This is a genomic window from Aquimarina macrocephali, assembly GCF_051627225.1.
Classification (GTDB): Bacteria; Bacteroidota; Bacteroidia; order Flavobacteriales; family Flavobacteriaceae; genus Aquimarina; species Aquimarina macrocephali.
The window spans coordinates 5,363,885-5,421,555 of record NZ_CP151795.1 but is presented as its reverse complement, the minus strand read 5'-3'; the positions used below and the strand labels follow the sequence as shown (position 1 = coordinate 5,421,555).

Annotated in this window: 59 protein-coding genes and 1 other RNA gene (2 of these 60 running past the window's edge); 26 read left to right on the top strand and 34 right to left on the bottom strand. The window is 31.8% G+C overall.

What is annotated here, in order from left to right; translation table 11 throughout:
* From ggt to AAFU52_RS24130, 3 genes are all read right to left on the bottom strand, one after another.
* Nucleotides 1-868 carry the 5' portion of a gamma-glutamyltransferase gene (gene ggt, locus AAFU52_RS24140; RefSeq protein ID WP_438423965.1) on the bottom strand. It extends 818 nt beyond the left edge of the window, so the window shows 868 of its 1,686 coding nt (coding positions 1-868); its start codon is at nucleotides 866-868; its stop codon lies beyond the left edge, outside the window.
* A 168-nt stretch (nucleotides 869-1,036) separates the two neighbouring features.
* The gene (locus AAFU52_RS24135) at nucleotides 1,037-1,747 is read right to left on the bottom strand and encodes a DUF6048 family protein (protein ID WP_024772585.1); all 711 of its coding nucleotides are present in this window, start codon (nucleotides 1,745-1,747) and stop codon (nucleotides 1,037-1,039) included.
* Complete coding sequence (locus AAFU52_RS24130) at nucleotides 1,713-2,237, bottom strand: DUF6452 family protein (RefSeq protein ID WP_024772586.1); 525 nt, start codon at nucleotides 2,235-2,237, stop codon at nucleotides 1,713-1,715. The genes AAFU52_RS24135 and AAFU52_RS24130 overlap by 35 nt, the downstream gene beginning before the upstream one ends.
* An 88-nt stretch (nucleotides 2,238-2,325) precedes the next feature.
* Here AAFU52_RS24130 and AAFU52_RS24125 point away from each other — a divergent pair, with 88 nt between their 5' ends.
* Nucleotides 2,326-2,529 (top strand): hypothetical protein, encoded by a 204-nt coding sequence (locus tag AAFU52_RS24125; protein WP_024772587.1) that lies wholly within the window; start codon nucleotides 2,326-2,328, stop codon nucleotides 2,527-2,529.
* A 71-nt stretch (nucleotides 2,530-2,600) separates the two neighbouring features.
* On the opposite strand, the gene AAFU52_RS24120 is transcribed toward AAFU52_RS24125, so the two are convergent.
* The 3 genes from AAFU52_RS24120 to rlmD form a co-directional block, all read right to left on the bottom strand.
* Nucleotides 2,601-3,011, bottom strand: coding sequence for a hypothetical protein (locus AAFU52_RS24120; protein WP_438423964.1), 411 nt, complete (start codon nucleotides 3,009-3,011; stop codon nucleotides 2,601-2,603).
* Nucleotides 3,012-3,052: 41 nt separating this feature from the next.
* Nucleotides 3,053-3,361 carry a hypothetical protein gene (locus tag AAFU52_RS24115; RefSeq protein WP_024772589.1) on the bottom strand — a complete coding sequence of 103 codons (309 nt, stop codon included), beginning with the start codon at nucleotides 3,359-3,361 and terminating at the stop codon, nucleotides 3,053-3,055.
* A gap of 405 nt (nucleotides 3,362-3,766) precedes the next feature.
* Nucleotides 3,767-5,176: a 23S rRNA (uracil(1939)-C(5))-methyltransferase RlmD gene (gene rlmD / locus AAFU52_RS24110; RefSeq protein WP_438423962.1), complete on the bottom strand. Its 1,410-nt coding sequence runs from the start codon at nucleotides 5,174-5,176 to the stop codon at nucleotides 3,767-3,769.
* 115 nt (nucleotides 5,177-5,291) lie between these two features.
* Between rlmD and AAFU52_RS24105 the strand changes: the two genes are divergently transcribed.
* The 3 genes from AAFU52_RS24105 (at nucleotide 5,292) to rocD (ending at nucleotide 7,586) form a co-directional block, all read left to right on the top strand.
* Nucleotides 5,292-5,849, top strand: coding sequence for an RNA polymerase sigma factor (locus tag AAFU52_RS24105; RefSeq protein WP_438423959.1), 558 nt, complete (start codon nucleotides 5,292-5,294; stop codon nucleotides 5,847-5,849).
* Complete coding sequence (locus AAFU52_RS24100) at nucleotides 5,839-6,225, top strand: DUF6768 family protein (protein ID WP_024772592.1); 387 nt, start codon at nucleotides 5,839-5,841, stop codon at nucleotides 6,223-6,225. The genes AAFU52_RS24105 and AAFU52_RS24100 overlap by 11 nt, the downstream gene beginning before the upstream one ends.
* 116 nt (nucleotides 6,226-6,341) lie before the next feature.
* Nucleotides 6,342-7,586, top strand: coding sequence for an ornithine--oxo-acid transaminase (gene rocD / locus AAFU52_RS24095; RefSeq protein WP_024772593.1), 1,245 nt, complete (start codon nucleotides 6,342-6,344; stop codon nucleotides 7,584-7,586).
* A gap of 76 nt (nucleotides 7,587-7,662) precedes the next feature.
* On the opposite strand, the gene AAFU52_RS24090 is transcribed toward rocD, so the two are convergent.
* From AAFU52_RS24090 to AAFU52_RS24075, 4 genes are all read right to left on the bottom strand, one after another.
* Entirely contained in the window at nucleotides 7,663-7,971 is a 309-nt protein-coding gene (locus AAFU52_RS24090) for a CCC motif membrane protein (RefSeq protein WP_024772594.1), read from the bottom strand.
* Nucleotides 7,972-7,979: 8 nt separating this feature from the next.
* The gene (locus tag AAFU52_RS24085) at nucleotides 7,980-8,270 is read right to left on the bottom strand and encodes a DUF2752 domain-containing protein (RefSeq protein ID WP_438423956.1); all 291 of its coding nucleotides are present in this window, start codon (nucleotides 8,268-8,270) and stop codon (nucleotides 7,980-7,982) included.
* Nucleotides 8,271-8,355: 85 nt separating this feature from the next.
* A complete protein-coding gene (locus tag AAFU52_RS24080; protein ID WP_024772596.1) occupies nucleotides 8,356-8,679 on the bottom strand; it encodes a CCC motif membrane protein in 324 nt (107 codons plus the stop codon).
* 12 nt (nucleotides 8,680-8,691) lie between these two features.
* Nucleotides 8,692-8,910: a DUF2752 domain-containing protein gene (locus AAFU52_RS24075; RefSeq protein ID WP_369871921.1), complete on the bottom strand. Its 219-nt coding sequence runs from the start codon at nucleotides 8,908-8,910 to the stop codon at nucleotides 8,692-8,694.
* A gap of 282 nt (nucleotides 8,911-9,192) precedes the next feature.
* On the opposite strand from AAFU52_RS24075, the gene AAFU52_RS24070 reads away from it, so the two are divergent.
* Complete coding sequence (locus tag AAFU52_RS24070) at nucleotides 9,193-9,405, top strand: hypothetical protein (protein ID WP_438423954.1); 213 nt, start codon at nucleotides 9,193-9,195, stop codon at nucleotides 9,403-9,405.
* A 2-nt stretch (nucleotides 9,406-9,407) separates the two neighbouring features.
* Nucleotides 9,408-9,956 carry a DNA mismatch repair protein MutS gene (locus tag AAFU52_RS24065; RefSeq protein WP_438423952.1) on the top strand — a complete coding sequence of 183 codons (549 nt, stop codon included), beginning with the start codon at nucleotides 9,408-9,410 and terminating at the stop codon, nucleotides 9,954-9,956.
* Here AAFU52_RS24065 and AAFU52_RS24060 read toward each other — a convergent pair whose 3' ends face one another.
* Entirely contained in the window at nucleotides 9,957-10,487 is a 531-nt protein-coding gene (locus tag AAFU52_RS24060) for a hypothetical protein (RefSeq protein WP_152538669.1), read from the bottom strand.
* 16 nt (nucleotides 10,488-10,503) lie between these two features.
* A complete protein-coding gene (locus tag AAFU52_RS24055) occupies nucleotides 10,504-11,409 on the bottom strand; it encodes a hypothetical protein (protein ID WP_438423950.1) in 906 nt (301 codons plus the stop codon).
* Between the two features lie 178 nt (nucleotides 11,410-11,587).
* Between AAFU52_RS24055 and AAFU52_RS24050 the strand changes: the two genes are divergently transcribed.
* Nucleotides 11,588-12,736, top strand: a complete 1,149-nt coding sequence (locus AAFU52_RS24050; RefSeq protein ID WP_438423948.1) for a cysteine desulfurase family protein — start codon at nucleotides 11,588-11,590, stop codon at nucleotides 12,734-12,736.
* 7 nt (nucleotides 12,737-12,743) lie between these two features.
* Here AAFU52_RS24050 and AAFU52_RS24045 read toward each other — a convergent pair whose 3' ends face one another.
* From AAFU52_RS24045 to AAFU52_RS24035, 3 genes are all read right to left on the bottom strand, one after another.
* Nucleotides 12,744-15,212, bottom strand: coding sequence for a TonB-dependent receptor (locus AAFU52_RS24045; RefSeq protein WP_438423945.1), 2,469 nt, complete (start codon nucleotides 15,210-15,212; stop codon nucleotides 12,744-12,746).
* 13 nt (nucleotides 15,213-15,225) lie between these two features.
* Nucleotides 15,226-16,914 carry a M23 family metallopeptidase gene (locus AAFU52_RS24040; RefSeq protein ID WP_024772604.1) on the bottom strand — a complete coding sequence of 563 codons (1,689 nt, stop codon included), beginning with the start codon at nucleotides 16,912-16,914 and terminating at the stop codon, nucleotides 15,226-15,228.
* 65 nt (nucleotides 16,915-16,979) lie between these two features.
* The gene (locus AAFU52_RS24035) at nucleotides 16,980-18,026 is read right to left on the bottom strand and encodes a beta-1,6-galactofuranosyltransferase (protein ID WP_438423943.1); all 1,047 of its coding nucleotides are present in this window, start codon (nucleotides 18,024-18,026) and stop codon (nucleotides 16,980-16,982) included.
* 179 nt (nucleotides 18,027-18,205) lie between these two features.
* Between AAFU52_RS24035 and glf the strand changes: the two genes are divergently transcribed.
* The 5 genes from glf (at nucleotide 18,206) to rny (ending at nucleotide 21,786) form a co-directional block, all read left to right on the top strand.
* Complete coding sequence (gene glf, locus AAFU52_RS24030; protein ID WP_024772606.1) at nucleotides 18,206-19,327, top strand: UDP-galactopyranose mutase; 1,122 nt, start codon at nucleotides 18,206-18,208, stop codon at nucleotides 19,325-19,327.
* Nucleotides 19,328-19,416: 89 nt separating this feature from the next.
* Entirely contained in the window at nucleotides 19,417-19,707 is a 291-nt protein-coding gene (locus tag AAFU52_RS24025) for a hypothetical protein (RefSeq protein WP_024772607.1), read from the top strand.
* A 7-nt stretch (nucleotides 19,708-19,714) separates the two neighbouring features.
* Complete coding sequence (locus AAFU52_RS24020) at nucleotides 19,715-20,005, top strand: cell division protein ZapA (protein WP_024772608.1); 291 nt, start codon at nucleotides 19,715-19,717, stop codon at nucleotides 20,003-20,005.
* A gap of 52 nt (nucleotides 20,006-20,057) precedes the next feature.
* A non-coding RNA gene (gene ssrS / locus AAFU52_RS24015) (6S RNA) lies at nucleotides 20,058-20,164 on the top strand.
* Nucleotides 20,165-20,217: 53 nt separating this feature from the next.
* Entirely contained in the window at nucleotides 20,218-21,786 is a 1,569-nt protein-coding gene (gene rny / locus AAFU52_RS24010) for a ribonuclease Y (protein WP_024772609.1), read from the top strand.
* Between the two features lie 172 nt (nucleotides 21,787-21,958).
* Here rny and AAFU52_RS24005 read toward each other — a convergent pair whose 3' ends face one another.
* Both AAFU52_RS24005 and AAFU52_RS24000 read right to left on the bottom strand, forming a co-directional pair.
* A complete protein-coding gene (locus tag AAFU52_RS24005; RefSeq protein ID WP_241461446.1) occupies nucleotides 21,959-22,360 on the bottom strand; it encodes a hypothetical protein in 402 nt (133 codons plus the stop codon).
* 263 nt (nucleotides 22,361-22,623) lie between these two features.
* The gene (locus AAFU52_RS24000) at nucleotides 22,624-25,182 is read right to left on the bottom strand and encodes an ATP-dependent Clp protease ATP-binding subunit (protein ID WP_024772611.1); all 2,559 of its coding nucleotides are present in this window, start codon (nucleotides 25,180-25,182) and stop codon (nucleotides 22,624-22,626) included.
* Between the two features lie 366 nt (nucleotides 25,183-25,548).
* Here AAFU52_RS24000 and gyrA point away from each other — a divergent pair, with 366 nt between their 5' ends.
* A complete protein-coding gene (gene gyrA / locus AAFU52_RS23995) occupies nucleotides 25,549-28,092 on the top strand; it encodes a DNA gyrase subunit A (protein ID WP_024772612.1) in 2,544 nt (847 codons plus the stop codon).
* Between the two features lie 30 nt (nucleotides 28,093-28,122).
* Nucleotides 28,123-29,412 carry a tetratricopeptide repeat protein gene (locus AAFU52_RS23990; protein ID WP_024772613.1) on the top strand — a complete coding sequence of 430 codons (1,290 nt, stop codon included), beginning with the start codon at nucleotides 28,123-28,125 and terminating at the stop codon, nucleotides 29,410-29,412.
* 108 nt (nucleotides 29,413-29,520) lie between these two features.
* Here AAFU52_RS23990 and pheT read toward each other — a convergent pair whose 3' ends face one another.
* Nucleotides 29,521-31,947 carry a phenylalanine--tRNA ligase subunit beta gene (pheT, locus tag AAFU52_RS23985; protein ID WP_438423939.1) on the bottom strand — a complete coding sequence of 809 codons (2,427 nt, stop codon included), beginning with the start codon at nucleotides 31,945-31,947 and terminating at the stop codon, nucleotides 29,521-29,523.
* A 129-nt stretch (nucleotides 31,948-32,076) separates the two neighbouring features.
* Here pheT and AAFU52_RS23980 point away from each other — a divergent pair, with 129 nt between their 5' ends.
* The 4 genes from AAFU52_RS23980 (at nucleotide 32,077) to AAFU52_RS23965 (ending at nucleotide 35,573) form a co-directional block, all read left to right on the top strand.
* Nucleotides 32,077-32,280 carry a hypothetical protein gene (locus AAFU52_RS23980; RefSeq protein WP_024772615.1) on the top strand — a complete coding sequence of 68 codons (204 nt, stop codon included), beginning with the start codon at nucleotides 32,077-32,079 and terminating at the stop codon, nucleotides 32,278-32,280.
* Nucleotides 32,281-32,343: 63 nt separating this feature from the next.
* The gene (locus AAFU52_RS23975; protein ID WP_438423936.1) at nucleotides 32,344-33,027 is read left to right on the top strand and encodes a hypothetical protein; all 684 of its coding nucleotides are present in this window, start codon (nucleotides 32,344-32,346) and stop codon (nucleotides 33,025-33,027) included.
* Between the two features lie 78 nt (nucleotides 33,028-33,105).
* Nucleotides 33,106-34,335: a peroxiredoxin family protein gene (locus AAFU52_RS23970; protein WP_438423934.1), complete on the top strand. Its 1,230-nt coding sequence runs from the start codon at nucleotides 33,106-33,108 to the stop codon at nucleotides 34,333-34,335.
* Between the two features lie 137 nt (nucleotides 34,336-34,472).
* Nucleotides 34,473-35,573, top strand: a complete 1,101-nt coding sequence (locus AAFU52_RS23965) for a DUF2911 domain-containing protein (protein WP_438423932.1) — start codon at nucleotides 34,473-34,475, stop codon at nucleotides 35,571-35,573.
* A gap of 76 nt (nucleotides 35,574-35,649) precedes the next feature.
* On the opposite strand, the gene AAFU52_RS23960 is transcribed toward AAFU52_RS23965, so the two are convergent.
* Entirely contained in the window at nucleotides 35,650-36,726 is a 1,077-nt protein-coding gene (locus tag AAFU52_RS23960; protein ID WP_438423931.1) for a DUF418 domain-containing protein, read from the bottom strand.
* A gap of 71 nt (nucleotides 36,727-36,797) precedes the next feature.
* Nucleotides 36,798-37,667 carry an AraC family transcriptional regulator gene (locus AAFU52_RS23955; protein ID WP_024772620.1) on the bottom strand — a complete coding sequence of 290 codons (870 nt, stop codon included), beginning with the start codon at nucleotides 37,665-37,667 and terminating at the stop codon, nucleotides 36,798-36,800.
* A 193-nt stretch (nucleotides 37,668-37,860) separates the two neighbouring features.
* On the opposite strand from AAFU52_RS23955, the gene AAFU52_RS23950 reads away from it, so the two are divergent.
* The 5 genes from AAFU52_RS23950 to AAFU52_RS23930 all read left to right on the top strand — a co-directional run bounded on the left by AAFU52_RS23950 (nucleotide 37,861) and on the right by AAFU52_RS23930 (nucleotide 43,574).
* The gene (locus tag AAFU52_RS23950) at nucleotides 37,861-38,256 is read left to right on the top strand and encodes a lipocalin family protein (protein WP_024772621.1); all 396 of its coding nucleotides are present in this window, start codon (nucleotides 37,861-37,863) and stop codon (nucleotides 38,254-38,256) included.
* 13 nt (nucleotides 38,257-38,269) lie between these two features.
* A complete protein-coding gene (locus AAFU52_RS23945; protein ID WP_438423929.1) occupies nucleotides 38,270-39,352 on the top strand; it encodes a hypothetical protein in 1,083 nt (360 codons plus the stop codon).
* 58 nt (nucleotides 39,353-39,410) lie between these two features.
* Nucleotides 39,411-39,968, top strand: a complete 558-nt coding sequence (locus tag AAFU52_RS23940) for a porin family protein (protein ID WP_438423927.1) — start codon at nucleotides 39,411-39,413, stop codon at nucleotides 39,966-39,968.
* Nucleotides 39,969-40,238: 270 nt separating this feature from the next.
* Complete coding sequence (pta, locus tag AAFU52_RS23935; protein WP_438423926.1) at nucleotides 40,239-42,332, top strand: phosphate acetyltransferase; 2,094 nt, start codon at nucleotides 40,239-40,241, stop codon at nucleotides 42,330-42,332.
* Nucleotides 42,333-42,383: 51 nt separating this feature from the next.
* The gene (locus AAFU52_RS23930; RefSeq protein WP_438423924.1) at nucleotides 42,384-43,574 is read left to right on the top strand and encodes an acetate/propionate family kinase; all 1,191 of its coding nucleotides are present in this window, start codon (nucleotides 42,384-42,386) and stop codon (nucleotides 43,572-43,574) included.
* An 87-nt stretch (nucleotides 43,575-43,661) separates the two neighbouring features.
* Here AAFU52_RS23930 and AAFU52_RS23925 read toward each other — a convergent pair whose 3' ends face one another.
* The 11 genes from AAFU52_RS23925 to AAFU52_RS23875 all read right to left on the bottom strand — a co-directional run bounded on the left by AAFU52_RS23925 (nucleotide 43,662) and on the right by AAFU52_RS23875 (nucleotide 52,890).
* On the bottom strand, nucleotides 43,662-44,102 hold the full coding sequence (locus AAFU52_RS23925; protein ID WP_438423921.1) for an SRPBCC family protein: 441 nt from the start codon (nucleotides 44,100-44,102) through the stop codon (nucleotides 43,662-43,664).
* 61 nt (nucleotides 44,103-44,163) lie between these two features.
* A complete protein-coding gene (locus tag AAFU52_RS23920) occupies nucleotides 44,164-44,712 on the bottom strand; it encodes a DUF1697 domain-containing protein (protein ID WP_024772627.1) in 549 nt (182 codons plus the stop codon).
* Nucleotides 44,713-44,728: 16 nt separating this feature from the next.
* Nucleotides 44,729-45,256, bottom strand: a complete 528-nt coding sequence (locus AAFU52_RS23915) for a hypothetical protein (protein ID WP_438423920.1) — start codon at nucleotides 45,254-45,256, stop codon at nucleotides 44,729-44,731.
* Between the two features lie 131 nt (nucleotides 45,257-45,387).
* Nucleotides 45,388-46,902 (bottom strand): S41 family peptidase, encoded by a 1,515-nt coding sequence (locus AAFU52_RS23910; protein WP_438423918.1) that lies wholly within the window; start codon nucleotides 46,900-46,902, stop codon nucleotides 45,388-45,390.
* A 60-nt stretch (nucleotides 46,903-46,962) separates the two neighbouring features.
* Nucleotides 46,963-47,736, bottom strand: coding sequence for an AraC family transcriptional regulator (locus AAFU52_RS23905; RefSeq protein WP_438423916.1), 774 nt, complete (start codon nucleotides 47,734-47,736; stop codon nucleotides 46,963-46,965).
* Between the two features lie 81 nt (nucleotides 47,737-47,817).
* Nucleotides 47,818-48,249, bottom strand: a complete 432-nt coding sequence (locus AAFU52_RS23900; RefSeq protein ID WP_438423914.1) for a hypothetical protein — start codon at nucleotides 48,247-48,249, stop codon at nucleotides 47,818-47,820.
* 287 nt (nucleotides 48,250-48,536) lie between these two features.
* Nucleotides 48,537-48,935 (bottom strand): GlcG/HbpS family heme-binding protein, encoded by a 399-nt coding sequence (locus tag AAFU52_RS23895; RefSeq protein ID WP_024772632.1) that lies wholly within the window; start codon nucleotides 48,933-48,935, stop codon nucleotides 48,537-48,539.
* Between the two features lie 132 nt (nucleotides 48,936-49,067).
* The gene (locus AAFU52_RS23890; protein ID WP_438423912.1) at nucleotides 49,068-49,907 is read right to left on the bottom strand and encodes a helix-turn-helix domain-containing protein; all 840 of its coding nucleotides are present in this window, start codon (nucleotides 49,905-49,907) and stop codon (nucleotides 49,068-49,070) included.
* Between the two features lie 159 nt (nucleotides 49,908-50,066).
* A complete protein-coding gene (locus AAFU52_RS23885) occupies nucleotides 50,067-50,558 on the bottom strand; it encodes a DinB family protein (protein ID WP_024772634.1) in 492 nt (163 codons plus the stop codon).
* Between the two features lie 291 nt (nucleotides 50,559-50,849).
* Nucleotides 50,850-52,247: a hypothetical protein gene (locus AAFU52_RS23880; RefSeq protein WP_438423909.1), complete on the bottom strand. Its 1,398-nt coding sequence runs from the start codon at nucleotides 52,245-52,247 to the stop codon at nucleotides 50,850-50,852.
* A 211-nt stretch (nucleotides 52,248-52,458) separates the two neighbouring features.
* Nucleotides 52,459-52,890, bottom strand: a complete 432-nt coding sequence (locus AAFU52_RS23875) for a GNAT family N-acetyltransferase (RefSeq protein ID WP_438423906.1) — start codon at nucleotides 52,888-52,890, stop codon at nucleotides 52,459-52,461.
* Between the two features lie 125 nt (nucleotides 52,891-53,015).
* Here AAFU52_RS23875 and AAFU52_RS23870 point away from each other — a divergent pair, with 125 nt between their 5' ends.
* Entirely contained in the window at nucleotides 53,016-53,693 is a 678-nt protein-coding gene (locus AAFU52_RS23870) for a class I SAM-dependent methyltransferase (protein WP_438423905.1), read from the top strand.
* A gap of 41 nt (nucleotides 53,694-53,734) precedes the next feature.
* On the opposite strand, the gene AAFU52_RS23865 is transcribed toward AAFU52_RS23870, so the two are convergent.
* Nucleotides 53,735-54,592, bottom strand: coding sequence for an alpha/beta fold hydrolase (locus AAFU52_RS23865; protein ID WP_438423903.1), 858 nt, complete (start codon nucleotides 54,590-54,592; stop codon nucleotides 53,735-53,737).
* A 54-nt stretch (nucleotides 54,593-54,646) separates the two neighbouring features.
* Between AAFU52_RS23865 and AAFU52_RS23860 the strand changes: the two genes are divergently transcribed.
* Nucleotides 54,647-55,276 (top strand): TetR/AcrR family transcriptional regulator, encoded by a 630-nt coding sequence (locus tag AAFU52_RS23860; protein ID WP_438423902.1) that lies wholly within the window; start codon nucleotides 54,647-54,649, stop codon nucleotides 55,274-55,276.
* A 178-nt stretch (nucleotides 55,277-55,454) separates the two neighbouring features.
* Here the strand turns inward: AAFU52_RS23860 and AAFU52_RS23855 are convergent, their stop codons facing one another.
* Nucleotides 55,455-56,318 carry an alpha/beta fold hydrolase gene (locus tag AAFU52_RS23855; protein WP_438423900.1) on the bottom strand — a complete coding sequence of 288 codons (864 nt, stop codon included), beginning with the start codon at nucleotides 56,316-56,318 and terminating at the stop codon, nucleotides 55,455-55,457.
* Between the two features lie 73 nt (nucleotides 56,319-56,391).
* Here AAFU52_RS23855 and AAFU52_RS23850 point away from each other — a divergent pair, with 73 nt between their 5' ends.
* Complete coding sequence (locus AAFU52_RS23850; protein ID WP_438423899.1) at nucleotides 56,392-57,000, top strand: TetR/AcrR family transcriptional regulator; 609 nt, start codon at nucleotides 56,392-56,394, stop codon at nucleotides 56,998-57,000.
* A 27-nt stretch (nucleotides 57,001-57,027) separates the two neighbouring features.
* Here AAFU52_RS23850 and AAFU52_RS23845 read toward each other — a convergent pair whose 3' ends face one another.
* Nucleotides 57,028-57,671: the 3' portion of an alpha/beta hydrolase family protein gene (locus AAFU52_RS23845; RefSeq protein WP_438423897.1), read on the bottom strand. 394 nt of this gene lie beyond the right edge of the window; the window shows 644 of its 1,038 coding nt (coding positions 395-1,038); its start codon lies beyond the right edge, outside the window — the gene reads right to left on this strand; the stop codon is at nucleotides 57,028-57,030.

Sequence of the window (57,671 nt, the reverse complement as noted above, 5' to 3'; positions counted from 1 at the left end):
TTTGCAGGGCAGCTATCCCTTGTCCGTTAGGAGGTAATTCCCATACATCGTATCCTCGATAGTTTGTAGATACAGGTTCTACCCATTCTGAAGTATGATTTTTTAGATCATCATAGCTAAGAAACCCACCATTTTCTTTCACATACTTTGCAATAATTCTAGCAATATCTCCTTTGTAGAAAGTATCTCTACCCTCATTTGCAATTTTTTCTAGTGTATTCGCTAAAAAAAGATTTTTAAAAACCTCTCCTTTTTTTGGAGCAGAACCCTTAGGCATATATGTTGTTTCAAAACCTGGATATTTTGATAAAAACTTAGCACTTAATTGCATATAATATGCAACCAATTCGGTTACAGGAAAACCTTCGCGAGCATAATTAATAGTTGGTTGTAAAATCTTTTTCATATCTAATTTACCAAACTTACCGTGTAGTTGATACCACCCATCTACACAGCCGGGAACAGAAACGGGGAGAGGACCATGAGATGGTATTTTAATATGGTTGTTTTTCTTGAAATATTCTAAAGTTAACTTTTCGGGAGATCGCCCACTAGCATTTAATCCATATAGTTTTTTTGTTTTAGCATCCCACACAATAGCAAACAAATCACCGCCTATACCATTTCCTGTTGGTTCCATTAATCCAAGCATTGCATTGGCCGAAATTGCTGCATCAATTGCATTACCTCCTTGTTTTAAAATATCAAGAGCAGTTTGTGTAGCCAGTGGATGACTGGTAGCTGCCATTCCGTGGGTGGCAATTACTTCAGATCGTGTGGCAAAATTTTTACCGGTAATTCGATCCTGGGAGAAAACAATACTTATAGGTACCAAAAATAGAAAGCAAAGAGTATTAAATGATTTCATGTGAATGATTATGAGATGATAAAATATCCAAACAAGATAAGCAATACCCCATAATAATTGATAGGATACCTAGCAAAATGATTAATTGCAAGTTTATTACGAAGTGAGGCTATTGTGAAATATAGCCAAATGAATAACTAAAGTGAGAAGGAAGAACGGTTATTACTACTACTTTCTTTTCTTAAAAAACGGAATCAAATAACTTATAGAATATCCATAGCCTACACCGATACTACTGTAATCATTAGTACGACCAAATCCAGGAATATATAAATTATCGAATCTATCAGGTTTTTTTTCACTAACAAGACTTCTAAGAGATACATTAGCTCCCAGATATAGATTACTTATAAGTTCTACTTTAATACCAAGAACTAATTCTATCCAGCTGGCATTTAAGCCATCAGATTTGATGCTTCCGGTTATTTGATTTGGTCCAAAATAATCTGTGCTTGTAAAAATAGAATAATCATTCAGCGTTTGATCAAAAGTAGAAAACCCATACCGTAGCCCTACGTAGATGCTGTTTTGCATTCCGTACCAATTGTCATATATGTTATAATCTATACCTACTCTTGCATAGCTTCCAGAGCCTTTTGTGTTAATGTTTTCTTCATCTCTTATTAAGGATTCATTACCTATTTCGGCGGCAAGATAGAATTTTTTATAAAATCTATAATCCCCAACAATTTCGAATCCAGAATAGTTGTCATCAACTGCTGTTCGGATTAATCGACCGAGGTCAACTCCTGCTCTAAAACCATACTTTTCTGAGGGAGGAAGAGTGTCTTTTACACTAACCTTTGGTTCTTCTTGCCCATAGAAATAGCCGGTGATCAAGATGCTAATGAAAAATAAATACGTGTGCAGTTGTTTCATCGGTTACGTTCTCTCTTTGTATTGTTATATTTTTGATCCAACTCCCATCATCTCCAGCTTCTACGGGAGATACCGTTAGACCTTTGTAATTGATCTTAAATCCACAAGCACTACTTACATATTCTTCTTCTGTTGTGTATTGAAAACTTACAGTATCTTTATTAGGAAGGGGATCAGTATCACTATTATTAGTAATGTCAGAATTTATAGTAAATTCATAATCAGTAATAGATACATTATTTCTTAGCGGTATTAGAATAGAATCTGTTACTGTACCTAAAGTAAATGGAGTTTCTATACCAACTGCTTTTACCTGTAGCTCTAATGGAGCTTTTACTTGTGTACTTGTGTCAAAGTCAATAAATTTTATAACCAGAAAAGGTGTAGTAGGAGTACCTTCTGCACATATATCGTCTCGTTCACAACTTAAGTTTGAATATAAAACCAAGACTCCAATTAATATAAATAACGAATATTTGTATACTCTCATATAATATTTTTTTCTATCTCAACCACATTTTGATAAACATGGTTTTTCGCAACTATCCACAATACTACGAGAATAAAAATACGATTAGATGAATGCAAAAATATTGAAACAAAATAAGTTTCAAATTGCTATTTGCGTGACCAAAAATAAAAAAGATAAACCAATTCGTACTGGTTATTTCTCAAAAATAAAGGACTGGAATAAAGAGGGTGTGTTGCTACTTAAGCCATATTTGGATTTTAGTAATGGTTTTGATGATTATTATTTTGTTTTAAAAACCGGGAACCTTTGACAGCTCCCGGCCACCGCAATAGAAAATGTAGAAGATTGCTACATCAAGTTGCCATAATCTAAAGGGTGTAATTATTCCATAAAAACTAAATTCTGGGCTTTTGCCTTGCAGTTGTGGTTAAAAGTCACTGTACAACAGTAATAGTTTCTTCTATTTTCGCCTTTTTGGTTTATCCAATCCACATAATTGATAACGGTAAATGTAGAATCATTAACGATCCTAACATCTTTATCACTTTCTCCAAAAGAAATAATAGTCGATGATCGTAATCTTTTGTTGATTATAGAGTGTGATGCTGTTAATGCCTCGGATTTGTGAAAAAGAAATGTGTTTTTGTTGGTTTTTTTAGAATTTGTAATTTGACTGGTGTCGTTAAGATGTTGGGTGTAAAAAATAGCCCCGATTACTATTGTAATACACATAATTGGTATTACGAAGAGTTTTATTATAAACTCTCCTTTTTTAAAGTCTAATATCATCATTGTAAGCCTTGGTGGTAGTGAGATGGTTTGTGTGTGAAATATTATGGTAAGTTAACGTTAGCATTTTTTGCATCCCGTTCTTCTTGTTCTTTTATTTTTGTCCATCTAGCATAATTTTCTTTATCTCCACTTTGAAGAAAAGCTTCTGCAACGAATCCAGCATGTAATGATGCCTCTATTCCTGGGCCATTTCGCTTAACAATATTGTATTGTTTTATGGCTTCTTGCGCAACTTGATTTTTGGTTTCGTTAATTTGATGTTGACCAGTATCACTGGAACCGGTAGTAAATAAAAAATAAATTAAAATAAGAAGAATGAAGATCAGGGGTATTTTTACTACATTTCTCATAACTGTTAGTTTTGATAAACTTAGGTTTGACTATAAAATTTATTGTAGTAGCAATCTTCGGGTACAAATGTAGGAAATAACTCATGATATTAAATATGGTTTTTGAGTTAACTTTTTATGGTTTAACCGTAATTATTTTGATTTTATAAAACAAGATAAATCCTTGATATGTAGTGTTTAATGACTTTTTTGTTAAAAGGATTGGTTATATGCTAATAAAGCATTTGAAGTTGATGAATTTATTGCGAATTGAATGCTTGAATATGTAATGAATAAAAAAATCGATGAAATACATAATAGTGTTATATTTCATCGATTTTATTTATTATTGAATCAAACTTCTGGTTATCTGCAGATATACAAGTTTAATGCAGACTCATGTTTTGTCAGAAATTGATCATGAATCTATCTTTTTTCAAGTAATACAACGTTCTCTACGTGATATGTTTGCGGGAACATATCAACGGGTTGAACTTTACTTACTTTATACATCTCATCTAATAATGAAAGATCACGTGCTTGTGTTGCACTATTACAACTTACATACACTATTTTTTGAGGAGAAATGTTTAATAATTGCCCAACAACATCTTTATGCATTCCATCTCTTGGTGGATCTGTAATTACCACTTCGGGTTGACCATGTAGGGAAATAAAATCTTTGGTGAATACCTTTTTCATGTCACCAACGTAGAATTCTACATTATCAATATTATTACGTTTTGCATTTTCTTTTGCATCTTCTATAGCTTCGGGAACTGCCTCTACGCCGATTACTTTCTTTGCTTTTTTTGCAACAAACTGTGCTATAGTACCGGTTCCTGTATATAGATCATATACTAATTCTTCTCCTGTAAGATTGGCAAAATCTCGAGTTACTTTATATAATTCGTATGCTTGTTTAGAATTTGTTTGATAGAAAGACTTGGCATTAATTCTAAACCGCAATCCTTCCATTTCTTCTTCGATGTAATCTTTTCCTTTGTAACAAATAACCTCTTGATCATAAATTGTATCATTACCTTTAGGGTTAATTGTATACTGAAGAGAAGTGATTTCTGGAAATTCTGAAACCATATAATCTAATAATAGTGTTCTTTTTTCTACATCTTCATGAAAAAATTGAAACAAAACCATAATTTCTCCTGTAGATGTAATTCTAATCATCAATGTACGCAAAAAACCATGCTGATTCCTTGCATTATAAAAAGAAAGGTCGTTTTCTGTAGCAAAAGCTTTTACTTTATTTCGAATATCATTACTTGGATCTTCCTGTAGATGACATTTGTTGATGTCCAGAATTTTATCCCACATTCCTGGAATATGGAAGCCCAATGCGTTTCTATTTTGAATTTCAGAATCACTTCTAATCTCATCTAGAGTTAGCCATCTGCTATCACTAAAAGAAAATTCCATTTTATTTCTATAGAAAAATTGATCCTCTGAGCCAAGTATCGAACTTACCTCTGGTAGTTCAATTTTACCTAATCGAGTTAGGTTATTTACAATTTCTTGTTGTTTATAAGCTAGTTGATGCTCATAACCCATAAACTGCCATTTACAACCTCCACAAGTTCCAAAATGCTCACAAGTGGGCTCAACACGTTTGTCTGATAGTTTGTGAAAAGTAGTAGCAGAACCTTCGTAAAAGGCTTTACGTTTTTTGGTAGTTTGGATATCTGCTACATCTCCAGGAACTGCATTGTTAACAAAAATTACTTTCCCATCGGGGGCTTTAGCAATACTTTTTCCCTTTGCACCTGCATCAATAACTTCGATATTCTCAAAGATTTGTCTTCTGTTTTTCCTTGCCATAGCGCAAAAATAACAATAGAAAGCATATACTTATTAAATTTTCAATATATCTTAGAAAAAGAAATAAAAAAATGAACCTATTTATTATTTCTACGTCTATACTATAAAGGCCAATATGACAAACACCAATAAAACAATTGACTCTTTGTTGGTATTACAATGCCAATCAGGAAGTAAGAAAGCAGTAACTCTTCTTGTTAAAAGATGGCATAGAAAACTATGTAAACAGGCGTATTGGTACACTCGAGATATGGAAATTTCAAAAGATATTGCTCAAGATAGCTGGAGTACTATTTTTTTTAAAATCAATAGTCTAAAAGATTCTAATAGTTTTGGGAGTTGGGCGTTAACTATTGTGACCAGAAATGCAATTAATTGGTTACGGAAACATAAAAAGGAAGTAGAACATTTACAAGCATATAAGGATTGTAATACAAATCGTATTGAGGATGATGTTCAAAATAACCAAAATACAATGGTGTTATTAAAGAGCTCTATTAAAAAATTACCTTATAATCAACAATTAGTACTTAACCTTTTTTACATAGAGGAGTATAGCATTAAACAAATAAGTGATATTATAAACGTTTCGACCGGTACTGTTAAATCACGTTTGTTTACAGCTAGAGAAAAACTGAAATTAATTTTAAAAAATAGAAATTATGGAAAATAAAATGAAAGATATCGATCAATTGATTAAAGAAACATTGAGCCAGGAAGAAGCAAAATTTTATGATGATCTAGATGAACAAAATCTTTTCGAAATGTTAGGAGGGCTTTTTAACACTAAACACAGATGGATTATTGTATTGATGAATATAGCAACTGTAATAGCTTTTGGTTTTTTTATCTATTGTATTATTCAATTTTTGAATACTGATAATACTAACGAACTTATAAAATGGTTTGCAGGAGGAGCGATCTGTATAATGATTATAGGAATGACCAAATTATTTGCCTGGATGCAAATGGATAAAAATGCAGTATTAAGAGAAATTAAAAGGCTAGAACTACAAGTATCTTCTATAGCTGGAAAAATATCACAATAAGATTTTAGAAAGAAGCTTATATTTAGTAATTTGCAACCAACTTCAGTAGGATGATTTCTCTCCCGAACTTTATGTCAAAGTAGGAATTGTAAAGTTTTATTTTTAATACGTGAATAATGGCAATCTTAGAGAAAAAGTCATCACAGCATTTAATTGAATTAGAAGACAAGTACGGAGCTCATAACTATCATCCACTACCGGTTGTTTTAAACAAAGGGGAAGGTGTATATGTTTGGGATGTAGAAGGAAAAAAGTATTATGATTTTTTAAGTGCATATTCTGCAGTGAATCAAGGACATTGTCATCCTAAAATAGTAGGAGCAATGGTTAATCAAGCACAAACATTAACGCTAACCTCACGAGCCTTTTATAATGATAAATTAGGTGAATATGAGAAGTTTGCGACTGAGTTTTTTGGTTTTGATAAAATATTACCAATGAATACCGGTGCTGAAGCTGTAGAAACAGCATTGAAACTTTGTAGAAAATGGGCATATGAGAAGAAAGGTATACCAGAAAATGAAGCACAGATTATTGTGTGTGAAAATAATTTTCATGGAAGAACAACAACAATCATATCATTTTCGAATGATGAAGTAGCCAGAAAAAACTTTGGGCCATATACTGCAGGATTTATAAAAATTGAATATGATAACTTATCTGCTTTAGAACAAGCTTTAGAAAGTAATGCTAATGTTGCAGGATTTTTGGTAGAGCCTATACAAGGAGAAGCTGGTGTGTATGTTCCTTCTGAAGGATTTTTGGCCAAAGCCAAAGCACTTTGCGAAAAACATAATGTACTATTTCTTGCAGATGAAGTTCAAACAGGGATCGCGCGTACAGGAAAATTATTAGCGGTAGACCATGAAAATGTTAAACCAGATATTTTGATTCTAGGAAAAGCATTAAGTGGAGGAGCATATCCTGTATCAGGAGTTTTGGCTAATGACACAATAATGAGTGTTATAAGACCAGGAAATCACGGTAGTACTTTTGGAGGTAACCCAGTAGCAGCAGCGGTAGCTATAGCTGCTTTAGAAGTGGTAAGAGATGAAAAATTAGCTGAAAATGCAGAAGAGTTAGGTCAGTTATTTAGATCAGAATTAAGTAAATATATTGAGGAGTCTAAAATAGCGAATTTAGTTCGTGGTAAAGGACTGTTAAATGCGATTGTAATCAACGATTCTGAGGATAGTGATACTGCCTGGAATATCTGTGTAGCACTTAAGGAAAATGGTCTTTTGGCTAAACCAACCCATGGTAATATTATTCGTTTTGCACCACCTCTGGTAATGGATAAAGAACAATTACTGGATTGTGTAAATATTATTATCAAGACCTTAAAAGAGTTTGAAAAATAGTGAAATACTATTCAAAATCTATATGAATAAAAAAAGGAGGCTATCATGCCTCCTTTTTTTATTTTATGTGAAAAAATTATTGATTTAGTATTTCAGACCAAGGCATTAGAGCGCCCATAAATATAATATACCCAATAATGATTAATAGGTACAAAGAACTTAATATAGTACCAATTATAGCACAAATTCTACCTGCATTTAGATTTTCATAACCTATGTATAATTCGGGGTTTGCTAGATATTGTTCTTTAGCTTTCTTAGCTAATACTAATGCAATGATACCAAATACCAATCCAAGAAATCCATAACAAAAACAGGTTACTATTGATGCGATTCCGAATATTAATACCAATGTAGCATTTGGTAATTGTTGTTTGTTTTCCATATAATGTATTAGAATTTTATAATATAATTTGTAATGATAAGTATACTATTTAAGATATAAAAATATTGAAGGGTTTTAGCTCCTTTTTTAAATTTTAGAAAAAGATGGGCAATTAAATATCCAAACATTAATAGTAATGGTATAAGTGCAGGATACATTAGAAATGACTCTATTAAATTACCATTAATAAGTAATAAAAAACTTCGTTGAAAACCACAACCAAAACAATCAATACCAATTAGTTTTTTAGTAGGGCATTGTAATAGATTAGATTCAATATAATTAATAAACTGTTCCAAATTATAGTAGCAATAAATTTACCCTAAATAAAAGCTGTTCGAAATATAATTCCGAACAGCTTTTAAAAATTAAATTATTTACAGATTATCCTCCGTACTGTTCCATCATTCCTCTTTGCATCTCTAGGATACCATCATATCCTACTGTTGCAAATATGAAGATAACATAGACTAAATAGATAATACTTAATATTAGACCTACAATTGCTAGTATCTTACCTGTTTTAACATTTTGATATCCAGTATATAATTCTGGGTTTTCATTGTATAATGCAGTAGCTTTTTTTGCAAGTACTATAGCTACAATAGCCAGAATGATTCCTAGTACACCATAACAACAGCATCCTAAGATTGATAGAATACCAAAAACCAAGATTAGGGTAGAATTAGGTAATGTTTGTTTTTCCATAATTTAGATTGATTAGTTAAAAATAATTTTCATTTTGATTACATAACTTATAATGATAGTAAGTATGGCAGTGGCCATAAGACTCATTCTTATAAGTCTGTCATATTTAAATTTGATAAAAAAGTTGAATCCCAAAAATATAAGTAATAATAAAAGAGGATAAATCGCAGGATACATATAAAATGCTGCAACAAAATCTCCTTTAAATAAGAGAGAAATAGATCTTTGCATTCCACAGCCTAAACAATCAACGCCAAAAATTTTTTTGTTTAAACAAGGTAACATATAGGTCTCCAAAAGCGAAAATCTTTATAATTATTAATTGCAATATACATAATTAAGTTATTTAAAATATTTGGAGGTTCAAAAATCTATTATTTAATACTTTTGTAGCTGTAAAGAAAATGTCTTGAAGTTATTATTAGAAAAGAAATCAATTCTTATATATTAGATCGATATATTATTAATGATTAGGGATAATACTATCAGGTTAATAAAAAAAGGTTTAGGTAAATGAATTATAGCAGGGTCAAAAAAATCATAAGTATACTTTTGGTAATTATAGGAGCTATTGCAATGATAAGTGAAATTTCTTCGGTAACTAAAAACTATTATATCCAGAGTGTTGGAGTGATTTTTTTAATGTTAGGAGTATTTCTGATTAACACTAAAGTGAAATCGAAGACGAAAATTGATTCTGATCCATACTTTGAAGAAGAAGAATAATTATGATTAAAATAGGGGATACTGTATCTGTTTTGGATGAACCAATTACAGGTAAAGTTATAGCAGTTACTGCAGATGAAGTAACAATTGAAACAGAAGATGGGTTTGATATGACATTTTTTATTCGCGAAGTGGTAAAAATTGAATCCAGAGAGCTTATTATACCTTCTTATGAAGAGATAAATAAAAACTTAAAGGATAAGGAGGTTTTTAAAAAGAAACCCAAAAGACCTATCGTTAAACCAAAAGAACGAGATGTACCACCAATGGAAGTTGATTTACATATTAATAAATTAGTAAAATCGACAAAGAGAATGACAAATCATGATATGATAACTTTGCAATTGGATACGGCAAAAAGGCAATTGGATTTTGCAATTAGCAAACGTATTCCCAATGTGATTTTTATTCATGGGGTAGGGCAGGGAATTTTAAAAGAAGAACTCAAATACCTATTTGGGAGGTATGATAATATAAGAATATCTGAAGGTGATTATAAAAAATATGGGCTAGGGGCGATGGAGGTGTATATTGTTCAGAATCCAAAATAGTTATTTCAAAACAGTAATCTCGTCTTCACCTAGTTCTAATAACTCTTGTCGTATTGAAATCCCAGCTCCTTCAAGAGTGATATCGGTAAGAGTTATTGTTCTTGTATAGACGATTTCTGTGGCAGTGTCACTCTTTACAACATATTTTATTACAGCATTTCCATTAGAGCTTTTTAGCTCTTGAGTGATTGTAATGCCACTAGGAGGAACGCTACTACAAAAATATGCCGAGCCATCGATTTGAGCATTAAACTGTCTATACACTAAAGTATTTGTAGTGTTATTAAGCTCTATGGTTTGAGTAAGGCCCTCTGGAGCTGTATTTAATTCAAAAGTAGTACTTGTAAAACTAAGAGAAAGAGATTGATTAATTTGAGAATCAATTTTGAAAAAAACAAAAGTACTTTCATTTTGATTAGAACAATTCTCTAACGGAGCCGTGAAATTACTGATGTCATTTTCAATAACATCTCCTTCACTACAACTAACCAATACTGCAATAAAAATTATATAGTAAAAAAAATTATTCATAATAATGTGATATGAGCTACTCTTTTTTGGTTGTCTTAGGGATAGTAACATCTCTAAAACCAAATGAAAAATTCTTGTCTTCAAAATTTTGATTGTTACCATCAAAAACAAGACCGTTTATTGATACAGTGGTCCTAAATGTGGTTTTTATAGTATTATCAAGAACAGGATCTACTGCAACTGCTACATTGGTTGATGCTGCATCCAGATAAAATAGCTTTCCAGAAACGGCATCTCTATCATCTCTTGGGTTTCCATTCTCGTCGGCATCTTCATTACGGGTTAAGATTCCATCATTATCATCATCTTGTTCGAGATAATCAGGTACACCATCTTCATCTGTATCCCGTGGATTATCATCATCAGGAATATCATTTGGTAACTCAACACTAGTTAGAATGTTATCATTGTCGTCATCCTGATCTTTATAATTTGGAATTCCATCTCCATCAGTATCATCATCCTCAAGGTTGCCATTACCATTAAGATCTTCTTGTTCTGCCGGAATCCCGTCATCGTCATCTTCTGTAATGATTTCGGTTAAGATTTCAGATGTTCCTGTAACACCATTAAGTTCTTCAACAATTATAATTTCACTAGAGGGTACATTAGAACAAAAATAATCTACAGTTACGGGTACATTGAAATTTCTATATATTAAGTTATTAGAACCTTCGCTTAGTTTGATAGAAATAGGTGTGAGTGTTGCAATAGTATCAGAAAAAGTATCGTTGATAAAGTTATAAGAAATAGCCTCGTTTATAGTTTTACTAATCTTGAAAAAAACAAATTCATTTGCTTTTGCACCTTTGCAAAGTTGTAAATCAACATCATCAAACTCAAAACTGGTGATCACTATGTCACCATCATCACAAGAGGTAATAGATAATAATAAAAAGAGAAATGAAAACAACTTTTTCATGTCAGAATGAGTATTTTTTTTGACAAAAGTAAAGGAATTGAAAGATTATAACGTGTCTACTTGAAAATAATTTTATTTAGATTAGTTTTGTAGTCGGAAAATTGGGAATATTGTAAGAATTAAAGTTTTTACAAAAAATAAATAAATATCTATTTCAACAACTTAATTACTTTGTTTTATGCAAAAAGTTTATTTTGATAGTGCGGCTACCACAGAGGTAAGACCAGAGGTTATTGCTAAAATGGTTTCTGTATTGAAAGAAGATTATGGAAATCCTTCATCAATACATGGTTATGGTCGATCTGCTAAGAATCATATAGAACAAACTCGTAAAAATATAGCTGGTTATTTAGGAGTAAAAGCCTCAGAAATTATATTTACTTCTGGAGGTACAGAAGCTGATAATTTGGCAATAAATAGTGCAGTTAGAGATTTAGGGGTTACCCATATTATTACTTCTAAAATAGAACATCATGCTGTATTACATACGGTACAGGAAATAGAATCTCGTACAAATATAACGGTAAGTTATGTTGCTATAAATGCAGATGGCTCTATTGATTATAAACACTTAGAATCACTTCTTAGTGATTCTACAGAAAAGACATTGGTGAGTTTAATGCACATAAATAATGAAGTTGGAACTATATTAGATATTGAGCGTGTTGGAAACTTGTGTAATGAACATAAAGCACTTTTTCATAGTGATATGGTTCAATCAATAGGTCATTATGATGTAAGCTTAAGTAATTTACATGTTGATTTTACGGCAGTAAGTGCTCATAAATTTCATGGACCAAAAGGAGTTGGTTTTGCATATATTCGTAAAAACTCAGGTTTAAAACCGTTAATTTTTGGAGGAGAACAGGAACGAGGATATCGGGCAGGAACAGAAAGTGTGCATAATATAGCAGGCATGGATGAAGCGTTGCGATTATCATATGAAAATTTGGAAGAAGAAAAGAATTACATTATAAATCTAAAGCAATACTTTATTGATACTCTTAAAAGTAACATTGAAGGAGTAAAGTTTAATGCTAGTTGTTGTGATTTTAAAAAAAGTACGTATACATTAATTAGCACATGTTTACCTGTTTCTGAAGAAAAAGCTGGCATATTGTTATTCCATCTGGATATTAATGGAATTGCCTGTTCAAAAGGGAGTGCTTGCCAAAGTGGAAGCGGTAAAGGGTCTCATGTGTTAACCGAAATTCTTTCTGATGAGGATATACAAAAACCATCAATACGTTTCTCTCTTTCAAAATTTAATACTAAAGAAGAAATAGATTATACAGTAGATGTATTAAAGAAATTTATAGAAGAATAATCTATTCTTAAAATTTCATTCCTAGTCGAACATTAAAAACCCGTGGCGTTAAATAGTTGGGGATAGCAAATTGACGTTGACTTGCTGCGTCTCTAACAAAAGTATTGGTGATTGTATTTTGATTATCAAAGATATTGTAGATTTCAAAACCAAGGTTTAGTTCTCTAAACATATTAAGAAAATGACCTTCTCTTAATCTTTTGTTTTGATCAACCACGACATATGATATTCCTAAATCGGCTCTTCGATAATCTCGTAGTCTGGTCTGAAAATTATATGGATCTGCATAACTGGGAGAACCTCCTGGAACTCCTGTTTGATAGACCATATTTAAATACATCTTTAAACTCGGGATTGAAGGGACATAATCCTGAAATAATACTCCAATTTTTAGTCGTTGATCAGTTGGTCGAGAGATGTACCCACGCTTATCAATATTTTCTTCAGTTTTTAGATACCCAAAACTAACCCAACTCTCTGTACCAGGAACAAATTCTCCATTAAGTCTTAAGTCTATCCCTTGCGCATATGCTTCTGCATTATTTCTAGCACGATATCGTATTCTAACATTTTCAATAGTATACGGGTTTACATCGGTTAGTTTTTTATAATACAGCTCTGTGGTTAATTTAAATGGTCTTTTCCACATAGAAAAGCTGTAGTCATTGCCTAGTACGATATGTATAGATTGCTGTGCTTTAACATCTGGTCTTACAACTCCTAATGAATCTCGCAATTCTCTGTAAAAGGGAGGTTGATGATATAGTCCTCCAGAAACTCTAAAGATCATATCAGATTTCCAGTCAGGTTTAATAGCAACCTGAGCCCTTGGACTGAATACAATTTGCGAATCAGAACCTTCAACTGTGTTTCCATAGATATTCCAGTTATGTGCTCTGACACCTACGTTTGCCCAAATTTCATTTTCTTTTATATTAGAGCGAATGCTATATTGTACATACCCAGAAATACGGTCAATCTTAGTGTCATTTGTAGCTCTTACACTGGTAAAAGGAACAATAGGACTTGCAAAAGGAGTGTAAGGTTGATCATTTACAAAATCCAATACAGGAGGTCTGATAGAAAAACCAGCAGAATCAATGATTTCATATTCTTGTAAACGATCTCTAATATCTTCTGAAGTAAATTTAACACCCCAATCAAACTGATGTTGATCTGCAATATATGTTCCTTTGTGTTCGAGATTAAATATTAATGCATCCAGATCATTTCTTGCATGCGTTAATTGAGAACCTATTCCTTCGCTAAATTCTACTTCTCCTAAATTCTCACTGCCGATGTCGGTATTTACAGTTCCTAGTGCATAAGCTGCAAAAATATCGTAATGTTCTTGTTCTTGGGTGTGATATCCCGAGGCAATTAATTTTAGGGTTAGATTATCATTAGCTCTGTAGGTTCCCTTAAGTGCTCCAAAATAGGTTTCGTATTTGTCTTTTTCTTGTCCATCATAACGAACAGTTAGTGCTTGCACTGTTTGTAATGTTCCAAAATTCACTTGTTCTGTTAGTGGCTCATAATCATAGGTGTTAAGTGCTAAATTACTTAAAAACCCTAATTCAAATTTACTAGAGAAGTTATAAGAAAGATAAGTTTGTACATCGGCAAATCTCGGTTGAAAATTAGTTTCTGTATTCTTAGCATCTACTAGTAAACTGTTATCTCTATATCGTACACCAACAATAGCGGCTAGTTTTTTGTTCTTAGAAATCCCTTCTGCAGAAACACTACCTCCTAGAAGACTTAGATCTGCTGTTGCTCCTAATCTTGTTGGTCTTTTGTAAGTAATATCTAGAACTGAAGAGAGTTTGTCTCCGTATTTAGCTTGAAATCCTCCTGCAGAAAAATCTACATTTCGAACCATATCTGTATTTACAAAACTTAAGCCTTCCTGTTGTCCGGATCGTACTAAAAAAGGGCGATAAACTTCAATCTCATTTACATAGACCAAATTTTCATCATAATTTCCTCCACGAACAGAGTATTGTGTGCTTAATTCATTATTAGAACTTACCCCAGGTAAACTTTTAAGAAGCCCTTCTACACCAGCATTAGCAGAAGGAGTTGTTCTAATGGTTTCGGGATCTAATGTTGTAATTCCTTCTACTATTTTACGTTCTCTACCCGATATAATAACTTCAGCTATCTGTTCAATATCTGTTTTTAGAACTGGGTTGAGTTCATATTCTTGATTTTCTTCGAGATTAATAACAAACTGTACATTTTTTAAACTAATGTGAGATATGTTTATTGTGATTTCTTGATTAGCAGGAATACTAAGCTGATATACGCCATTTTTATCAGATTGAGTACCAGAATTGTTATAGGAGATGTTAGCTCCCTGGATGGGTACGTTATTTTCATTAAGAACTACACCTTTTAGCGTTGCAGTCTGAGCCGAAGAAGAGATACTGAATATAATCAGTAAAATCAAAAGAGGAAAAAAATTAGGTTTCAAGAAGTAAGAGTATTTAAGGTTTTCTAAAAAATGTGGTTTCGAATGTTGCTCGATTACCTACTTTATCTAACACAACAAGTTTAAAATTATTTTCTGAGTCCACATGATTTTTATCATTAAAGTCATAGATTAACATTCCGGTCTTATAATCATATTCTAATAAAATGAATTTTCCATTTATAGTTCCTCGATAGCTTTTTATTCCAGATTCAGAGTCATTAATTTTCAGTTTTAAATGTGTGGCCTTTGATATCCATTTTTTGCTAGAAACATTAATGGGTATTATCGTAGGTTTCAGATTATCGGTAAATAAGGAGTATGTGCCAAAAGAACGCGTTCGGGTAGAGAATCGATTACCCTTTTTTGCTGTTCTAGAGTAGGATGGTGTTTTAGAACCATTTATACGCCCTATATATAGTTTTTTCTTATCTTCTTCATTATATCTGGATACATCAAAAACCAGTGTCATGTTTTTATGTAATGGAGTCTTGTTATTGTGGATTTTGATTTTTTCTCCACTAACAGATATATCCAAATAAGTATTTTCATATAATGCTCCTTTAGGAATAAAAAGATCAAAAAAGCCTGAGCTGTATGTATAATTTTCAGTTGCCTTAGCGTATTCTGATGTTTTAGGAATATCTGTTTTTGTGATCGTTTCGACATATTTTCCTTGTACAGGAATATTAATTGTAGTTGTATTGTTTTTAAAATCTTTGATATGGATAGTGTAGTTATAAGAAAGGCTATCTTGAATATTAACAATGCCATTATTTGTTTTCTTTTTGAAAACGGTTAACGGGTTGTTTTTTTCAACAAAGAGTTTCGTTATCCTACTTCTGTATTCTTTAAAATAGGAGTAATCAATAATTCTGTTCGCATACCGTGTTTCTGCAAAAGAAAAACGATTCATTTCTATTTTTAGATTTTCCAGACCATTAATTTGGGTGGTTATTTCATATACGCCATTATTGTTTTCGGCTAAATCTTGTTTATCTATAGTAGATACACCAAAACCAATTTTTCCATATGCATTCAGGCTCTCTGCTTTATAACTACCATCTTCTAGAGATGTAAGTTTTAATCTAACTGGTTTTTGCGAACCATTAATTTGTGCGTTTTTGTCTAAACTATATGCCCAAAGACTATTTATGATTGGTTTTCTGGTATCTTTTACTTCCATACCAAAATTCATTGGGTTCATTGGTCTGGATCTTGAATCTCTAATTTCAAAATGAAGGTGAGGGCCAGAACTTCCGCCTGTATTACCACTATATGCTATAATATCACCTTGCTTTACTAATAACGAACTTGATTTTGGAAAAAGCTCTATTTCATAAGATTCTTTTGCGTATTGTCTTTTTTTCACAAAAGCTTCAATTTCTGGAGAGAATTTTTTTAAATGGGCGTATACACTTGTGTATCCATTAGGATGTGCAATGTATAAAGCCTTACCATAACCGCCATGCGAAATTTTTATTCTAGTTATTCTACCAGATGCAGTAGCGTATACATTTAATCCTTCTTGGCCATTAGTTTTCATATCTAATCCAGAATGAAAATGATTCGATCTTAGCTCGCCAAATGTCCCAGAAACTACAGTGGGAATATCAAGAGGATGAATAAAATAGTCTTTAGGAAGGTCCTTTTGCCCATAGCAAAAAGAAAATCCAAGTAAAATAAAAACTATAATCTTTCTCATAAAAGGGGGTATCTATGTGTGTGTTTATGAAATGTGTTTATAAAACTACTTATTTTTTTGGTAGGTTATGCTATTTTCAATGCATGATTAATGGCATCATTTAAATATCCGCCAGAAATAATTTTTGTTCTAACCAGATCAACATTGGTTTTCATTTTTTTATATTCATCTAAAGATAAACTTTCAAGTTTGTCACTTAATTCGTCTAAATTAGAAACTGTAAAACCAATATTGTTATCTATTATAAAAGTACTAATGGCTGCTTTATCCCATACAATTACAGGTAATCCACATAAAATGTATAATGAAGTTTTATGAGGGTTGTTGTATTTTAAATACTGTCCATATTGTCCACTACATTCTTCTGTAGAAATACCATCCCATACTAATCCAAAAGATCCTTTGATATGATAAGCCACCACATCAGAAGGAAATGCTCCTTCATAGGAAAGTATTGATTTTTCTTTTTCGGTTTTTAGTTTTTGATAATCAAATCCCATACCATACAGGTTCATTCCGAAATTTTTTCTTTCGAGTTGATCAAGATCGTAGATGTATGAATTTTTACCGTCTCCAAATCCCCCGGCATATACTATTTCGTGAAGTTTTTCTCCTGTGACATTGTTGTTTTGATCTGGCAATCCTTTGTTTAATATATAGTCAAATATGCCAAGTACAATTATTGGAACTTTAACATCCTGTTCCAAGAACCAATCTTTCATCGAATCATTGTGCACAATAATGGCATTTGAAGAAGTTATCTTTTTTAATTCCTTATCTGCATCACTAGTTCTACCTTTTAAAAAACGAACATCATGAACTATGGTAATGATTTTACATCTTTTTATTTTTGCAACAAACAAGACATAATTTCTAAACTTATTTAGTGGATATTGTGTACACAGTGTTGATTTATATGGTAACCGTATTAAAGCAAAGGTGATACCGAAAAAGTTTTTTAGAGCTCCAATAGCAGAGTTAGGGATTGAAGATTGTTTGAAACCTAGGTTTTTAAACCCCATTTCGGTTAAAATAGACTCGCAATCAGTTTTTGCTTTACCTGCTGCATTAAAAAGAGATTTGTAATTTCTGGAGATGAAATATCCTTTCATATAAATGTATAAATTTAGCGGAGGAAAGATACATACATTTTATTTTTTATACCCTATTTTAAGAAGATTATCAATTGTGATTTTCTGATGTATAATTATTACATATAAAATCCTTTTAAAAATAGTAGTTTTGACAACTGAATTTTATAGAAACCGTTTCGAATCAAAAAAGTATACTAGTGAAAGAAAAGAGATATGATTATCTAATTGTAGGAGCAGGGTTGTTTGGGGGTGTTTTTGCTCACGAAATGACTAATCGGGGTAAAAAATGCCTTGTGATAGACAAGCGAGATCATTTAGGTGGAAACGTATATTGTGAAGAAAAAGAAGGAATTAATGTACATAAATATGGAGCTCACATTTTTCATACTAATGATAAAAAAATATGGGATTATGTAAATCAATTTGCAACTTTTAATAATTATATAAACTCTCCTTTATCATTGTCAAAGGGTAAATTGTATAACTTACCTTTTAATATGAATACGTTCTATCAGCTTTGGGGAACCAAGACACCGCAGGAAGCAAAAAATATTATAGATAAACAAGTAGCACAATATGGAGTAAAGTCTCCACAAAATCTAGAAGAACAGGCTTTATCTTTAGTGGGTAAGGATATTTATGAAACTTTTATTAAAGCGTATACTGAAAAACAATGGGGGAAAAAAGCAACAGAACTTCCTGCTTTCATTATTAAAAGACTTCCTGTTAGATATACGTATAATAACAATTATTTTAATGACATTTATCAAGGAATCCCTGTGGGAGGCTATAATGTGATTATTAATGGTTTATTAAATGGTATTGACACCAAAACAGGAGTAGATTTTTTTAAAGATAGAATAGATCTTGAATCTTTAGCAGATAAGATTGTGTATACTGGTAAGATAGATGAGTTCTTTGAGTATAAACATGGACAGCTAGAGTATAGGTCATTGCGATTCGAACACGAGCATCATAAGATAGAAAATTACCAAGGTAATGCTGTAGTGAATTACAATGATGCAAGTTATGCATTTACAAGGATTATAGAGCATAAACATTTTGAATTCGGAAAGCAAGATGGAACAATCATAACAAAAGAATATCCTGAGAACTGGGATAGAGGTAAAGAAGCATATTATCCTATTAATAATGATAGAAATCAAGAAATATTTAAAAAGTATAAAGAAGAATCACGAGAATTAGAAGGGGTGATTTTTGGAGGAAGATTAGCAGAATATCGCTATTATGATATGCACCAGATAATCGCATCATCTTTGTCCAAAGTAGAAGAAATATCAAGGATTAAACCACAATAAAGAAGGGGTTTAAAATTAGTTGTAAAACTATTGGTTTTTTTCAATTGGTATGTTAACTTTGTGTATCGAAGTATTGTGTAAATTTTACAATGAGTGATTTAATTGAAATTATTGATTCTCTTGAAAATAGAATAAGTAAGTTGCTTCATAAGTATGAATTGGTTAAGCAACAAAACCTAAGTCTAAAAGAGAAAATATCGAATTTGGAGTCTAATTCAGAACTTCAGATAGATCAATTAAAGCAGTGGGAAGAAAAATTCAGTGCGCTCAAAAATGCAAACGCAATACTAGGCAGTGACGAATATAAAAGGGAAACCAAGCTCAAAATAAACGCTTTAATAAGAGAGATTGATATGTGCATAGCACAACTTTCTGAATAAGTAAAATATGGCAGATAAGCTTAAAATTAAATTATCTATTGCAGATCGTGTATACCCATTAACGATTAATCCGGATCAGGAAGAAGGTTTACGAAAGGCTGCAAAAAAGATAGAAGCCATGATAAAGCAATTTGAGCAAAGTTATGCGGTTAGAGATAAGCAAGATGTATTGGCAATGTGCGCTTTACAATTTGCAGCACAAGTAGAACAAAAAGCTATAGATAAAGATGATGACACGGTTAATGTGGCTAATAGGTTAAATGAATTAAATAATTTGCTACACGAACATTTATCATAACGTTCTTTAAAATAAATAAGGTTACTGCCTGCACTAGTTGTTATTTTGATAAACTCAACAAGAATTAATTAAAAAGGGTGAGTTTAAGTTGTAAAAGCGCGCCGCCTTGAGCGGATTCTTGAGCAACTTGTTAGCCCTAAACCTGTTTTTACAGAGTTTATACAGAACCTTTGCTAGTGCAGGCTTTTTTTATATAAATACTAACATAAATTATGGATAATAATATTATATTTTTGATAGTTGCTGGGGTAGCAGGACTAATGATAGGGTTTATCATTGCCAAAGTTCTGGAGCGTAGCAAGGCGTCAGAAATTATTAAAAATGCTAAAAAAGCTTCCGAAAGTATTTTAAGAGATGCTAAAAGTGAGGGAGAGACAATTAAAAAAGACAAGATACTTCAGGCTAAAGAAAAATTTATTGAATTAAAATCAGAACATGAAAAGGTAATATTATCCCGAGATAAGAAGATGGCCGAAGCGGAAAAACGAACTAGAGATAAAGAATCTCAGGTTTCTAATGAATTATCTAAAAATAAAAAACTAAATATAGAGCTAGAAGAAAAGATTAAAGAAGGAGAGCAACGCAAGGATTATTTAGAAAAGAAACAAAGCGAACTTAAAAAACTTCATAAAAGCCAGGTACAACAACTTGAAGTTATATCAGGATTATCTGCAGAAGAAGCGAAAGAGCAACTTGTAGAGTCTCTAAAAGGACAAGCAAAGACTGATGCTATGGCAGTTATTCAAGATACCATTGAAGAAGCTAAGCTAACAGCACAGCAGGAAGCTAAGAAAGTAATAATAAATACTATCCAAAGAATAGGTACAGAAGAAGCAATAGAGAATTGTGTCTCAGTTTTTAATATTGAAAGTGACGATGTAAAGGGTAGAATTATTGGTCGAGAAGGTAGGAATATTAGAGCTATTGAAGCTGCTACAGGAGTTGAGATTATAGTTGATGATACCCCTGAAGCAATAATTTTATCTTGTTTTGACTCTGTAAGAAGAGAAGTGGCTCGATTATCACTTCATAAATTAGTGACAGATGGAAGAATTCATCCTGCACGAATAGAAGAAGTAGTACGAAAAACGAGAAAACAAATTGATGAAGAGATAATCGAAGTTGGTAAACGTACCGTGATTGATCTTGGTATACATGGATTACATCCAGAACTAATTAAGACTGTGGGTAGGATGAAATATAGATCTTCTTATGGTCAGAACCTTCTACAGCATTCAAGAGAAGTTGCTAAATTATGTGGTGTAATGGCTTCAGAATTAGGATTGAATCCTAAATTAGCCAAAAGGGCAGGGTTACTGCACGATATTGGTAAAGTTCCAGATACAGAAACAGAAGTGCCACATGCTATTCTTGGAATGCAATGGGCAGAAAAATATGGTGAGAAACAAGAAGTTTGTAATGCTATAGGGGCCCATCACGATGAGGTAGAGATGACATCTTTAATTTCACCTATCGTTCAGGTATGTGATGCGATTAGTGGTGCCAGACCAGGTGCGAGACGTCAAGTACTGGATTCTTATATACAAAGATTGAAAGATTTAGAAGGGATTGCCTTTGGGTTTGATGGAGTCAAGAAAGCTTATGCGATTCAGGCAGGTAGAGAACTTCGTGTAATTGTTGAAAGTGAAAAGGTGAATGATGAAAAAGCGGCTAGCCTTTCTTTTGAAATTTCTCAAAAAGTACAGACAGATATGACATATCCTGGTCAGGTTAAAGTGACCGTAATACGAGAAACAAGAGCAGTAAATATTGCTAAATAATATTTATAGAAATACGTATAAGCAAAGCGATAGTACTTAAGGGTAATATCGCTTTGTTGTTTTTGGTAATGAAATTCTTAGATTTAATAATGTTTCAAGTCTTAGGGGGTATAAAACATATTTTCTGTTGATCGCTTGGTGAGTTTGCTTGGAGAATTAATTTGTTATAGGATTAATCTCTATACTTTTTAATAATATTGTCTTTCCATTCCAGGGCTAATTCCAAAGTGTCAAATTGTTTGAATTCTTTGTTGAAGAAAGTTTTTTCGAGCTTTATTTGTATCTTTTGTTTAGGATCTGCAGATACTACAGCAAAGCCAATCATGTTAGAGATTTTAGCTGTTTCTAGGTATATAGTAGGATTTACGGCATAAGAATTAATGCGGTGAGTAATGTAAACAAAAGGCTTGTTTTTAAAATGTTTTTCTACTATTTGTAGTAAAACATCGTTGTGTTCTGGTGATACTGTGACTCCTTCTTTCATTACAGCCTTTACATAATCTTCATATATTTCTATATGACAAAAATAAAAATTGTATGAAGTGATCATTAGGTTTTTGTTAGCTTTTAACATGTGTTTTAGATACAAAAACAGGGTGAAAATAAAACTTTTTCATGCTATTTTACCGTATAATATATGAAAAAAACATGAATTAATTAAGAGGCTAAAACATGTCTCATATTAAATTCATGGCTATATTCGTTCTGTTTATTTGGGGTTGATGTTATTTAGTTAAGTAGCTCAACGGCTTTTTAATAAAGTTTCTTGGATGGATTACAAAAAAGACTGTTATCTCTAAAATAACAGCCTTTTTTGTAATTGTTATGCTTTGATGATTAGGATTCAGTAGATTCTTCAGCTTTTTTGATAGTAATTGTTAATTCACCAGAATCGTCATCCATATCCATGAATATACTATCTCCTTCTCCAAGCTGAGAATTTATAATCTCTTCTGCCAAAGCATCTTCTATATATTTTTGAATAGCTCTTTTTAAAGGTCTTGCACCATACTGTCTGTCAAAACCTTTTTCGGTAATGTAGTCCTTAGCTTTTTCGCTTAAGGATAAGTCGTACCCAAGATCTTTAATTCGGCCATATAGTTTATCAAGTTCGATATCAATAATTTTATGGATATCCTCTCGTTCTAATGCGTTAAATACAACAACATCATCTACTCGGTTCAGGAACTCAGGAGCAAATGCTTTTTTTAATGCATTTTCTATTACTCCTTTAGCATAATCTTCTGCTTGGGTCTTTTTGGCAGAAGTTCCAAAACCAACTCCTTGTCCAAAATCTTTCAGTTTACGCGCTCCAATATTAGAGGTCATAATAATTATAGCGTTTCTGAAATCAATTTTACGTCCAAGACTATCAGTAAGGTATCCATCATCTAGTACTTGAAGCATCATATTGAATACATCAGGATGTGCCTTTTCGATTTCATCTAATAGAATAACTGCATATGGTTTTCTTCTTACTTTCTCGGTAAGTTGGCCTCCTTCTTCGTAACCAACATATCCAGGAGGTGCTCCAATAAGTCTCGAAACTGCAAATTTCTCCATATACTCACTCATGTCAATACGAATAAGTGTGTCTTCACTATCAAAAAGCTCTCTGGCTAAGACTTTGGCTAACTGTGTTTTACCAACCCCTGTTTGTCCTAAAAATATAAATGACCCAATAGGTTTGTTAGGGTCTTTTAATCCGGCACGATTACGTTGTATTGCTTTTACGACTTTGGTAACAGCTTCATCCTGGCCAATAACTTTACCCATAATTAGATTAGGTAATTCGGCAAGTTTATTGCTTTCAGTCTGTGCAATACGATTAACAGGAATACCAGTCATCATAGAAACTACATCTGCTACGTTTTCTTCATCAACAGTTTCTTTATGTAATTTAGATTCTTTTTCCCATTGTTCTTGTGCAACTCCTAGTTCTTTCTCAAGATTCTTTTCGTCATCTCTAAGTTTTGCAGCTTCTTCGTATTTTTGTTTCTTGACTACACTATTTTTTAATTCTCTTACTTCTTCAAGTTTTTTCTCGAGATCAAGTACCTTCTTAGGAACATCAATATTAGTAATATGTACTCTAGAACCAGCTTCGTCCAGTGCATCAATAGCTTTGTCTGGTAAAAAGCGATCTGTCATGTATCTATTAGTTAGTTTTACACAAGCTTGGATAGCCTCTGGAGTATAACTAACATTGTGATGTTCTTCATATTTTTCCTTAATATTATTAAGAATTTCTATGGTTTCTTCAATATTTGTAGGTTCTACAATTACTTTTTGAAAACGTCTTTCTAATGCGCCATCTTTTTCTATATATTGACGATATTCATCTAGGGTTGTAGCTCCAATACATTGGATTTCACCTCTTGCTAAGGCTGGTTTAAACATATTCGAAGCGTCTAAACTTCCTGTAGCGCCACCAGCACCAACAATAGTATGGATTTCGTCTATAAAAAGAATGATATCATCGTTCTTTTCTAATTCGTTCATTACCGCTTTCATTCGTTCTTCGAATTGTCCACGATATTTGGTTCCTGCAACTAAGCTTGCCAGATCAAGAGTAACCACTCTTTTGTCAAATAGGATTCTAGAAACTTTTCGTTTCACTATTCTTAGAGCAAGTCCTTCTGCAATGGCAGATTTACCAACTCCGGGTTCTCCTATAAGGAGAGGGTTGTTCTTTTTACGTCTACTTAATATTTGAGATACACGCTCTATTTCTTTGGATCGTCCTACTACCGGATCGAGTTTTCCTTCTTCTGCCATTGCAGTTAAATCACGGCCAAAGTTGTCTAAAACAGGAGTTTTAGATTTTTTCCCTGCTTTACTTCCTCCAGAAGGAGAGTTAAAAGGATTTTCTTTGGATGAATCTCCTGTTAAATCATCATCATCTTCAGAGAAAGATTCTGCTTTTGGGTTATCTATATATTCTTCTTCGTTAGCAATCATAAACTTAAATTGGTCTTTAACATTATCGTAATCTACTTTTAAACGATTTAAAAGTTTTGTAGTTGGGTCGTTTTCATTTCTTAGAATACATAACAGAAGATGAGCAGTATTAATAGAAGAACTTTGAAATAGCTTAGCTTCCAAAAAAGTAGTTTTTAGTGCTCTTTCTGCCTGTCTGGTTAAATGTAAATTTTTTTTCTCGTTTGAGGCGACGGCTATATTTGGATTTGCAGGGCTAAGAATCTCGACCTTTCTTCTTAGATTGGTCAAGTCGATATCCAGCGCATCTAGAATATTAATAGCTTTACCACTTCCGTCACGTAGCAACCCTAGCATAAGGTGTTCTGTACCGATAAAGTCATGCCCTAATCTAAGAGCTTCTTCTTTACTGTACGCAATAACATCTTTTACTCTGGGCGAAAAATTATCATCCATAAAATTATTCTCTTTCTTTATAACTAAAATAGTAATTTTTAGAATTATATTGACAAAAACTATTCCTTTTAATCGATCATTAACATATATATATTGATAATAGGGTATTTTGTCATGCAATTTCAAGCTTTAAAAAAAACACTAGCTCCGAGACAGTGTCTTTTATGGTTTTTTTGCTTTTATTGGTAAATAGACAAAAAATGCTTTAATAATCAAAACCTATGATCGTAGACTTATTAACTATCTATATCCTTACTATTGTTAATAAATTACGTATATTAGATAGGTGATTGGCTGTTAAAACCGTCTTAATTTACTTAAATTAGCGCGTTTAATTAATCAATTTTTAGAATAAAATAATTTTTTATGGCTGATGGAGAAAAGCTTATACCTATCAATATAGAAGATGAGATGAAATCGGCATACATTGATTACTCAATGTCTGTTATAGTATCTCGTGCACTTCCTGATGTTAGGGATGGTCTTAAGCCCGTACATAGACGTGTTTTATACGGTATGTATGAATTGGGTGTTAAAGCAAGTAGTGCCCACAAGAAATCTGCAAGAATTGTAGGTGAGGTTCTTGGTAAATATCACCCGCATGGTGATACGTCTGTATATGATACGATGGTTCGTATGGCGCAAGAATGGAGTTTGAGATATATGTTAGTTGATGGCCAGGGTAACTTTGGTTCTGTGGATGGTGATAGCCCTGCGGCTATGCGTTATACAGAAGCAAGAATGCGTAAGATATCTGAAGATATGCTGGCAGATATCGAAAAAGACACTGTAGATCATACATTTAATTTTGATGATACTTTACAAGAACCAACAGTTCTGCCAACAAGAGTTCCGGGATTATTGATAAATGGAGCTTCAGGAATTGCAGTGGGTATGGCAACGAATATGCCTCCTCATAATCTAAGTGAGGTTGTTGATGGTACAGTTGCTTATATTGAGAATAACGATATTGAAATTGATGAATTAATACAATATATTAAAGCCCCGGATTTTCCTACAGGTGGAACAATCTATGGTTATGATGGTGTTAGGGAAGCTTTTAAAACAGGTAGAGGAAGAGTCGTTATACGAGCTAAAGCAAGTTTTGAAGAAGTAAACGGTAGAGAAAGTATAATCGTTACCGAGATTCCTTATCAAGTGAATAAGGCAGATATGATTAAAAAAACTGCTGACCTTGTTAATGATAAGAAGATTGAAGGGATTTCTACAATACGTGATGAGTCTGATAGAAACGGTATGCGTATCGTATATGTTCTTAAACGTGATGCAATACCTAATATAGTACTAAACCTTTTATATAAGTATACAGCCTTACAATCTTCGTTTAGTGTAAATAATATTGCACTGGTTAATGGAAGACCACAGTTGTTGAATGTAAAAGAAATGATTCATTATTTTGTCGAACACAGACATGAAGTAGTTGTTCGTCGTACAAAATATGAATTGAAAAAAGCCGAAGAAAGAGCTCATATTCTTGAAGGGTTAATTATAGCTTCTGATAATATTGATGAAGTGATCGCTTTAATTCGTTCTTCTGCAAATGCAGATGAGGCCCGCGAAAAATTAATAAAGCGTTTCAAACTTTCTGAAATACAGGCCAAAGCAATCGTAGAGATGCGTTTGCGTCAATTAACAGGTCTTGAGCAAGATAAACTACGTGCGGAGTATGATGAGTTGATGAAGACTATCGAAGACCTTAAGGATATTTTGGAAAAGAAGGAGCGTAGAATGCAAATCATTAAGGACGAGCTGGCAGAAATAAAAGAAAAATATGGTGATGAGCGTCGTTCTCAAATAGAATATGCAGGTGGAGACCTGAGTATAGAAGATATGATTCCGGATGAAAAAGTAGTAATTACGATTTCACATGCAGGATATATAAAAAGAACTTCTCTTAACGAATATAAGAAACAAAATAGAGGAGGAGTAGGACAAAAAGGAAGTACAACACGTAATGAGGATTTTCTCGAACATTTATTTGTAGGAACCAATCATCAGTACATGCTGTTCTTTACTCAGAAAGGAAAATGTTTCTGGATGAGAGTATATGAAATTCCGGAAGGAAGTAAAACTTCTAAAGGAAGAGCTATTCAAAATCTAATTAATATACATAATGACGATAAAGTGAAAGCTTTTATCTGTACTCAAGATCTTAAAGATGAAGAGTATATTAATTCGCATTATGTCATTATGGCAACGAAAAAAGGTCAGGTTAAAAAGACGTCATTAGAACAATATTCCAGACCGAGAACAAATGGTATTAATGCAATTACAATAAAGGATAATGATGAGCTTCTCGAAGCTAAGTTAACCGATGGTAAGAGTCAGGTAATGCTAGCAGTAAAATCGGGTAAAGCAATTCGATTTGAAGAAGAAAAGACTAGACCAATGGGACGTGGAGCCTCAGGAGTAAGAGGAATCCGACTTGCTGATGATAAAGATGAAGTAATTGGTATGGTAGCTGTTAATGAAATGGAAAGTAATATCTTAGTAGTTTCAGAAAATGGTTATGGAAAACGCTCTAAATTAGAAGATTATAGAATAACGAATAGAGGAGGTAAAGGTGTTAAAACCATTTCTGTTACAGATAAAACAGGAAGTCTGGTAGCGATTAAGAACGTTACCGATTTAGATGATCTTATGATTATAAACAAATCTGGGATCGCTATTCGACTTGCAATAGAAGATTTACGTGTAATGGGACGCGCAACACAAGGTGTACGTCTTATTAATTTAAAAGGTAAAGATTCTATTGCCGCAGTAGCAAAAGTTATGCATGACGAAGACGATATAGATCAGGATGAAGATATAGAAGATGTTGATTCTTCTGAGACAGATACTGATAATGCTTCAGATGGCACGAATATTGATAATGAAACAAAACAATAATTAAATCCCATTTTAAAAAAAACTCAAGTAATGAAGACTAAATTTATCGTAGTACTATTTCTAGCTGTTGGTGCTTTTGGATTCGCTCAAAAGAAAATCACACCAAAACCAGCATTAAAAGCAGCTGCCAAAGCCTTAAAATCTGGTAATATGGATGTGGCAGCAGAAGCATTGCAAGCTGCAGAAGGACAGTTGGATGCTGCCGATGATAAAATGAAAGCGCAGTATTATTTTTATAAAGGACAAGTTGTTGCAGCTTCAGCAAATGAATCTTTAGAGAAAATTGAAAGTGCGGCTAATGCTTATAATAAAGCAATAGAAATTGAAGCAGCGTCAGGAGCAGCTAAATATACAGTAGATGCATCACAAAAATTACAATTATTGCGTCAATCTTTAATCGAAAATGCAATTAAAGATCAGAATGCAAAAAACTATAAAGGAGCATCAGAAAAACTTTATTTAGGATATACAACTAATAAAGCTGATACTACATATTTATATTATGCAGCAGGTAACGCTGTTAATAATAAAGACTATGATACTGCTCTAAAATATTATAAGGAATTAAAAGACCTTGGTTTTAGCGGAGAAAAAAAGGAGTTTGTAGCAACGCATAAAGAAACTGGTAAGCTTGATGTTTTTGAATCTAAACAAATAAGAGACCTTTCTGTAAAATCAGGAGAGTATATTAAACCAGAAACTAAAACTTCTGAATCTAAAAAAGGGGAGATTGCTAAAAATATTGCCTTGATTTATATGAGCCAAGGAAAAGATGAAGAGGCTGTAGCTGCTATTGAAGATGCTAAAAAAGAAAACCCTGAGGATTCTGCATTAATGCAGGCAGAAGCTGATGTATATTACAAGTTAGGGAATATTGCTAAGTATAAGGAGATTATGGAACAGATCGTAGCTAACGATCCTGAAAATCCAGATTTACTATATAATTTAGGAGTTAGTGCTTCTCGTCTTGGAGACAATGATCAGGCAATGGGATACTATAAGAAAGCTTTAGAGTTAAAGCCAGATTATACTGCTGCTCAAATTAATATTGCTTCTATAATTTTAAGTGGAGAAACTAAGATTGTAGATGAGATGAATGGTTTAGGAACATCTTCAAGCGATAATAGGAAATATGAAGAACTAACAAAAAAGAGATCAGAATTATATAAAACAGCTGTTCCTTACCTTGAAGGAGCTTTAAAAAGTAATCCTGATAATGTAGAAGCTATTCGTACATTGATGAATATATTTTATCAATTGGATGATCCTAAAGCTGGTGAAATGAAAGACAGACTTAAAGCTTTAGAAGGAGGTAACTAATAATAGAGCTTTTCAATAATCATAAAAAAAACCGGAATATATATTCCGGTTTTTTTTATGATTTATTTGCACACTTATAGAATAGTACCCTAGATTGAATACTGTTATTTATCTAAGTTCGGCTCCTAATTTATTTTCAAAATTATACTGTAACTTGTTCATGATTTTATCGATTTGTTTATCGGTAAGTGTTTTATTCTCGTCTTGCAAAATGAAGCTTACAGCATACGATTTTTTCCCTTTTGGTAGGTTTTTACCTTGGTACACATCAAATAAGTTTACATCTTTTAAAATTTGTTTTTCGGTTTGCTTGGCGATAGTATGAATTTCTTCAAACTTTATAGAATCATCCAATAACAAGGCAAAATCACGACGCACTTCAGGAAACTTTGGGATGCCTGTGTACTTTATTTTATTGTGTTTTGCATATTCCAAGATAACATCCCAGTTAAAATCGGCATACAATACTTCCTGAGAAATAGAGAAATGTTTTAATACCGATTTTTTTAATATTCCAAAATCAACTAATTGAGCTTTGCCAATACTTAAAGAAAGACCTTCTGCAAAAACATCATTCTTTATAGGAGAAGTTTTTAACCTTGTTAATCCTAAACGCTCCAAAACAGAGTATACTATTCCTTTTAGGTAAAAGAAATCACTTGTTTGCGAACTCATGGTCCAGGTTTCTTTGGATCTATCTCCAGAAACAATAATGCTTAAGTGTTTGTTTTCTATTCTTTTATCTTCGTAATTATGATATGTTTTTCCAAACTCAAATAATTTAAGATCCGATCGCTTTCTATTGCTGTTATATGATACAGCTTCTAATCCCGAAAATAACATAGATTGTCTCATTACTGCCAAATCATTACTAAGTGGATTTAGCATTTCGACATTATTTTCATCTTTAAGTTGTTCACTCAAGGCAATATAATGAGGAGAGGTAAGCGAGTTGGCTAACATCTCATTAAATCCCTGACCAACAAGTTGATTTGATATCGTGTTTTGCACATTATGGTCAGAAAACTTATCAATATTTGATATAGAAGCATTTAATTTCTGAGTAAAACCTATAGTATTATACCCGTATACTCTAAGGATTTCTTCTATAACATCAACTTCTCTTTGCACATCATTTCTGTATGCCGGAATAGTAAGGCCTATACCTGTCTCAGTTACACTATTGATTTTAATGTCTAACGAAGTGAGAATCCTCTTAATAGTATCTTGAGGTATTTCTTCGCCAATTAATTTTGTAGCATTTTCAAAAGATAAAATTACCTGAAAATCTTCAATCTTTTTTGGATATAAATCCATGATTTCGCTAGAAATATTTCCTCCTGCAAGCTCCTGTATCAATAGAGCAGCTCTTTTAAGGGCATATTCGGTGATATTTGGATCAATACCTCTTTCAAATCTAAAAGAAGCATCTGTATTTAGACCATGTCGTTTTGCTGTTTTACGAATACTAATAGGATCAAAATATGCGCTTTCTAAGAAAATCGAAGTTGTTCTTTCTGTTACCCCCGAGTTTACTCCTCCAAATACACCAGCAATACAAAGAGGTTTTACAGCATCACAGATCATAAGATCTTCCTGATGCAATTCTCTTTCTACTTCATCTAGAGTTGTAAATTTAGTACCGGCATCTAATGTTTTTACTTCAATTTTATTTCCTTCAATATAATGTGCGTCAAATGCGTGTAATGGCTGTCCTAGCTCATGTAAAACATAATTAGTAACATCTACCACATTGTTTTTTGGAGTAATTCCAATCGCTTTCAATCTATGTTGCAACCAGGCGGGAGATTCACTTACTTTAATATCAGAAATTGTTACACCACAATATCTAGGTGCTAGTACAGTATTTTTGACCTCGATGTCAATTTTATTTAGCCTGTTTTCTACTCTAAAATTACTTACTGATGGAGTAATGAGTTCTAAATTAAGATCTTTTTGTAGTAATCCTGCTTTAAGATCACGCGCAGTACCCAAATGACTCATTGCATCTGCACGATTAGGAGTTAATCCAATTTCAAACACAGAATCATTTTCAATATCAAATATGTCCGAAGCTTTAGTTCCTACAGTGATATCAGTACTTAAAACCATAATCCCATCATGACTTTTTCCTAACCCTAATTCATCCTCGGCGCAGATCATACCATGGCTTTCTTCGCCTCTTATTTTTCCTTTTTTTATGACCCATTCTTCACCTTTATCATTGTAAAGTTTTGTGCCAATAGTTGCAACAGGAACTTTTTGCCCAGCAGCAACATTAGGAGCGCCACAAACAATCTGAACTGGCTCACCACTACCTAAATCTACTTTGGTAATTTTAAGCTTATCTGCATTTGGATGTTTTTCGCAATTAAGAACTTGCCCTACAATAACACCTTCTAGTCCTCCTTTTACACTTTGATAGGACTCTATTCCTTCTACCTCCAATCCTAAATCGGTAAGGAGTTCTCCGGTTTTTTCTGCATCCCAATCGATATTAATAAATTGCTTCAGCCAGTTATACGAAATCTTCATTTGTGATCTTTCTAAATTCAGGTGGTAAAGATAATATATTGGGCAGAGGATACAAATAGTTGTAAGTATATCTATAAATAAAATTATGGTATATTTAGAATAGTTTTATTCTAACCAAATTTTAATATTATGAAAACAGGAATTAAGTTATTTACTATTATGTTTCTTTTCGGAATAATTTCTTGTACAGATAAGAAAAAAGAAGAGGAAGAAACCAAAGCAGCTGTAGAAAAAATAGAAGCGGTTGAATCTGAATTAGATCAAATCTCAGAAGAAGTAGAAACCAAAGTAGAAGAATTGGAAGAATCTTTAGAAGATTTGGATAATATTTAAAAGACCTTTTAGTAATAAACCTTCATACCTTAATTATTCTAACATTAACTAAAAAAGACTATCATGAAACTTATAAAACTAGTATTGGTATTTGTTTTGATTTTCACTTTAGGGAATCAAGTTACTATTGCTCAAGGAAAATCTCAGGAAGCAAAAGAAAAAGTAGCTGAGAAAAAAGCAAAAGCAAAGGAAAAAGCTGAAAAAACTCAGGTAAAGGCAGAAAAAAAAGCAGAAAAAGCTCAAGAGAAGGCTGAGAAAGCCAGAGAGAAAGCAGAAAAAAAAGTTGAAAAACTAGAAGGAAAAGCAGAAGAAGCGAAGGATAAAGCTATTGAAAAGGCTGAAAAAGCTGAAGAAAAGGCTGAAAAGGCCCTAGAGAAAGCCGAAAAAAAGGTAAAAGGTAAAGCCTATGGCAAAAATAAAGAAGGATTAACTGGTAAGGAATTTGGAATGGCCAGAGCTGAAGAAGCTAAGAATATGGTGAAAGAACGTAATGAGGTGTTGAAAAAGAATGAAGAAAGGATAACTAGAGGTAAAGAAAAAATTGAAGCAGCAAAAGAACGCCTGGCAAAAGCAAAGGAAAAGGAGGGAGAAGAAGCTCTAACTCCTGAAGAAATAGCAGAAAAAGAAGCCAAAATCACTAAAGCCGAAGAAAAGCTAAAAGCCTTAGAAGAATCAATTAAAAAAGGAAAAGAAAAGATGAAAGAAGGAAAAGAAAAATTAGACAAATTATATACTAAGGAACAATAAAAGCCTAATAAAACTATAAAAAGAGAATCGTCCGGTAAGTTTTGAGTAACTTTCCGGACTTTTTATACGATAAAAATAATGAGAAAAACAGCCATATTTATTCTACTTGTAACCACTATTTTTTCTTCCTGTAAGAAAGAAAAACCATCTGATTTGATTGAGTTTAAAAGTGGACCCTGGAAAGCAACTTTAGAAGTTCAGGGTAATAAAAAACTTCCTTTTTTGATTGAAGTAATGGAGGATCAAACCTTAAGAATTTTTAATGCCGAAGAAACAATCGATGTAGATGAAGTTATAATCAATAAAGATTCTATACTAATTAAGTTTCCTGTTTTTGAAGGGTATATCGCTGGTCGATTTATAGATTCGATGACAATTTCTGGAAGTTTTATTAAAAAAAGCCTGGATAGAGTGGTGCCTTTTACGGCAAATTATGGAGAACAGGATCGATTTGAAATTGTTTCAAAATCAAATCATGATATTACAGGAAATTGGGAGACAATTTTTAGTAAAGACAATGAAGAAGATAGGTATATAGCCAAAGGTACTTTTAAACAAAATGGAAATATGGTTACGGGTACATTTAGAACAACTACAGGAGACTATCGTTATTTAGAAGGCGTTTTAAATAATGATCAATTACAATTATCAACTTTTGATGGAGCTCATGCTTTCTTATTTACTGCGCAAGTTACAGATAGTACATTGAGTGGTTATTTTTATTCGGGTAATCACTGGAAAGAGCCTTTTGTAGCTAAAAGAAATGAGAACTTTAAATTACCTTCTGAAGATTCACTAACTTTTCTGAAAGAAGGATATGATACATTAGATTTTAATTTTCCTGATGTTGAAGGAAACCAAATTTCGCTTAAAGATGATCGGTTTAAAGATAAAGTGGTAATCGTACAAATTATGGGAACCTGGTGCCCAAACTGTATGGATGAGACCAAATATTATGTAGAATATCAGAATGAGCATAAAAACAATGGAGCCGAATTTGTTGCATTAGCTTTTGAATATGCAAAGACCGAAGAAAAAGCATTTAAATCCATAAAACGATTACAGCAAAAATTAAAGGTAACATATCCGGTTCTTTTAGCTCAATATGGAACTTCAGATAAACAGAAAGCACAAGAAAAACTACCGATGCTAAATCATGTATTATCATATCCAACTACCATTTTTATTGATAAAAAAGGACAAGTACGTAAAATACACACTGGTTTCAATGGCCCGGCTACAGGCCAAAAATATGTAGATTTTAAAAATGATTTTGAAGGTTTTGTTAACCAGTTGTTAAAAGAATAATATGGTTTAACAATCAATTATGACTTTATTTTTGAGTTTAACACTACCGTAACATTAGGATTGAGATATACCTCTTACATTGTTTAAGTCAGAAATTAGATTTTTCTAAGTGATAATAATTAATCAAAAAAAAAGTCATGAAACAATTCAACTTAATTACAACTTGTATTGTGAGCGCAATGATGTTGCTCTCAATTCAAACAAATGCGCAACTTACTACACCTGAAGGAAGCCAACGTGCCCAAGTAATGCAACGTGTAGGAACTACAAATATCACAATTGATTATGGGAGACCAAGTGTAAAAGAACGTGAAATCTGGGGAAAACTAGTTCCTTATGGATATAATAACCTGGGTTTTGGAACATCTACAGCGGCACCCTGGAGAGCAGGAGCTAATAGCAATTCGACTATAGAGTTTACTCACGATGTAAAAATCGAAGGAAAAGATATTAAGGCAGGTACTTATGGCCTACATATTGCTTTAAAAGAAGATGGTGGTGCTACTGTTATATTTTCTAATAATTCTAACTCCTGGGGAAGTTATTTTTATGATGAAAAGGAAGATGCTTTACGTGTAGATGTTAAAACCAAAGAGACAGCACATACCGAAATGCTAACTTTTTTATTTCCTAAAGTAGAAGCTAACAGTGCGGTAGTAGCATTGAGGTGGGAGAAAAAAGAAATTCCTTTCACGATCGAAGTTGATGTGAAAAATGTTGTAATGAAAGGCATTAAGAATGATCTTCGCAATTCTGCAGGTTTTACTCAGACAAATTGGGATAATGCTGCAAATTATGCATTTAGTGCAGGTGAGTTAGATCAAGCACTAGAGTGGGTTGATGCATCTATATCCGGTAGTTTTTTTAGTAAAGAAACTTTTGCTAACCTATCTCTTAAATCACAAATTTTGGCTAAACAAGGGAAAACAAGTGAAGCTATGACTTTTGTAGATAAAGCTGCCAAACTAGGAAGTACTTCACAGGTTTTTAGATTAGGAACAGGTTTAATAAGCTTAGGGCAAAAAGATAAAGCGCTCCTTATTTTAAAGGATAACGTAAAAAATAGTAAAGGCGCATGGCCATCTAATTATGGATTAGCAAAAGCGTATTCGGCAACCGGGGATTATAAAAATGCTATAAAAGCGATAAATACATCATTAAGCAGTGCTCCTGATCGATTTAAAGGAAGATTAAACGGTGATTTGGAAAAACTTAAAAATGGAAAAGATATAAATTAAAGGAATAATCTATAGCAATAATGAAAGACCGTCTAAATTTTATTAGACGGTCTTTGTGTTTTATTTCATATATAACTTAGTCAGTTAATTTTCTCATTATCCATTCAATAGGGCCATATTTTGAATACTTTTTATTAATCATTGAAAAGATAAGACATACTATAATAAAGAACAATGCGTATAAAAAGGAAAAGTTAACTGTATACTCTCCCATTTTTATAGGGCTAACAATTTCTATAAATCCCATTCCTATTATGACATGTGCAATATAGAAGGTTAAAGCAAGTTGCCCCGTGTTTTTTAATATATGTATGAAAGTGGTATTCTCATATTTCTTTGAAATTAGAATACAAAATGAAATAAGGAATATGGCTACACTACTTCCAGAAATCATGTATAAAGGTAATGGTGGCATAGGATCTGTTCCAAGAATCGGAGTTAATTCTGAGATCATTTCTTGGTTTCCCATAGAAAAGAAAGCAATAGAAAAATAGGATATTATCTGTACGATTATAAATACTGTAAGGCTAACCCATAATGCTTTTATAACTACTTTAATATTACTTAATTGCACCTTGCCAAACCACATTCCTATAATCATAAATGCACTCCAGGGGAAGACGGGATGAAAACCATTAAAAAAAAGGTTTTTTAAAAAACCTTTTACAGTCCATAGGTCTATATAGCTCATTTTTGCATAGTCCCATCCATTATCATAATCCCATAATATCATAAGTATAGGATATAACATCACCATTCCTATTGCAATAAATGATAGTGTTTTTGGCTTACTTTTTATTAAAAATATTGCCAGAAGTATATATATCCCATAAAAGTGTAAAATATCTGCTTGCCAGATTGTGGAATAGGATATGCCAATTAAAAAAAGAAATAGAGCTCTTTTTAGAAGTTTGTATTTGTTTTGGTTTAGTTCATCTGCATTATTGCGATGTAATGCACCTTTTGTCATTAATGAGATTCCTACACCTGCCAGAACAACAAAGGTTGCAGCTGCTTTACCATCTAATAATCCTAAAATAGTATTCAAGAATGGATTACCATGATTTCCAAATACCATTTTAAAATTAACTATAATCATTCCAAAGATTGCCAGTGCACGTGCAACATCAATTCCAATAATTCTTTTTTGCATAGCACTCTTTTTTTTTGCAAACAAATATAGATGAGCAGGTTAGAAGTGGTATTGTTCAATACAGACAATTATTATTTTACAGGAATATAAATCTCGGTAAGGAGTTCTTTTTCTGGAGTATTAGTTTCATCATTAAGATAAAACTCTAAAGTAGGTTTGTCTTCAAACTCTAATTGTACTTCGGTTATCCAGTACCCATAGATTAAATTGTAAGTATCTGTAGAACTCTCATGACTACCTTTGTGTAAGAACTTGGCATATTTTTGCTGTGCTATATGTTTGGTTTTAAATAACCCTTTTAAAGGAAAGTCTATTTCTTTTTCTAGAACAATCCCGGCATTATACCTGCAATGTACAGTGTCTGTGATTGCATCATCATCTAATATTTCACCCAATATAATTGTTTCGTCTTTTAATAAATCATGTTTTGAGGCGTATGAGACCAATTGTTTCCAGGTTTTTTCTATACCATTGATATTTTCATAAGATCCTTGATAGGTTAAATATAAAATATCAAAACCAGGAATTTCTTCGAGTTCATAATTAAGAACTTGTTCTTGAGTGTTTTCTAATGAGAAGATCGCTTTTTGGGTAATGTATTGTTTGACTTTGTTCGAATTTCGAAAAGAAGAAGGAGAACATTTAAACTGTTTTTTAAAAGCTTTACTAAAAGCAGCAATATCACTATATCCAATTTCATGGGCAATATCAGAGATGTTCTCAGATGAAAATTTCAGGTATTCTGCGGCCTTTTCTAATTTTATTCTTTTTATATATAGACCTATAGTTTCGTGATGCAGTGCAAGAAATATTCTGTTTATATTTCGATAAGAATAAAACGATATGTCTTCTATATCTTTTTTACTGATCTCATTTTTAAATTTCTCTTCTATATAGAGAATTAATTTTTTATAACGTTCCAGTTGTGTTGGATTTCCCATGTTTTATCATTTTAAAGGAAAGGTACTACGAAATAGTAGTATCAGAGTTGTCTTTTTAGGATAATTAGATATGTTATTCATAGCGTGAAATAAGAATTTTAATGCAATATAGAGATTATGCTTTTTTGTCTTAATAGGACAAACGACATACTGTTCATGCTTACTAGTTTTGGTTAAAATTTAATAGTAGAACATGAACAACAAAACAGGTATAAAAGCTTTAATGGTAATATTATTCATTTTTTCAATCTATAATGTCAAAGCACAAACTATAGATAAGAATAGCCTCTTAAAAAAATGGGATCTTGATACCTACAAGATTGGAGTTAAGAAATACCCACCATCTAAAAAAGAAAAAAATGACTATATCCTTTTTAAAAAGGATATGACCTTTATCTCTATGTCTGATGGGAAAATGGAGAGCGGTGCCTGGATGTTAAACACTAATGGCAGCTATATAATGATGACTGATGATAAAAAAGAAAAGGTAAAGGCACACATCGTCGTTTTAACATCAGTGAATTTGGTGTTGCGTTTTGATATTAAAGAGATTAGGGAGATAGAGGTTCATTATGCTTTTAATTTATAAAATCAAGTTTATAATGAAATCTATCTGGTATGTATCAATGTTTTTCTTGTCTTCTATAGTATTGTCTCAAGAAAAAATAGCCTTAAAAACTGTTCCTTTTCATACAGAAAACTCATCAATATACATAGAACAGGTTTTCGATACTCGGAAAGAGAAAAACTTAGGATTAGGGACCAATAAATTTGGAGAAAAAGTCATTTTTCAATTACACCCAAATGCACCAAGGGCTATTCTAAGTTTTATGAAAACTTCTTTTTCGCATGCTAAAGATGCAAAACCAATATATATAAAAGTTGAGAATTTAGAAATTCAACAATCTCAGAGTAGTATAAATCATATAACGACCAGGGTGTATATAGACTTGGTTTTTTATGAAAAAGAAAATGATAAACTGAAAGAACTTCATGCTGTACGGCACTATGAAGAAGAAATTTTTTCTATGTCTGATGAATCAAAAATATTTGAGACCTATGAAAAAAGAATCAGAGCTGCATTAGAATATTGTACCCTAAGTTTTATGAATCATTATAAAAAAGGGAACAGACCAGACTCTACATCAAGAGGTATACAAACAAACGTAGAAGATGTTTTTTATGAGAAATCTAAATTAAAACATGCAGAACGATTAGGGAAATGGTTTAACATGTTGACATATAAAAAAATATATAGTAAGCATAAAGAGGGATGGAAAATTAGTTATATAGGATTTGCTGATAGTGATAAAAACTTCATCATGCCCTTTATAATATCTTATGATAGATATAGTATAAAACGAAGTTCATTGCTCAATAAAAACTATACGTCTGTAGATGCCTTTAGTATAGGAGGTGGTTTTGACGGGTATTTAAAAATAGTACCTGGGTTATATGCTAATATAAGCCTAGAAGTGCCTTTGGGGCTTGAAATCGCAAAAAAAACAGAAGGTAAAAAACAACACAATTTTCTTATCGGAATAAGCTCTAGACAGGGAATAAAAATTATCCCATGGAAAGATTATGGTATTGTGATTGGAGCTGGTGTTTTTCAACAAATACAAACTTCTAAAGTGTATACCAGAAACTTCGGATTTGAGCTCGAACTAGGGGTTAATTTTTAATCTGAAAACTGATTTCAGAATAGTAATGTATTCAATTAAAACAAACAAATAAATCAAAATGAAGAAAACAATTAAATTAATGTTATGTACAGTGTTATTGGGGATAGTAACTATAAGTGCACAAGAAAAACAAAAAGGGATAGAATTTGGAATTAAAGCAGGAGCTAACTTAACCGAATTTAGGAATACATCTTCTAAATTTAAAATAGGGATAATGGGAGGAGTCTTTTCTCAATACAGGCTATCCGAAAAATTAGCAATTCGATCCGAAATACTTTATTCTGCTCAAGGAGCAAAATCAAAGATTAGTTCTGGTAAAATAAAATTAAACTACATCAATATATTACCGGCGATCATAAAATTCTACCCTATTAATAAATTAAGCCTCGAAGCCGGGCCTCATGTAGGATATTTGTTAAGTGGTAAAGGAGCAGGTTTTGTAAAGAGTAATTTTAAGAAAATCGATTACGGAGTAGCTTTGGGTATAGGATATTCCTTAACTGATAATTTAGAAGTTGGAATTAGATATAACCTAGGGCTAGTTGATATTACCAAAGCGAATACTACATCACTTAAAAATTCAGTATTTCAAGCTGGTTTAGCTTATAAATTATAACATTTATAATGATTGTATTGATCAAATTAGTAGTAGAACAGATTATATCATTTTTTGTATAAAGAATTTAAAAGCAGAAAAGACAGGAAGTAAGATGTCAAAAAGTTATATGATATAATAAAAGGTTTAGGGTAATTCTAAACCTTTTTTGCTGAAATGAAAACCGAATTGTTAATATTATATGACTATGATAGAAAGAAGTTTTATTATGCATTGATCTTATGTTAAATTACGGTATTAGCGTATCTTTGTACTACCAAATTGTTATACATGAGTAAAGCCGTTTATATTGCTACTATAGAACCTAATAGTGGTAAATCTATTGTTGTTTTGGGTATGATGCGTATGCTTCTGGGTAAAGTAGCCAGAGTAGGGTATTTTAGACCAATTATTGACGATCCTAAAGAAGGAGAAGTTGATAATCATATCAATACTGTAATATCGCATTTCGAATTAGATATTAACTTCAAAAAAGCCTATGCGTATACAAGAAGTGAAGTACTTCAAAAATACAATCAAGGTAAATCAGGAGAAATTATAGATGAGATTATCAAGAAATACAAAAATCTTGAAGAAAGATTCGATTTTATATTAGTAGAAGGTACTGATTTTTCTGATGAAGGTAATATCATTGAGTTTGATATTAATGTTATTATTGCCAAGAATCTGGGTATCCCAGCTGTTATTGTTGCAAGCGGAATTGATAAACAAAACGATGAAATTGTTAGTAATCTAAAACTGGCATATGATACTTTTAATAGTAAAGACGTAGAGGTATTGGCTATGGTAGCAAATAAGGTTACCCAAGGTTGTGAAAAACAATTAGAAAATAGTTTTGAAAAAGATTTTGGGAATGATGTCGATCGTATTATTATTCCAAAAATCAACTCTTTGATTAACCCTACTATCAAAGAGATTGTAAACGAATTAGAAGGTAATGTGTTGTTTGGTAAAGAATACCTCAATAATCAAGCTGGTAGTTTTGGAGTGGGTGCAATGCAATTGCGTAACTACCTTACACATCTTAAGGATAATAGCCTTGTAATTACCCCTGGAGATCGTGCTGATATCATTTTGGGAGTATTGCAAGCAAATATTTCTGATAACTATCCAAAGATTTCTGGAATTATACTTACTGGAGGAATTATCCCTGAATCACCAATACTTAAATTAATAGAAGGAGTTTCTTTATCTTTTCCTATTATATCGGTACCTAGTGGTACATTTTCTATTACCAATAAAATAGGGGCCATTAAATCTAAAATTTATCTAGATAATCTACAAAAGATAAACACGTCGATTAGCATATTCGAAAAATATGTTAATGAAGATCAACTAGCTGATAAACTGATTACATTTAAATCAGAAGGATTGACCCCACGAATGTTTCAATATAATTTATTAAGACGTGCTTTAAAACATAAAAAACATATTGTTCTTCCAGAAGGATCAGATGAAAGAATCCTAAGAGCTACATCCAGATTATTAGCTTCGGGAGTTGTGGATATTACTTTAATCGGAAACGAAAAGAAAATAAAGAGTAAAGCTATAAAACTCGATATTCCAATAGATTTTGATAAAATACAGGTTGTTTTCCCTACAGAATCTCCGTATTATGATGATTATGTGCAAACATTTTATGAGCTAAGAAAGCACAAAAATGTAAACCTGGATATGGCCAAAGATATGATGGCAGACGTATCTTATTTTGGTACGATGATGATATACAAAGGTCACGCCGACGGAATGGTCTCGGGAGCAGTGCATACTACACAACATACAATAAGACCAGCTTTACAGTTTATAAAGACAAAACCAGGAGTAAAAGTTGTTTCTTCGGTGTTTTTTATGTGTTTAGAAGATCGAGTTTCAGTTTTTGGTGATTGTGCAATTAACCCTAATCCTAATGCAGAACAATTAGCTGAAATAGCAATTTCTTCTTCAGAATCTGCAGCAGCGTTTGGGATTGAACCAAAAGTTGCAATGTTATCATACTCGTCGGGAACCTCTGGTAAAGGAGAAGATGTAGAAATTGTTAGAGAAGCAACTTCAATTGTAAAAGAAAAACATCCTGATTTAAAAATTGAAGGACCAATACAATATGATGCGGCAGTAGATTTAGAAGTGGCGCAAAGCAAATTACCAAATTCTGAGGTAGCAGGCCAGGCCAGTGTTTTAATATTTCCTGATTTAAATACAGGTAATAATACCTACAAAGCTATTCAACGAGAAACAGGAGCATTAGCTATTGGTCCAATGCTGCAGGGTTTAAATAAACCAGTTAATGACCTGAGCAGAGGATGTACTGTTGATGATGTATATAATACTGTAATTATAACAGCAATTCAGGCTCAAGGATTATAAAAACAGAGTGAAGAAATGCCTGATTTTAATACTCTAAACTCTTAAAAAAATATGCAAATACTTGTACTAAATTCTGGAAGTTCATCTATAAAATTTCAACTATTTACTATGCCTGCCGCAAAGGTAATTTGTTCGGGCTTGGTAGAACGTATTGGTTTAGAAAATGCTAAAATCTCTTATACGTCAGAAAAAAATAAAATTGAAAAAACGGTAAGCGTAAATACTCACAAAGATGGATTACAATTAATAGCCAGTTATTTGATGGATGATGAAGTAGGAGTGATCCGATCGGCATCAGAAATTCATACCGTTGGCCATAGAGTAGTGCATGGAGGAAGCACTTTTGCAGAAACAGTTGAAATTACAGAAGAAGTAAAACAAAAAATCAAGAAACTTTCTGCGTTAGCACCATTACATAATCCAGCAAATTTGGAAGGAATTTTGGTTGCCGAAGAAATTTTTTCTGATGCACAACAAGTAGCTGTATTTGATACAGCTTTTCATCAAACTATTCCTGTGGAAGCCTATAAGTATGCTATTCCGAACAAGTTTTTGGATGAGCATAATATCAGAGTATATGGTTTTCATGGTACCAGTCATAAATACGTTTCAGAAAAAGCTATAGAATTTTTAGGGAAAGAGAAATCGATGTCCAAGATGATTACAATTCACTTAGGAAACGGATGTAGTATGACTGCTGTTCAGGATGGTAAAAGTATTGATCATACTTTAGGATTTGCACCCATGAATGGATTGATCATGGGAACTCGATCCGGAGATATTGACCCTGCAGTGATCTTCTACATGGTTAATTCCTTGGGGTACTCTCTAAAAGAAGTAAATGATCTTTTACAAAAAGAAAGTGGAATGTTGGGGTTAACAGGGTATAGTGATTTACGGGATATTGAATCTGAGGCAGAAAAAGGAAATAAAGACTGCCAGTTAGCTCTGCAAATGAATGCTTATCGTATCAAAAAATTTATTGGAGCATATGCCTCAATTATGAATGGTTTGGATGCTATTGTATTTACTGCCGGAATAGGTGAGAATTCTGATAAGATTAGAGACTTGGTGTGTAAAGATCAAGAATTTTTTGGTATTCAATTAGATGACGAAAAGAACAGTATTCGATCTAAAGAAATAAGAGATATAAGTTTACCCTCTTCAAAAGTAAAAATATTAGTTATTCCTACTAATGAAGAATTAGAGATTGCCAGGCAATCGTTCAAATTATTAGCATAAAAGCATTGTAAAAAAGAAAACTAGAGAATCCCGATAGTAATGCATGTACATCCCGAAAAGAGGTATATATTCTTTTATGGTCAAAAGCTATTGTCGTTCAGCAAATTCTTTAAATTGTCTGAGCCATTTTTCTGCTGGTTTTCGATACATACTCGGAAATAAAATTGCCATCAATTTTGGCATAATCCAGTTTATACGAGTGTACTCGTATTCGAATTCATACTTTGTTTTGTTTTCGCTTAATGCAATAAAATTACATTTCATGGTATTGTCCATATGTTTATGATGATAACTAGCTTCAAATGAATGTGGAAGTTCATTTTTAGTTATTGTTTCGATCAATTCCATATCATGTTTTCCGTGTTTATAAAACATTTTGGAAACAGTACCTACTTTACCCTTTTCTCCACTGACCAATTCTTTTTTAATAAACCCATCTTGATATTCTTTAAGATTATCCGGGTTTGCAAACAGCTCAGCCACTTTATCTAATGATTGATCAATCTCGATATAACCTTTATGTTTCATAAGAATTTAGTTTTAAATGGTTACAAATTACATTCAGATTTATTTTGCTTTAATTCATGATTTATAAGTTGGCTTCAAGTTTCTTTTCTATTCGTTTAATGGTATTCCAGTTACGAGTTGTGATATGCTTACCAAAATATCGTTCTAGAACTTCCATTCCTTTTGGGGTCTTAGTTATAGAAAGGTCTAAGACACTTACAATAGTTTTGTCGATCTTATCGATAATTTTAAAAGCATTATTATCACTTGTCCATGGTAATTGTAAATCGGTTTCAACATCTTCCTTCAAAAATGAAACATACAATCGAATATCTTTTGTTACCAGGATGTCTTTAAATGGATCTCGATCCAACAAATCATACATCATTTCAGATTTTCTTATGATGGTTGGGATAGGAAAACCAAAGGTCTTTGCTAAATGATCAGAAATCGTTTTTTCGAGACTCTTTGCATCACCTTTTGTTGAGTCAAATATTATATTTCCAGAATTAAGAATTGTAATTACTTTTTCGAAATTCAAATTTTCCATTTCTTTACGAAGTTCGGCCATAGGAACCTTGTGATGACCACTCACATTAATTCCTCGCAGTAAAGCAACATATTTACTCATTTCTTTAAATTTTATTTTAGTGTTTTTCTTCTTTTTTTAATTCATGTTTTAGTTTTTTTGTGTAATCAACAAACTTTTTTCCAATCATCTTATTTGCTTTTAAAGTCAAATCGACTTTATTTTTATCATTATCTAACCAAAGAAAGAGTTTCTCTTTGTGAAAATAATATCGATCTTCAATTATTGTGGTTTTATTTGAATCAAATTCTTCATTGTAGATTGGTATGTTGTAACGATATTGCTGGTCAAATGCAAAAAATAACTTTTTGTTTTTGAAATAATACTGAGTTATGTTTTTTCCGGTTTCTCCAAATTCAATTATTTCGATTAATTTTAAATCATCATTATCGAAATATGCAGTTACATGGCCTCCTTCGGTAGTATTTAATTCAATTTCTGAGGATCTTTTTATATAAAAATCCATATTGTTTCTTATCATCTTATACTCAGATCTAATTTCTTTCAAGGTTGTTTCTTTCGATTGCGCCGAGATTGGTTCTAATCCAAAAAACAAAAGAGTCAATATAATTATAGTTTTTTTCATAATTGTTAGTGGCGTTATATATGAAAGTAGGATCTTGATAATTGTAATCTTTTTACCATAAATGTATTAAAAAAGCGCAAGCTTTGATGACTTGCGCTTAATTAGCTGTTTTAATGTATCTTATCGTAATACTATTCTTGTTGTATTAGATCTATTACAAAATTTAGTTGTGTGTCAACTTGATTGATATAGTCGGTATACGTTTGTGATACGTTATAATCTGGTATTATTCCTCTATTGTAAATTTGGTTTTCTTTTTTAGCAACATCTTGCTCCAAATTTACTACAGAAAAGAATAGTTCAATTTTGGATTTTGGTAAAATATAACCCAAAGTATTATGCCCGTTATGTCCATAATAGCCACCCATTGTTTCTTCTCCTATGGTGATTGCATTACTGTTTCCAGCAACCATTGCGGCAAATAAACTACCAGCAGAAGCCACTCGCGGACTAATCAATAGGTATATATTTCCTGTAAAGGCATTTTTATTTGGTGTTCTAATTTTATGATCAGCACTGGTCGAATCTTGATAAAATTTTCCGTTTTCTTCTTTTGGAAATTGATTTTGAAAGCTTTTATTGTATTTACCAACTCCAAGAGGTCTTAGAAATCTAGGGATTTTGGTGTATGCATATTTTAGATAAGGAATTTTGTTGAAACTTATCCATGCTTGTTTGTTCTCTGAAAAATTACGCTGTGTTAAATAAGAATATGTAACCAAATCGTTAGGGTCTGTTCCTCCGCTATTGTAACGAATATCAACAATTAAGTTTTTAATATTGTTATTTTTGATACCGGTAAAAACACTATCTAAAAAAGAAACATATCGTAAATGCATCGGATTCTTCTCACTTCCCATTCCAAAATCATTTATTGTTAAAATTCCGGTTTCATGGTCAATAGATTTGTAACTATAAATTTCATTTTCCTTCCAATCCTTATAATTAACTTCATCAAATGGTTTCGAATATCTATTCTTTATATTTTTATAATAAGCGCTAAAACTTATACTAGGTAAGACCTTTTGCTGAATTTTATCTGAATCATGAACTCGATACTTAACTTTAAAAGTGTTTTCAAGACCGTAGTGTAACCTATAATATCTGCTAAAATTATAATGAATTCCAATTGATTTCCCCGTAATATTTACACCATCTGTTGTATAATATTTGTGTAAACTTTGTAGTATTTCATTAATTTTTAAATTATTTATCGAAACTATTTCTGCACCTAAAGGAATTTCCTTGTTAACAATATTTACTATTACTTTGTCTTGAATTAATTTTATCGGCAAAGGGAAATATCCTTGCTCTTCATTTTTCATTGACTTGAACACTTTTTTTGGTAATGAAATGTCATTGTGTAAACTGCCTTCAAAATCGGTTAATTGATAAATTATATTATAAAAATCTCTATATGTTTTTGATTTTTTAACTTCTTTAAATGCCCATTGATATATACTATCTATTTGTTTTTTAGTGCGATATTTATGGAGGCCAGAATTTGCTTTAATTCGTATGTCTTTAAAAATCTGCAGATCTTTTGTCATCTTATCAATAGAAAATTTTTCATCTAAAGATTGAGCAAATAGAGCAGAGGTATAGCATATTAAAAAACAAGTAAGTAAGGATATTCTGTATTTCATAAAGTAATTTTTTTCAAAAATATGTTTATACAGATACTCTAACTTGTAGAATCTTGGCAATTATAAGATAGATGAGATACTTTTTTGATATATTTTGGGTGAAATACCAACATAGCGCTTAAAAGTATTAGAAAAATGTGCCAAATCTGAAAACTCATAATCAAATGCAATCTGAGTTAAGTCGGTGGTCTTTGTAATTAACTTTTTACTCGAAAATATTTTTTTCATCAAAATATAATTCATCGGAGTCATTCCTGTTGAGGCTTTAAACTTTTTGGCAAACCCGTATTTATTTAGATTAGCAACCTTAGAGAGTTCATCTAAACAAAACTTACTTGAAATGTTATTATCAATATATGAGCTAATGTTATGGAGTGAATTGAAGTTTAATTCTGAATATTCTTCTTTTTTTTCTTGAGAATAATGTTTTAAAGTTGCCACAAATTGAAACAACAAATTTTCAATAGTTGGAATGTCATTTATAATAATTGCATTCTTCAATTGCCTAAAAAGCTGGTTAGCATTTTTATTATTTATTTTCCGATTAACAAAAGTTATATTTTTTCCATTAAAAAGGTATTTCATTACATCTTTAGAAATGTAAATAGTATCAAATTCAACTTGAGAAGTGTTATCAATTAATGGGTTAGCATGTATTTCATATGGGTTTGTAATTGTTATACAGCCTTTTTCACTAAAAATGCTTTGACTTTCTAGTTCAATTTGCTCAATACCCTTGTGAATAAGTGAAATACAAAACGTTTCATGATAATGCTTAGGAAAATCAGTTACTTGTTTTTGTACGTTTATATATTCTAAGTTATCTAATATCATTCTTTAGCTTATCAATGTTGTCTAATTATTTAAACGAACACCCGTTTTAATTGTGTTTAATTTTATGTTAGGCACACTTTTTTATTCACCACTTTTTTTATTTTCCAATATTTTCATAGCTATTTTTCCACCAATCCATGCCATAGGAATATAAGCCATAACAATATCTGCTACTGCAAACCAGGTTGGTCCAGGTAACATATAGTTAACCATGATTCCTCCCAACAGGAACAATCCACCAATACCCAATGAGAATTTCATTTTGTGACTGGCAGCTATTAAACCAGCAATCGTTGCACCGGCAAGAGTACCCAATGCATGAGCTAAAAAAGGAAAAATAAAATGCTCGAATCCTAAAGTTGGCATAACAGCTGCCAAAGCGTTCATGTCATTAGGATCAATACCCTTTATAGGGATTAATGTATGACCAACTTGGATGAGAGCTATATTGATAATACTACCTCCTAACCATCCAGCTATAACAGCTAAAATATTTTTTAGTATTGAATTCATAGTTGTTTTTTTTATGACTGCCAAACTTCAAACACAAACTTCATTTTTTCAAATTGTACGTGATAATGTGTTTCTATAAATTAGTTACAAGGTTAAACATCTAATTTAACAATTAATTTTATACGGCGTTGGCAATTGCTTTTCTTTTATTTATCAAAAAGGTTGTGCAACTGATTACCATAAGGGAACTTATTGATTTTTTTGAATTAGGAGGGAGGTAATGGTTTAATAGAAAAGAGGATAATTAGCATGCTAATTATCCTCTTTTTAGTACAATATATTAAGTTTTAGATTGCTGATGCACCAGCTTCTGCCACTGCGTGGTCATTTTCAACAGAACTTCCACTTACTCCAATAGCGCCAATGATTTCACCTGCTGCGTTTTTAATTGGTACACCACCGGGAAAAGTAATTAGACCATTATTAGAGTGCTCGATGTTGTACAAGGCACCTCCTGGTTGAGACAATTCGCCAATAATCCCTGTATTCATATCAAAATAACGAGCTGTTTTAGCTTTTTTAATTGATATATCTAAAGAACCTAACCAAGCTCCATCCATACGCCCAAATGCAACTAAGTTAGCTCCTGAATCTACAATTGCAATATTCATTTTTGTATCTATTGCTATAGATTTTTCTTTTGCTGCTGAAATGATTTTTTCAGCCTGTGCTAATGTAATGTTCATTATTTTATGTTTTAGTTTTTGTAGTAATTTGAGCACAAATGTACAATGCAAGTGACCTTATTTAATTACTAAAACAGTTCAATAACTTATGAAAAAAGGTCAAGTGTAAAAATGAAGCTAAAAGATGAAATATTATCTGGAAATTTCTTTGGGACTAAACCCAAATTTGTTTTTAAAAGCTATGCTGAAGTTTGAAAGGTTATTATACCCAAAATCCAGGTATATATCTGATGGTGTTAATTTTCCTAGTTCTAACGTTTCTTTTGCTTTTTGAAGTCGCTTATCTTGTAACCATTTTCCTGGAGATGCATTATATTCATTAATAAAATGACGTTTAAAAGTAGATAAACTCATATTACATAAAAATGCAATTTCCTCTAATTTTAGATTGGAATGTATTTTACTCTCGATAATTTTTTTGAAAGGAGAGGTTTCTTCAACTATTAATGACCTTAAATATAATTCAAACTTTTTTCCATATTTATGAATAAGGTAAAGCATAATTTCTTCAAATTTTACAGAAAGTAAGTTTTCTATAAAAACTGCTGGCGCATCACTAATTGTTGATAATGAATTTAAATAAGAAGTTATGTAAGCATCATTTCTAATTGCAAAATAAGGCACTTCTTCCTTTGTTATTTGTTGATTTTGTATGTGTTTATCTAAAAAATCTTTGAGTATTTTTTCAGAAAAAAATAAGAGCTTACAGTAATAAATAGCATCTGTATCCAGTAATTCTGTCCAAAGCCAATTTCCTTTTTTAAGAAGTAACGATTGATCTTTATTTACAGTAACCGATGTTCCTGCAAAGTGTACTTGCTTTTTTCCGACTTGTAAAAAGCTAAACATATGCATATTTAGGTTAACCTTAGTTTTAATGATGTCTTCGGCCATTTTAAAATCGTAGACAAAAAGATCAGGTTTAAGTTTAGGGTTATTAATATATAATTCTGGGATATTGTCTATTGGCATATGGTGGTATTTCAAAGTCATCTTATAATTCGGCCTCTTCCAAGTAACAAGATTTTTGCGATGCTAAGATCTCAAAAAAAATATTTTTTTGAGCTACAAATATTTACATTTTCTATGTTGCTTTCTTCACAATAAAGAAACGTGCAGTCACGATTTTTATTAAATGTATCTTTCTTTAATAATAGTAATATGATGTTTTTCATGACCAATTATAGACTTTAGAAAATCTTCAAGAGTAATTTCATATTGTCGGGCCATACCTTTTATTTTTAATTGACTTTCAGACAACGTTTCAATAAAACTAGTAGATGCCTTTCTTACATTTACAAAATCAGCTACTAATTGTTTGAGTGTTAATTCTTCAAAACGACTATTTTCTACTAATAAATTTTGGTCATAGCCCCATAGTTCTACTAATTCGTTTCTACTCATTAAAAATGCTCGAAACATCATTATTCTTTCATGATCTGTTATATGTCCAACAATTTGTTTAATACTCCATTTGGTAGGTGCATAACGATAAATAGCTTTTTTCTCGTTGATAGAATTTAGAAATGTAATTGTTGATGACGAAGAAAAGAGTGATTGATAATTCATATTCTTTACAAAGTCATAATAATATGGGAATCCATCTTCGGGTACGTATTTCATATTTTACTATGATGATTTCTTGTCAATTAATGATATAATAGCCGCCTCTTTTAATTGTAAAAGATGTAACTCTTTCCAAATGATGCATAAAGTGTTTATGTATGATTTGTTGCGTTAGAACTAAGATAACAAATTAAAGCAAATCAAATACCGAAGGAGGGAAGGTGCTGTTCATAGCATTGATTGGAGATATGTTCGAAAGTTTCAAAAACATAAACACCTAGATTGGTGGTGTTTATGTTTTTGAGCAATATCCTTTGCTATACTTTTATAGAGTATGAATATTAAGTTTTAGCTAATCGAACAATTTCCATTACCATTTGGGCTCATCCAATTACCTTGGATAGTATCCCCATCTGCAAGTCGAAGTAAGGCTTGACCCTTTAATTGACAACCTTGATCCCACTTAGAATCAACTTCATAAATCATTGAAATCCCATTTGTACCTGCGGGAAAGGTGAATGTTGTACTGGGACCATTAGCTATAATAGAAACTGCTTCAAGCCAAGTTGGATTAGCAGCATTTACATTTGATGTATAATTGAATTTAATATTTCTCCCTGTAGCAGGGGTAGTAATAGAATTTGTCAATGTTACCTTTACAGCCGATGGCAATCCTGATGTTGGAATTGCAGATCCTTTAACGTATGGGTTGTTTTTATCACATGGCGCAGTCCCCATTGTATTCCCTGTACTACTAAAGGATTTTATTTTAGAATATTCGGTAATGATTGATTTCGCACCGTGATTAGGAATTTCGTCACCGCTTGTTGTGAGCATCCCCCATCCTGCATTTCGCTCATAATATCTAAAAGCAAAACCACCCGAAACGACATCTGCCATATTTATTGGCGAGCCTGATCCTGATTGTGGTGTGAGTTTCGTACCTCCATACAAATAGTCAACTTGTTGCCAAGTTCTTGGAGAGACAGCTCTTGGATTCGAACCCATTTCGGTAAAAGTTATCGGCACAGGGTTAGAGCCTTCAAATGCTTTTGTTAATGTATAATAAGCGCCAACTTTTGCTGCGAGTGTTCCTCCAGCCCAACGCTCACAATTGTAGCCTAAGAAATCAAGACGTTCTGATGCGTTCCCACACATGTACGCTTTAGCTGCTGGTATAGTGAAATCAGGATCATCACGAAGTGCTGCAGTAACCGGAACAGTACGAGTACAATTTTTTGCCATATATGCTTTCAGGTATTTAGCCCCGGCTCTAATTTTAGTTGGAATATCATAACCTGGATTTTGTCCTTCCTTACCAGGATCAATTGTTTCGTTTCCTATTGAAAACCCAAGAACATTCTGGTATTTACAGAATTCATCCGCAACAGCTTTTAATCGAGCGTTATACACTGTAGGACCGTCATGCACTGTTGTATGATCCACGGCACCTACTAAAACATAAATTCCTGCAGCAGCCAAAGCATTCATGACTTTTGTGTGATCTTTTGCTGGATCAACTTGATAAACACGAATGGCGTTTATTTTCATGTTTGCGAACCCGTAAGTTGTTGTTGTTTTCAACAAGTCTTGAATAGTAGTTAAATTATTGTCTGAAATTGGATCTACAAAATCCGTAGGTTGATAACATATTCCTTTTGGAGCCCACTGATCTGTGCCGCACATAAACAAATTATTGGAGATGGTAATTGGTGTAATGTTCGATGAATTAATACTTTGTGTCATAGTTTTGGTTTTAATATTGGTTATTGTACTTATTTATAAGTACAAACCAATATACTAACCCCAAATCAATCTCATATTAGTATAAGTACCTTAATACATACGTACATATACGGTAATCTCCTTATCTATTCTTATTATAATACCCGTTTATTAACGTGGTCTCTTTACTATATTTATAAGGAATATTTTATAAATTTCATTTTAATATAGTTTATACGTTGTTAGCAAAAGTTTTTTCCATAATTATATATTCAATCCCACCTTTTTCAAATTTTTTATCTGTAGGTTTTAAATCGAATCTCTCATAGAATTTTGATTTCTCCACTCGAGCATTACACCATAATTTTTTAATCCCTTCTTTCTCTATTAAATCGATTATACTTTTTAATAGAATTGTTCCGTACCCTAATCCCTGAAATTCAATTAATGTTGCGAATTTTCTGAATTGTACCTCATTATTCTCTACAAATAAGGATACTATAGACGTGATCTCTCCATTTACAAATAAACCAAAATGTCTCGCATTTTCATCGTTTGGCAATTCAACATATTCTATCGGTTTATTTGGCCACATAACTTTGTGTCGAATCGGTAAAGTCTCGGAAGAAGTAATTTGTTTAATTTCGGTAATTATATTTTTCACTTATATGGGATTTAGTTATCACCAAATATATGTTATTACACATAATTTGTACGTTTGTTTTAATAGTACATTTGAATATATATATAATCATGCTTTTATAGTATGTATAGATCAATAGAGTGTTTATGAAGAAGAAAGAAAATGAAACTAAAAGAATAAAGAAACCGTGGCCAACTAAAGATGCTATGGAACAGGTTTATAAAATGAAACTTTGGGGAGATAATAAATCTGATTTTTATTCTGGTGTAGGGTCACATCATCCTGATATAATAAATCCATATATAGATGTTTTAACTTCATTTTTAACATCTTTTAAAAAACCTCTTACGGTATGTGATTTAGGTTGTGGAGATTTTAATGTAGGAAAAGAATTGGTGAAGCATACAAAGAAGTATGTTGCGGTAGATATAGTAACCGATCTTATAGCACGTAATAAAGAAAAATTTAAAGAAGAAAATTTAGAATTCCATTGTTTGGATATCGCAGTAGATGATTTACCTTCTGGAGATTGTGTTTTATTAAGACAAGTATTACAACATTTATCAAATGCTGAAGTGCAGAGTATAGTAAGTAAATTAACGGATTTTAAATATGTTATTTTAACAGAACATATACCTGAAGGAGACTTTATACCTAATAAAGAGATCATTTCTGGACAAGGGATTAGACTAAAAAAACAAAGTGGTTTAAACATATTAGCTCCACCATTTAATTTTAAAGTAAAAGAAGAAAAGCAATTATTGTCTATTGCTTTACATGGTTATAAAGGGATTATAGTAACTACGTTTTATAAAATTTTTTAAACTATATCTATACAATTGATTTTGCATGTTATTGTTACATCCTATTCTTTCAATATCAATTCTTCTATTTTCCTATTATCGATTCTATTTTGGACGTGTTTCGAATTTTCCAGCAAAATGGTTTTCTTCAAAGAAGGGAAAATTTTGTTTGCTCGTTTTATCATTTTTTTACCAGGAAACATAATGTCTTTTTTTGCAGCGATAATAGTAATCGGAGTTTTTATTGATTGAGCTTCTGTTTTTTTTATTGTTGGAATAGGAGTAAAGTCCATTTTGAAATGTAAAAAGACTTTTGATAAGTAGTTAAGAGCAAATTCATCTCTTTCAGAAAAAAGGACTTCCAAGAATTTTTCCAGATATTTTGTGTTTTTAGTTTTTATATATCGTTTCATAGGAATGAATACCTTGAATAAAGCAATAAGAGGATTTCCATTTACAATAAATGCGGGTGCAGATAAGAATACCTCTTTTATATTGTTTTGATTTTGAATCAAAGTTTTGAGAATTATTAGTCCCCCGAAAGAGAAACCAACCATAGTTACATTTTTCAACTCTAATTTATTGATAATATCGTTTATCCATAAACCATAACTTTCATCTTTCATACTTAATCTGATTTCAGCGCTTTTATTAGGTTGTGCCAGCACATCTATAGCAAATACCTGATACTCTTTATAAAGAGTAGGGTAGGTCTCTAAAGCGATGGGAGCGCAACCATTAGATCCATGAACTAAAAGTAAAGGAGGCTTTATAGAATTACCTACTATAATCATATTGGTTTTTCCGAAATTGGTGTCAATAATCTTGTTTTCAAATTCTATTTCTAAATCATTTAATTTTTCATTATAAAGATTTAGTATTTCATTTTTTCCAAATTCTGATTTATATAATGATTTCATTTTGTAATTTTAGGACAAATTTACTAATATTATTTTTTTAGGACAAGTTTACTAATGAGCAAAAAGAAAAAATTAATTTTAGAAGTTGCTAGAACTTTATTTAATGAAAAGGGTTACAGTCAAGTAACCATAAGAATGATTGCTTTAAAACTAGACATGAGTTCAGGAAATCTAAATTACCATTATAAAAAGCGAGAGGATATTTTTGAAGCTTTATATTTTGAGATGGTTTCAGAATTTGATGAGAGAATAAAGAACTTAAAAAATACAGAAGTCTCAGTAACACAAATTAGGAATGATATTGAACAAAGTATGATAAGAATGATTGATTATAAATTCTTCTGGACAAATTTATACAATCTTTTAACTGTAAGTAAAAAAGTAAAAAAACATTTTCAAGAGGTTTATAAAAGCAGAATCACTGGTTGTTTTTTGTTATTTGAAAAAATGAAAAACCAAAATTTGATGAGAGATTCATCTTTTGAATTGGAGTATAGTTTTTTGGCAGAAAGAATGATTAATTACGGAAATACGTGGCTATATTCTACGAGGTTATACGTTAATAAACTTAACTCAAATGATATAGATAACCACGTAAATACACTTTTAAGTATGTTGTATCCATTTCTTACGTCTCTAGGGCAAAAGGAATTTAAAAAAATACTACCAAATCTTTTTGGTTGATATTATGTTACAATGCCTCTTGTGTGATTCGTGTAGGGTTTTGTTGACTAGGAACTAAATTAATAAAAGAAAAGAAACCAAAGAGAGAATTTGTAGGATTTTCCTAGTACGTATAGATTTAGTAATTAATTTTTCAGATTATTGCAAACCAGTTTGTAATATCTATAGTTCTTAATGTCTAGTTTATCCATTCCACTATTTTTTTTTGAATAATTGGGTATGAATTTTTAGAAGGCATATGTTTTGAGTTTTCTAAAAGATGAACTTCTTTTAAATTTGAAAATAACTTTTTACTTCTTTGAGCAATTTTTTCTCCAGGAAAATATACATCATCTTTAGCAGCAATTACATATACTGGAGCTTTAAAATTTTCAACCTCTTTTGGTTTTAATAGTTTAGGTATTCTTGTGTCTAATTTTACACCTTTCATTATTAGGCTTAACATTTGAAACAAAAAATCATCTTCAATAGGAACAAATGCGCTTAAAAAAGATTTTAGATGTTTTTCTTTTTTAGTAATACTCCATCTAATTAACGGAAAAGTAAGTTTTTTTGTAGACTCCCAAATATTTCCATTTACAATACCGCTTGGAACTACCAAAACACATTTTTCAATACGTTGTGGTTTATAAGTTATTAGCTTTTCAACGATAAATGCACCATAAGATATTCCAACAACATTTACTTTTTTTATTTCCAATTTTTCCAAAACTTCATCTACCCATAGCGCAAAAGAATTGTCTTTAATATTCATTATTTTTTCTTCGCTCTTAGTTGCTTGCCCTATGGTTTCGATAACATAAAAACAATACTTGTCTAAAATATCTTTAATTGCCTCTAATGTAATTGGCGCACCAGCATTATAACCGTGAAACATTACAATTTTTTTCCCTTTAGAATTCCCTGTTCTTACAACTCTGGTTCTTCCAAATTTTGTGTCAACATCTACGTTGGTATAGTCAATTTGTAAATCTTTTAATTTTTGATCGTACAGATTCATTAAATCTGTTTTTGCCTGGTTATTCTTGTATATTGATGCCACAGTACATTTAATTTAAAACAAAGATATTTAAAATATATCTAAATTAGTCCAAATAGCCTATTTTTGTGAAATAATGAAAACAAAAGACAAGATTAAAAATACAGCTAGAGCGCTTTTTAATAATAAGGGGTTTAGAAATGTTACGCTAAGAGAGGTTGCTAAAGAGCTTTGTATTAGCTATGGTAATGTTACATATCATTTTAAAACAAAGAATCAATTGATTCTTAACTTATATGAAGATATGCAAAACGAGACCTTAGAAATTTTAAAAACATTTGATTATGAAAATTTATTAAAAGGCATATTAGAGGCACCTAAATTTACTTTTGAAATCTCAATAAAGTACTTGTTTTTTTATGTTGATTTTATAGAAATTAAGAGAAGTTATACAGATATTTCTTTAAAATTAGAAAAAGATAATGCAGATAGAAAAAAAGGATATTTGCAAATTTTACAAGGGTTACAGCTTCAAGAATTATTGCGAGGTGAGTTAATCGATAAAGATTTAGATTATTTAATGGATTTAAGTGGAGCAATGCGTACTTTTTTCTTTATAAATCTTCATCCCAAGAATTTTTTAGATGTTGATTTAAAAGATAAATATGTAGTTTATGTAAATAACTTAATCTTTCCATACCTTACTACAAAAGGTATGGAAAAGTATAAGTCTTATTTAGGGTAATCTTTCGTTATAATAAGGTCTAATGGTTTACAATGTGCTCTTAAAAAAATCCAACGCCAATTTCAATGTTTTTTCGTGTATTTCTTTTCTGTCAACTGTTGGTTTGTCTATTGTTATACTAGGTGCGACTTCTTTTCCGAATTCTGTGGGTTCATTTAAAAACACATAATGTCCAACATTTTTATCGAATAAGTGTATTTGGCTGGTCTTGATTAAATGATGATAATTTTCGGCATTGTTTTTTATCGGTGTATTTGTGTCACCTTTTCCGGCTACAATAAAAACAGGTGCAGTAATTTTGTTTGTTTGTTCTTTGGCATGGAATCCAAATCCAATTGCTGGCGCCATCACAAAAAATGCCTTGATTCTATCATCTTTTACATGATCTTTGTACTTATTATAGGATGAAACGATAAGGCTGTCATTTTCAAAATCTATAATTTCATCCGTTTTGGGAAATTCGGCAGGCATTTCTCTATCCTCTGATTTTTCATTTTCTCTAATCGTTCTATCTACATAACCACCTGCCAACGCGATATTTGTATAACCTCCCAAAGAAAAACCAACTCCACCAATTCTTGACGTGTCTATTTTTGTTCCAATTTCAGTATTGTTAAGGATATTTGTAAGTACGTATTGAACATCAATTGCTCTTTCCCACCATTTTACGA

What these genes read in the sequence shown, in the direction of transcription:
- AAFU52_RS24135 (WP_024772585.1), bottom strand. Translation starts at nt 1,747, where the DNA reads ATGAAACAACTGCACACGTATTTATTTTTCATTAGCATCTTGATCACC.
- AAFU52_RS24130 (WP_024772586.1), bottom strand. Translation starts at nt 2,237, where the DNA reads ATGAGAGTATACAAATATTCGTTATTTATATTAATTGGAGTCTTGGTT.
- AAFU52_RS24125 (WP_024772587.1), top strand. Translation starts at nt 2,326, where the DNA reads ATGAATGCAAAAATATTGAAACAAAATAAGTTTCAAATTGCTATTTGC.
- AAFU52_RS24120 (WP_438423964.1), bottom strand. Translation starts at nt 3,011, where the DNA reads ATGATGATATTAGACTTTAAAAAAGGAGAGTTTATAATAAAACTCTTC.
- AAFU52_RS24115 (WP_024772589.1), bottom strand. Translation starts at nt 3,361, where the DNA reads ATGAGAAATGTAGTAAAAATACCCCTGATCTTCATTCTTCTTATTTTA.
- rlmD (WP_438423962.1), bottom strand. Translation starts at nt 5,176, where the DNA reads ATGGCAAGGAAAAACAGAAGACAAATCTTTGAGAATATCGAAGTTATT.
- AAFU52_RS24105 (WP_438423959.1), top strand. Translation starts at nt 5,292, where the DNA reads ATGACAAACACCAATAAAACAATTGACTCTTTGTTGGTATTACAATGC.
- AAFU52_RS24100 (WP_024772592.1), top strand. Translation starts at nt 5,839, where the DNA reads ATGGAAAATAAAATGAAAGATATCGATCAATTGATTAAAGAAACATTG.
- rocD (WP_024772593.1), top strand. Translation starts at nt 6,342, where the DNA reads ATGGCAATCTTAGAGAAAAAGTCATCACAGCATTTAATTGAATTAGAA.
- AAFU52_RS24090 (WP_024772594.1), bottom strand. Translation starts at nt 7,971, where the DNA reads ATGGAAAACAAACAACAATTACCAAATGCTACATTGGTATTAATATTC.
- AAFU52_RS24080 (WP_024772596.1), bottom strand. Translation starts at nt 8,679, where the DNA reads ATGGAAAAACAAACATTACCTAATTCTACCCTAATCTTGGTTTTTGGT.
- AAFU52_RS24075 (WP_369871921.1), bottom strand. Translation starts at nt 8,910, where the DNA reads ATGCAAAGATCTATTTCTCTCTTATTTAAAGGAGATTTTGTTGCAGCA.
- AAFU52_RS24070 (WP_438423954.1), top strand. Translation starts at nt 9,193, where the DNA reads ATGAATTATAGCAGGGTCAAAAAAATCATAAGTATACTTTTGGTAATT.
- AAFU52_RS24065 (WP_438423952.1), top strand. Translation starts at nt 9,408, where the DNA reads ATGATTAAAATAGGGGATACTGTATCTGTTTTGGATGAACCAATTACA.
- AAFU52_RS24060 (WP_152538669.1), bottom strand. Translation starts at nt 10,487, where the DNA reads ATGAATAATTTTTTTTACTATATAATTTTTATTGCAGTATTGGTTAGT.
- AAFU52_RS24055 (WP_438423950.1), bottom strand. Translation starts at nt 11,409, where the DNA reads ATGAAAAAGTTGTTTTCATTTCTCTTTTTATTATTATCTATTACCTCT.
- AAFU52_RS24050 (WP_438423948.1), top strand. Translation starts at nt 11,588, where the DNA reads ATGCAAAAAGTTTATTTTGATAGTGCGGCTACCACAGAGGTAAGACCA.
- AAFU52_RS24040 (WP_024772604.1), bottom strand. Translation starts at nt 16,914, where the DNA reads ATGAGAAAGATTATAGTTTTTATTTTACTTGGATTTTCTTTTTGCTAT.
- AAFU52_RS24035 (WP_438423943.1), bottom strand. Translation starts at nt 18,026, where the DNA reads ATGAAAGGATATTTCATCTCCAGAAATTACAAATCTCTTTTTAATGCA.
- AAFU52_RS24025 (WP_024772607.1), top strand. Translation starts at nt 19,417, where the DNA reads ATGAGTGATTTAATTGAAATTATTGATTCTCTTGAAAATAGAATAAGT.
- AAFU52_RS24020 (WP_024772608.1), top strand. Translation starts at nt 19,715, where the DNA reads ATGGCAGATAAGCTTAAAATTAAATTATCTATTGCAGATCGTGTATAC.
- rny (WP_024772609.1), top strand. Translation starts at nt 20,218, where the DNA reads ATGGATAATAATATTATATTTTTGATAGTTGCTGGGGTAGCAGGACTA.
- AAFU52_RS24005 (WP_241461446.1), bottom strand. Translation starts at nt 22,360, where the DNA reads ATGTTAAAAGCTAACAAAAACCTAATGATCACTTCATACAATTTTTAT.
- AAFU52_RS24000 (WP_024772611.1), bottom strand. Translation starts at nt 25,182, where the DNA reads ATGGATGATAATTTTTCGCCCAGAGTAAAAGATGTTATTGCGTACAGT.
- gyrA (WP_024772612.1), top strand. Translation starts at nt 25,549, where the DNA reads ATGGCTGATGGAGAAAAGCTTATACCTATCAATATAGAAGATGAGATG.
- AAFU52_RS23990 (WP_024772613.1), top strand. Translation starts at nt 28,123, where the DNA reads ATGAAGACTAAATTTATCGTAGTACTATTTCTAGCTGTTGGTGCTTTT.
- pheT (WP_438423939.1), bottom strand. Translation starts at nt 31,947, where the DNA reads ATGAAGATTTCGTATAACTGGCTGAAGCAATTTATTAATATCGATTGG.
- AAFU52_RS23980 (WP_024772615.1), top strand. Translation starts at nt 32,077, where the DNA reads ATGAAAACAGGAATTAAGTTATTTACTATTATGTTTCTTTTCGGAATA.
- AAFU52_RS23975 (WP_438423936.1), top strand. Translation starts at nt 32,344, where the DNA reads ATGAAACTTATAAAACTAGTATTGGTATTTGTTTTGATTTTCACTTTA.
- AAFU52_RS23970 (WP_438423934.1), top strand. Translation starts at nt 33,106, where the DNA reads ATGAGAAAAACAGCCATATTTATTCTACTTGTAACCACTATTTTTTCT.
- AAFU52_RS23965 (WP_438423932.1), top strand. Translation starts at nt 34,473, where the DNA reads ATGAAACAATTCAACTTAATTACAACTTGTATTGTGAGCGCAATGATG.
- AAFU52_RS23960 (WP_438423931.1), bottom strand. Translation starts at nt 36,726, where the DNA reads ATGCAAAAAAGAATTATTGGAATTGATGTTGCACGTGCACTGGCAATC.
- AAFU52_RS23955 (WP_024772620.1), bottom strand. Translation starts at nt 37,667, where the DNA reads ATGGGAAATCCAACACAACTGGAACGTTATAAAAAATTAATTCTCTAT.
- AAFU52_RS23950 (WP_024772621.1), top strand. Translation starts at nt 37,861, where the DNA reads ATGAACAACAAAACAGGTATAAAAGCTTTAATGGTAATATTATTCATT.
- AAFU52_RS23945 (WP_438423929.1), top strand. Translation starts at nt 38,270, where the DNA reads ATGAAATCTATCTGGTATGTATCAATGTTTTTCTTGTCTTCTATAGTA.
- AAFU52_RS23940 (WP_438423927.1), top strand. Translation starts at nt 39,411, where the DNA reads ATGAAGAAAACAATTAAATTAATGTTATGTACAGTGTTATTGGGGATA.
- pta (WP_438423926.1), top strand. Translation starts at nt 40,239, where the DNA reads ATGAGTAAAGCCGTTTATATTGCTACTATAGAACCTAATAGTGGTAAA.
- AAFU52_RS23930 (WP_438423924.1), top strand. Translation starts at nt 42,384, where the DNA reads ATGCAAATACTTGTACTAAATTCTGGAAGTTCATCTATAAAATTTCAA.
- AAFU52_RS23925 (WP_438423921.1), bottom strand. Translation starts at nt 44,102, where the DNA reads ATGAAACATAAAGGTTATATCGAGATTGATCAATCATTAGATAAAGTG.
- AAFU52_RS23920 (WP_024772627.1), bottom strand. Translation starts at nt 44,712, where the DNA reads ATGAGTAAATATGTTGCTTTACTGCGAGGAATTAATGTGAGTGGTCAT.
- AAFU52_RS23915 (WP_438423920.1), bottom strand. Translation starts at nt 45,256, where the DNA reads ATGAAAAAAACTATAATTATATTGACTCTTTTGTTTTTTGGATTAGAA.
- AAFU52_RS23910 (WP_438423918.1), bottom strand. Translation starts at nt 46,902, where the DNA reads ATGAAATACAGAATATCCTTACTTACTTGTTTTTTAATATGCTATACC.
- AAFU52_RS23905 (WP_438423916.1), bottom strand. Translation starts at nt 47,736, where the DNA reads ATGATATTAGATAACTTAGAATATATAAACGTACAAAAACAAGTAACT.
- AAFU52_RS23900 (WP_438423914.1), bottom strand. Translation starts at nt 48,249, where the DNA reads ATGAATTCAATACTAAAAAATATTTTAGCTGTTATAGCTGGATGGTTA.
- AAFU52_RS23895 (WP_024772632.1), bottom strand. Translation starts at nt 48,935, where the DNA reads ATGAACATTACATTAGCACAGGCTGAAAAAATCATTTCAGCAGCAAAA.
- AAFU52_RS23890 (WP_438423912.1), bottom strand. Translation starts at nt 49,907, where the DNA reads ATGCCAATAGACAATATCCCAGAATTATATATTAATAACCCTAAACTT.
- AAFU52_RS23885 (WP_024772634.1), bottom strand. Translation starts at nt 50,558, where the DNA reads ATGAAATACGTACCCGAAGATGGATTCCCATATTATTATGACTTTGTA.
- AAFU52_RS23880 (WP_438423909.1), bottom strand. Translation starts at nt 52,247, where the DNA reads ATGACACAAAGTATTAATTCATCGAACATTACACCAATTACCATCTCC.
- AAFU52_RS23870 (WP_438423905.1), top strand. Translation starts at nt 53,016, where the DNA reads ATGAAGAAGAAAGAAAATGAAACTAAAAGAATAAAGAAACCGTGGCCA.
- AAFU52_RS23865 (WP_438423903.1), bottom strand. Translation starts at nt 54,592, where the DNA reads ATGAAATCATTATATAAATCAGAATTTGGAAAAAATGAAATACTAAAT.
- AAFU52_RS23860 (WP_438423902.1), top strand. Translation starts at nt 54,647, where the DNA reads ATGAGCAAAAAGAAAAAATTAATTTTAGAAGTTGCTAGAACTTTATTT.
- AAFU52_RS23850 (WP_438423899.1), top strand. Translation starts at nt 56,392, where the DNA reads ATGAAAACAAAAGACAAGATTAAAAATACAGCTAGAGCGCTTTTTAAT.